The 57,547-nt window shown below is 58.2% G+C and carries 52 protein-coding genes (2 of these 52 only partly in view); 20 read left to right on the top strand and 32 right to left on the bottom strand.

All coding sequences use genetic code 11. The features are described 5' to 3' along the window. The 4 genes from pip to JOD69_RS03135 all read left to right on the top strand — a co-directional run. A protein-coding gene (pip, locus tag JOD69_RS03150; RefSeq protein ID WP_086135287.1) for a prolyl aminopeptidase crosses the window boundary here: on the top strand, positions 1–646 show its 3' portion. It extends 305 nt beyond the left edge of the window; 646 of the gene's 951 nt are visible here — the last part of the coding sequence; the start codon falls outside the window, past its left edge; the stop codon is at positions 644–646. Then, positions 643–1,227 (top strand): UbiX family flavin prenyltransferase, encoded by a 585-nt coding sequence (locus JOD69_RS03145; protein ID WP_086135288.1) that lies wholly within the window; start codon positions 643–645, stop codon positions 1,225–1,227. Before pip ends, JOD69_RS03145 begins: the two co-directional genes overlap by 4 nt. A 129-nt stretch (positions 1,228–1,356) precedes the next feature. After that, entirely contained in the window at positions 1,357–2,016 is a 660-nt protein-coding gene (locus JOD69_RS03140) for a hypothetical protein (protein WP_086135289.1), read from the top strand. Positions 2,017–2,195: 179 nt separating this feature from the next. Further along, on the top strand, positions 2,196–2,555 hold the full coding sequence (locus tag JOD69_RS03135) for a hypothetical protein (protein WP_086135290.1): 360 nt from the start codon (positions 2,196–2,198) through the stop codon (positions 2,553–2,555). Between the two features lie 70 nt (positions 2,556–2,625). Here JOD69_RS03135 and pqqE read toward each other — a convergent pair whose 3' ends face one another. From pqqE to JOD69_RS03100, 7 genes are all read right to left on the bottom strand, one after another. Next, a complete protein-coding gene (gene pqqE / locus JOD69_RS03130) occupies positions 2,626–3,756 on the bottom strand; it encodes a pyrroloquinoline quinone biosynthesis protein PqqE (RefSeq protein WP_086135291.1) in 1,131 nt (376 codons plus the stop codon). Further along, positions 3,725–4,006 carry a pyrroloquinoline quinone biosynthesis peptide chaperone PqqD gene (gene pqqD, locus JOD69_RS03125; protein ID WP_077731190.1) on the bottom strand — a complete coding sequence of 94 codons (282 nt, stop codon included), beginning with the start codon at positions 4,004–4,006 and terminating at the stop codon, positions 3,725–3,727. The genes pqqE and pqqD overlap by 32 nt, the downstream gene beginning before the upstream one ends. Positions 4,007–4,010: 4 nt before the next feature. Continuing rightward, complete coding sequence (pqqC, locus tag JOD69_RS03120) at positions 4,011–4,736, bottom strand: pyrroloquinoline-quinone synthase PqqC (protein WP_077731191.1); 726 nt, start codon at positions 4,734–4,736, stop codon at positions 4,011–4,013. Between the two features lie 8 nt (positions 4,737–4,744). Continuing rightward, positions 4,745–5,659 (bottom strand): pyrroloquinoline quinone biosynthesis protein PqqB, encoded by a 915-nt coding sequence (gene pqqB, locus JOD69_RS03115; RefSeq protein ID WP_077731192.1) that lies wholly within the window; start codon positions 5,657–5,659, stop codon positions 4,745–4,747. A gap of 100 nt (positions 5,660–5,759) precedes the next feature. Beyond that, positions 5,760–5,834 carry a pyrroloquinoline quinone precursor peptide PqqA gene (pqqA, locus tag JOD69_RS03110; RefSeq protein WP_077731218.1) on the bottom strand — a complete coding sequence of 25 codons (75 nt, stop codon included), beginning with the start codon at positions 5,832–5,834 and terminating at the stop codon, positions 5,760–5,762. Positions 5,835–5,982: 148 nt separating this feature from the next. Then, positions 5,983–6,732: a molybdopterin-synthase adenylyltransferase MoeB gene (locus tag JOD69_RS03105; RefSeq protein WP_077731193.1), complete on the bottom strand. Its 750-nt coding sequence runs from the start codon at positions 6,730–6,732 to the stop codon at positions 5,983–5,985. A gap of 136 nt (positions 6,733–6,868) precedes the next feature. Next, the gene (locus JOD69_RS03100; protein ID WP_086135292.1) at positions 6,869–7,474 is read right to left on the bottom strand and encodes a TetR/AcrR family transcriptional regulator; all 606 of its coding nucleotides are present in this window, start codon (positions 7,472–7,474) and stop codon (positions 6,869–6,871) included. A gap of 295 nt (positions 7,475–7,769) precedes the next feature. Between JOD69_RS03100 and JOD69_RS03095 the strand changes: the two genes are divergently transcribed. From JOD69_RS03095 to icd, 3 genes are all read left to right on the top strand, one after another. Further along, positions 7,770–8,099, top strand: a complete 330-nt coding sequence (locus JOD69_RS03095; protein WP_086135293.1) for a DUF2782 domain-containing protein — start codon at positions 7,770–7,772, stop codon at positions 8,097–8,099. Between the two features lie 164 nt (positions 8,100–8,263). After that, positions 8,264–9,841: a glutamate--cysteine ligase gene (gshA, locus tag JOD69_RS03090; RefSeq protein ID WP_086135294.1), complete on the top strand. Its 1,578-nt coding sequence runs from the start codon at positions 8,264–8,266 to the stop codon at positions 9,839–9,841. Between the two features lie 399 nt (positions 9,842–10,240). Further along, positions 10,241–11,485, top strand: coding sequence for an isocitrate dehydrogenase (NADP(+)) (gene icd, locus JOD69_RS03085; protein ID WP_086135295.1), 1,245 nt, complete (start codon positions 10,241–10,243; stop codon positions 11,483–11,485). 85 nt (positions 11,486–11,570) lie between these two features. On the opposite strand, the gene JOD69_RS03080 is transcribed toward icd, so the two are convergent. Both JOD69_RS03080 and JOD69_RS03075 read right to left on the bottom strand, forming a co-directional pair. Further along, positions 11,571–11,927: a hypothetical protein gene (locus JOD69_RS03080; protein WP_139841149.1), complete on the bottom strand. Its 357-nt coding sequence runs from the start codon at positions 11,925–11,927 to the stop codon at positions 11,571–11,573. A gap of 240 nt (positions 11,928–12,167) precedes the next feature. Beyond that, positions 12,168–15,881 carry an FAD-dependent oxidoreductase gene (locus tag JOD69_RS03075; protein WP_086135296.1) on the bottom strand — a complete coding sequence of 1,238 codons (3,714 nt, stop codon included), beginning with the start codon at positions 15,879–15,881 and terminating at the stop codon, positions 12,168–12,170. A 247-nt stretch (positions 15,882–16,128) separates the two neighbouring features. On the opposite strand from JOD69_RS03075, the gene JOD69_RS03070 reads away from it, so the two are divergent. Together JOD69_RS03070 and gloB are read left to right on the top strand one after the other, a co-directional pair. After that, positions 16,129–17,727, top strand: coding sequence for a DNA mismatch repair protein MutS (locus tag JOD69_RS03070; protein ID WP_077731200.1), 1,599 nt, complete (start codon positions 16,129–16,131; stop codon positions 17,725–17,727). Positions 17,728–17,736: 9 nt separating this feature from the next. Next, positions 17,737–18,501 (top strand): hydroxyacylglutathione hydrolase, encoded by a 765-nt coding sequence (gene gloB / locus JOD69_RS03065; RefSeq protein ID WP_086135297.1) that lies wholly within the window; start codon positions 17,737–17,739, stop codon positions 18,499–18,501. 116 nt (positions 18,502–18,617) lie between these two features. Here gloB and JOD69_RS03060 read toward each other — a convergent pair whose 3' ends face one another. Further along, positions 18,618–19,040, bottom strand: coding sequence for a hypothetical protein (locus JOD69_RS03060; protein ID WP_077731202.1), 423 nt, complete (start codon positions 19,038–19,040; stop codon positions 18,618–18,620). A 78-nt stretch (positions 19,041–19,118) separates the two neighbouring features. Then, positions 19,119–19,577: a DUF302 domain-containing protein gene (locus JOD69_RS03055; RefSeq protein WP_077731203.1), complete on the bottom strand. Its 459-nt coding sequence runs from the start codon at positions 19,575–19,577 to the stop codon at positions 19,119–19,121. A gap of 45 nt (positions 19,578–19,622) precedes the next feature. Between JOD69_RS03055 and mobA the strand changes: the two genes are divergently transcribed. Together mobA and JOD69_RS03040 are read left to right on the top strand one after the other, a co-directional pair. Beyond that, complete coding sequence (gene mobA, locus JOD69_RS25185; RefSeq protein ID WP_086135298.1) at positions 19,623–21,104, top strand: molybdenum cofactor guanylyltransferase MobA; 1,482 nt, start codon at positions 19,623–19,625, stop codon at positions 21,102–21,104. 86 nt (positions 21,105–21,190) lie between these two features. Then, positions 21,191–21,934, top strand: coding sequence for a flagellar brake protein (locus JOD69_RS03040; protein ID WP_086135299.1), 744 nt, complete (start codon positions 21,191–21,193; stop codon positions 21,932–21,934). Positions 21,935–21,947: 13 nt separating this feature from the next. Here the strand turns inward: JOD69_RS03040 and JOD69_RS03035 are convergent, their stop codons facing one another. The 5 genes from JOD69_RS03035 to JOD69_RS03015 form a co-directional block, all read right to left on the bottom strand. Beyond that, positions 21,948–23,567: a DNA polymerase Y family protein gene (locus JOD69_RS03035; protein ID WP_086135300.1), complete on the bottom strand. Its 1,620-nt coding sequence runs from the start codon at positions 23,565–23,567 to the stop codon at positions 21,948–21,950. Between the two features lie 554 nt (positions 23,568–24,121). After that, positions 24,122–24,769 (bottom strand): translesion DNA synthesis-associated protein ImuA, encoded by a 648-nt coding sequence (imuA, locus tag JOD69_RS03030; RefSeq protein ID WP_086135301.1) that lies wholly within the window; start codon positions 24,767–24,769, stop codon positions 24,122–24,124. Further along, positions 24,769–25,380: a transcriptional repressor LexA gene (lexA, locus tag JOD69_RS03025; protein WP_086135302.1), complete on the bottom strand. Its 612-nt coding sequence runs from the start codon at positions 25,378–25,380 to the stop codon at positions 24,769–24,771. The genes imuA and lexA overlap by 1 nt, the downstream gene beginning before the upstream one ends. Positions 25,381–25,467: 87 nt before the next feature. Continuing rightward, positions 25,468–26,844 (bottom strand): cytochrome B6, encoded by a 1,377-nt coding sequence (locus tag JOD69_RS03020; protein ID WP_086135303.1) that lies wholly within the window; start codon positions 26,842–26,844, stop codon positions 25,468–25,470. A 377-nt stretch (positions 26,845–27,221) separates the two neighbouring features. After that, complete coding sequence (locus tag JOD69_RS03015) at positions 27,222–28,004, bottom strand: enoyl-ACP reductase (RefSeq protein ID WP_077731210.1); 783 nt, start codon at positions 28,002–28,004, stop codon at positions 27,222–27,224. 245 nt (positions 28,005–28,249) lie between these two features. Between JOD69_RS03015 and JOD69_RS03010 the strand changes: the two genes are divergently transcribed. The 7 genes from JOD69_RS03010 to JOD69_RS02980 all read left to right on the top strand — a co-directional run bounded on the left by JOD69_RS03010 (position 28,250) and on the right by JOD69_RS02980 (position 35,363). Beyond that, positions 28,250–30,490, top strand: a complete 2,241-nt coding sequence (locus tag JOD69_RS03010) for an ABC transporter substrate-binding protein (protein WP_086135304.1) — start codon at positions 28,250–28,252, stop codon at positions 30,488–30,490. Beyond that, the gene (locus tag JOD69_RS03005) at positions 30,487–31,464 is read left to right on the top strand and encodes an ABC transporter permease (protein WP_086135305.1); all 978 of its coding nucleotides are present in this window, start codon (positions 30,487–30,489) and stop codon (positions 31,462–31,464) included. Before JOD69_RS03010 ends, JOD69_RS03005 begins: the two co-directional genes overlap by 4 nt. A 16-nt stretch (positions 31,465–31,480) precedes the next feature. Further along, a complete protein-coding gene (locus JOD69_RS03000; protein ID WP_205781136.1) occupies positions 31,481–31,714 on the top strand; it encodes a hypothetical protein in 234 nt (77 codons plus the stop codon). Between the two features lie 119 nt (positions 31,715–31,833). Beyond that, positions 31,834–33,222 carry an ABC transporter permease gene (locus JOD69_RS02995; protein WP_086135307.1) on the top strand — a complete coding sequence of 463 codons (1,389 nt, stop codon included), beginning with the start codon at positions 31,834–31,836 and terminating at the stop codon, positions 33,220–33,222. A 70-nt stretch (positions 33,223–33,292) separates the two neighbouring features. After that, positions 33,293–33,496, top strand: coding sequence for a type II toxin-antitoxin system HicB family antitoxin (locus JOD69_RS02990; RefSeq protein WP_077728933.1), 204 nt, complete (start codon positions 33,293–33,295; stop codon positions 33,494–33,496). Then, positions 33,493–33,699, top strand: a complete 207-nt coding sequence (locus JOD69_RS02985; RefSeq protein ID WP_077728934.1) for a type II toxin-antitoxin system HicA family toxin — start codon at positions 33,493–33,495, stop codon at positions 33,697–33,699. Before JOD69_RS02990 ends, JOD69_RS02985 begins: the two co-directional genes overlap by 4 nt. Further along, positions 33,696–35,363: a dipeptide ABC transporter ATP-binding protein gene (locus JOD69_RS02980; RefSeq protein ID WP_240507112.1), complete on the top strand. Its 1,668-nt coding sequence runs from the start codon at positions 33,696–33,698 to the stop codon at positions 35,361–35,363. Before JOD69_RS02985 ends, JOD69_RS02980 begins: the two co-directional genes overlap by 4 nt. A 115-nt stretch (positions 35,364–35,478) precedes the next feature. Here JOD69_RS02980 and JOD69_RS02975 read toward each other — a convergent pair whose 3' ends face one another. From JOD69_RS02975 to JOD69_RS02945, 7 genes are all read right to left on the bottom strand, one after another. Further along, positions 35,479–36,285 carry a heme-binding protein gene (locus JOD69_RS02975; protein WP_086135308.1) on the bottom strand — a complete coding sequence of 269 codons (807 nt, stop codon included), beginning with the start codon at positions 36,283–36,285 and terminating at the stop codon, positions 35,479–35,481. A 431-nt stretch (positions 36,286–36,716) separates the two neighbouring features. Beyond that, positions 36,717–37,685, bottom strand: a complete 969-nt coding sequence (locus JOD69_RS02970; protein ID WP_086135494.1) for an ABC transporter substrate-binding protein — start codon at positions 37,683–37,685, stop codon at positions 36,717–36,719. Between the two features lie 73 nt (positions 37,686–37,758). Beyond that, positions 37,759–38,829, bottom strand: a complete 1,071-nt coding sequence (locus JOD69_RS02965; protein WP_086135309.1) for a glycosyltransferase family 4 protein — start codon at positions 38,827–38,829, stop codon at positions 37,759–37,761. Continuing rightward, on the bottom strand, positions 38,830–39,735 hold the full coding sequence (locus tag JOD69_RS02960; RefSeq protein WP_205781137.1) for a class I SAM-dependent methyltransferase: 906 nt from the start codon (positions 39,733–39,735) through the stop codon (positions 38,830–38,832). Positions 39,736–39,797: 62 nt separating this feature from the next. Beyond that, positions 39,798–40,697, bottom strand: a complete 900-nt coding sequence (locus JOD69_RS02955) for a glycosyltransferase family 2 protein (protein WP_086135311.1) — start codon at positions 40,695–40,697, stop codon at positions 39,798–39,800. 11 nt (positions 40,698–40,708) lie between these two features. After that, positions 40,709–41,557: an FkbM family methyltransferase gene (locus JOD69_RS02950; RefSeq protein ID WP_086135312.1), complete on the bottom strand. Its 849-nt coding sequence runs from the start codon at positions 41,555–41,557 to the stop codon at positions 40,709–40,711. A gap of 22 nt (positions 41,558–41,579) precedes the next feature. Further along, positions 41,580–42,887 carry an oligosaccharide flippase family protein gene (locus JOD69_RS02945; protein ID WP_086135313.1) on the bottom strand — a complete coding sequence of 436 codons (1,308 nt, stop codon included), beginning with the start codon at positions 42,885–42,887 and terminating at the stop codon, positions 41,580–41,582. 254 nt (positions 42,888–43,141) lie between these two features. Between JOD69_RS02945 and JOD69_RS02940 the strand changes: the two genes are divergently transcribed. Then, positions 43,142–44,257: a glycosyltransferase family 4 protein gene (locus JOD69_RS02940; RefSeq protein ID WP_086135495.1), complete on the top strand. Its 1,116-nt coding sequence runs from the start codon at positions 43,142–43,144 to the stop codon at positions 44,255–44,257. Between the two features lie 51 nt (positions 44,258–44,308). Here the strand turns inward: JOD69_RS02940 and pmbA are convergent, their stop codons facing one another. From pmbA to JOD69_RS02890, 9 genes are all read right to left on the bottom strand, one after another. Next, positions 44,309–45,661, bottom strand: coding sequence for a metalloprotease PmbA (gene pmbA, locus JOD69_RS02935; RefSeq protein ID WP_077728942.1), 1,353 nt, complete (start codon positions 45,659–45,661; stop codon positions 44,309–44,311). A gap of 58 nt (positions 45,662–45,719) precedes the next feature. Then, the gene (tldD, locus tag JOD69_RS02930) at positions 45,720–47,165 is read right to left on the bottom strand and encodes a metalloprotease TldD (RefSeq protein WP_086135314.1); all 1,446 of its coding nucleotides are present in this window, start codon (positions 47,163–47,165) and stop codon (positions 45,720–45,722) included. 54 nt (positions 47,166–47,219) lie between these two features. Continuing rightward, entirely contained in the window at positions 47,220–48,041 is an 822-nt protein-coding gene (locus JOD69_RS02925) for a carbon-nitrogen hydrolase family protein (RefSeq protein ID WP_086135315.1), read from the bottom strand. Then, positions 48,034–51,909, bottom strand: a complete 3,876-nt coding sequence (locus JOD69_RS02920) for a YhdP family protein (RefSeq protein ID WP_086135316.1) — start codon at positions 51,907–51,909, stop codon at positions 48,034–48,036. The genes JOD69_RS02925 and JOD69_RS02920 overlap by 8 nt, the downstream gene beginning before the upstream one ends. Positions 51,910–51,918: 9 nt before the next feature. After that, the gene (gene rng / locus JOD69_RS02915) at positions 51,919–53,373 is read right to left on the bottom strand and encodes a ribonuclease G (RefSeq protein ID WP_077728946.1); all 1,455 of its coding nucleotides are present in this window, start codon (positions 53,371–53,373) and stop codon (positions 51,919–51,921) included. 7 nt (positions 53,374–53,380) lie between these two features. Further along, a complete protein-coding gene (locus JOD69_RS02910; protein ID WP_086135317.1) occupies positions 53,381–53,980 on the bottom strand; it encodes a nucleoside triphosphate pyrophosphatase in 600 nt (199 codons plus the stop codon). A 1-nt stretch (position 53,981) separates the two neighbouring features. Then, positions 53,982–54,449 (bottom strand): 23S rRNA (pseudouridine(1915)-N(3))-methyltransferase RlmH, encoded by a 468-nt coding sequence (gene rlmH / locus JOD69_RS02905; protein WP_086135318.1) that lies wholly within the window; start codon positions 54,447–54,449, stop codon positions 53,982–53,984. Positions 54,450–54,633: 184 nt separating this feature from the next. Next, complete coding sequence (gene nadA, locus JOD69_RS02900) at positions 54,634–55,731, bottom strand: quinolinate synthase NadA (protein ID WP_086135319.1); 1,098 nt, start codon at positions 55,729–55,731, stop codon at positions 54,634–54,636. A gap of 392 nt (positions 55,732–56,123) precedes the next feature. Beyond that, entirely contained in the window at positions 56,124–57,029 is a 906-nt protein-coding gene (locus JOD69_RS02890; RefSeq protein ID WP_139841150.1) for a hypothetical protein, read from the bottom strand. 416 nt (positions 57,030–57,445) lie between these two features. Here JOD69_RS02890 and JOD69_RS02885 point away from each other — a divergent pair, with 416 nt between their 5' ends. Beyond that, positions 57,446–57,547, top strand: partial view of a phosphatidylinositol-specific phospholipase C gene (locus tag JOD69_RS02885; protein WP_077728952.1) — the beginning only. It continues 993 nt past the right edge of the window; 102 of the gene's 1,095 nt are visible here — the first part of the coding sequence; the start codon lies at positions 57,446–57,448; its stop codon lies off the right edge, out of view.

The raw sequence follows: 57,547 nt of genomic DNA, 5'->3' as shown, positions 1-57,547 counted from the left end.
CTGGTCGGTTTTCGGGGGCTCCTGGGGCGCGACCCTGGCGCTCGTTTATGCGCAGCGCCATTCGTCCAGGATCGCCGGACTGGTGCTTAGGGCGGCGTTTCTGGCCCGCCAGCGCGATATCGAATGGTTCATCGGTTCGGGCGCGGACCGAGTTTATCCGGAGGCGTGGGAACGATTTATGGAAAATATCCCGGAGCCTGAGCGGCCTCATTCTTTGTCTTACTTGTATTCATGCCTGACCGGCGATGATGAATTGGCCCAGCGGCGTGCCGCCCGCGCATGGGCGCTGTGGAGCGGCCAGGTCATTGTCGGCAACGAGTTCGACTCATCGGATCTGAACGAGCATGTATCGTCCGAGGCGGTCAACCAAGCTCGGATCGAACTCCATTATGCAGTGAACAGATATTTCATCCCGGAGAATGCGATTTTGGAGCAATGTGACAGGATTCGTCATTTGCCGGTAATTTTGATCCATGGCCGTCGGGATTTGGTTTGCCCCGTCGAATCGTCGTTCAGTCTTTACAAGCGCCTGCCGAACTCCGAGCTGCGCGTTTTGCCGAATGCCGGCCATATCGCTGCCGGCGATGAAATGATCGATGCCTTGGTTACGGCCGCGGATGAAATGGCCGAGCGGTTCGGGTCATGAACGGAGATAAACGCCTGATCATTGCAATGACCGGCGCGACCGGTGCCGTATACGGCTTGCGCCTGCTTCAGGTGCTGCGCGACATCGGGGGATGGGAAACGCACCTGATCGTTTCCTCGGCGGGTGTGCTCAATATCCATCATGAATTGGGCATGAAGCGCGCCGAGGTGTGCGCGTTTGCCGATGTCGTTCACGATGTCAACGATGTCGGAGCCAGCATCGCGAGTGGTGCGTTCAAGACCCACGGCATGATTATCGCGCCGTGCTCGATGAAAACCTTGGCGGCAGTGGCGCACGGATTTTCCGACAACCTGATCTCGCGCGCGGCCGACGTAACACTTAAGGAGCGTCGTCGATTGGTCGTGGTGCCGCGCGAAACGCCGTTGAATTTGGCGCACATCCGCAACATGGCCGCCGTTACGGAAATGGGGGGCATCATCTTCCCCCCGTTGCCGGCGTTTTACGGCAGGGCGAAAACGTTGGCGGCGCTTATCGACGAGACAGTGGGACGGATTCTCGGGTTGTTCGAGATCGAAACCGATGCTCTGTATGAGCCGTGGGAAGGTCTGGGCAAATCATAGTGTGTGACCGCACGCCTACGGCTAGCATGTTCAGGGAAGGAAATAAAAATGAACGACTAAACGAGATTCCAATCGGTTCCTCCATTGCCGCGGGTTGATGGATGAGGGATTTGAAGGGGTATGCAACCAATGGCGGAAAAAATCGATCATAAAAATAGAACTGCTATCGTATTCGGCTCGATAAGGTTGATTTTTTATTTCCTCGCAATTTTCGTTACTTACGATTACCTGGCGAGGTCGAGCCGAGCCGATGCGGAAAACGTTTTCAGCGAAGGGTATTTTGTCGAGTGGCTGCAATATGGCCTGATCATGGTGATCATGTCTCTCTATTTTTTCGGTGCTTGGCGCTTGAAGCACCGTCGGCCTTTGTTTCTGATGCTCGGAATGTTCGCCGTGATCGCTTCGATACGTGAGTGGGACTATTGGTGGGATAGGCAATTGCCGGCAGGCATTTCGCTTTTCGTGTTGCTAATGATTGGCTGGCGTAACCGAAAAGTCTTACCGGAACAGATTTGTACTTTGATTCACTCGGCGCCTTTCGGTTTTCTTTGGTCAGGATTTCTGGCCGTGGCGGTGCTGGCTCAGTTGGTAGGTCACGCCGAGCTGCTGAAACTGGTCATGGGAAGCGATTTTAAGACCGGATATAAGCAAATCATCGAGGAAAGCCTGGAATTGTTCGGCTATTACCTCATATGGTTCGGTACTCTGGAAGCCCTTCTGGCGGCGCGACGGTCGGCGGAGGATTCGGCCAGGTTCGATCACCGGGATTTCGGATCGGCGGGGTGCTGAAAATCCCGGAAATGAATCGCCTCTACGAGGTATCCTGACGAATCGGCAAAAACGTCGAGACGGCCGTGAAAAGTGGTTTCAACGTATCCGCAAGGCGATTCTGCACGGATAGGTATTGCCGGTACTGGTCTGCTATCGGAGTCTTGATGGATTAACGATCTTGACCGGAAGGAGGTGTTATGAGGATAAGGATTGTCCAGGTCATTGTTCCCGCGCTGCTGGTCGTGCTAGGGGGATGCGCGACGCAGGAAGGGCCACGTCCGCCCAATTGGGCGTATGCCGTGCAGACGGCGGACACACGGGAAGCGCACGAGCGGCTCGCGAGTCACTATGATGAAATCGCGCAGACGATGCAGGCCGATGCGGATGAAGAGCGCGAGATGCTGATCCAGTATCAGGCTAATCCACACAAGTACGGCAAGCAGATTCTGGATTTGAAAGCGCGTGCCGAAGCCATGATCCGGGATCTGGAAATGGCAGCCCAAGAAAGCCGTCGTTTGGCCGAATATCATCGCCAGTTGGCGGCGGAAAGCCGATAATGCTTCCGGACGGTTTATGTGCTCGGATTCGAACGAGCGTGGCGGTCCGCCCGTTTGAGAGTAATCAGACTTAGCCGCTAAAAGACTTAGAGTTCTTGGTGTTGCGGAACACCATCGGTTTCGTTTCGCCGGTTTCAGCTGCCGAGCGCGCACTGGCGATCGCTTCGAATACGGCATGCCTATGGGGAGATTTGCTGCACACCGGATCGGCGGCGGTCATATCGCCGGTGAAAAGATAGGCCTGGCAGCGACAGCCGCCGAAGTCTCGGGTCTTTTCCGGGCAAGACCGGCAAGGCTCCTTCATCCAATCGTATCCGCGAAATTTGTTGAAGGCATCGGAGTGTAGCCAAATGTCGCGTACGCTCATATCGCGTACGTTGGGGCAGTCGAGTCCCGGCAGCGACCGGGCTTCGTGGCAGGGGAGGGCAAGACCGTCCGGAGCGATGGTCAGAAACGTCGTCCCCCAGCCGTTCATGCAGGCCTTCGGCCGATCTTCGTAGTAGTCCGGCACCACGTAGTAAATTTTCATCTTTCCCTTGAGCTTTTCCTTATAGTCCTGGGCAATGGCCTCGGCTTCCTGGAACTGCTCGCGGGTCGGCAGCAGCTGATCGCGATTGAGATGCGCCCAGCCGTAATACTGGGTATTGGCCAGTTCAAGATAATCGGCTTCCAGTTCGACGGCCATTTCGAGAATTTCGCGCATCAGGTGGATGTTCTGGCGGTGGATCACGACGCACAGAACCATGGGGTAGCCGTGCTTCTTGACCAGTCGGGCCACCTCTTTCTTTTGCTCGAACGATTCGGTGCCGGCCAGATAGTTGTTCAGCGTCTTTTCGGGTGCCTGAATACTGACCTGAATGTGATCCAGTCCGGCATTCTTCAGCTCGGCGATCCTGTCCTCGTCGAGCTTATAGCCGGAGGTAATCAGGTTGACGTAATAGCCCAGCTCTCGGGCGTGTCTGACCAGGATAGGCAAGTCCTGGCGCACCAGCGGTTCGCCACCCGACAAGCCGAGTTGCACCGCGCCCATTTCGCGGGCTTCGGAAAATACTCTCAGCCAGTCTTCGGTGTCGAGTTCGTCCTTATGTCTCGCGAAGTCGACGGGATTGGAACAATACGGGCACTGTAGCGGGCAGGTGTAGGTCAGTTCGGCTAATAGCCAGCGCGGACTACTGACGGGGAATTTGTCTGATCCAACCATTATCCAAGGCAGATTGCAGGAGTTCGGAAATGTCGTCCCTTAGACCGGTGGTTTCGAATTTCGTCTCAAGTTCGGAAACGATTCCGTCCAAATCGCGTGTGCCGTCGCACAGCTTGAGGATTTCGGCGGCGGGCAGGTTTAACTCGACCAGGCCCTCGGGATAAAGGATCACGTAACGCTGTTGGGCTTCTTCCCATTGCAGTCGATGCAGGGGCGAGAAGGCAAAGAGGCTTTGGGCGTCTAAGGCCATGGTTTCAAGGCTTGATATTGAAGTAGGGCGGCTTGTTTTCGATATAGGCCAAGTACATCGCGTCAAGCATGCTCCACAGAATGTCCAGCTTGAGCTGGAGGATTTCCAGGGCGCGCTCCTGTTGCTCGCGAGTCTTGAAATAGTCCAGTGTGATGGCGAGGCCGTGTTCCACATCGCGGCTGGCCTGACTCACCCGTTTCCGGAAATAGGCGAGTCCATCCTGGTCGATCCACGGATACAGGTCGGGCCAGCCGGACAAGCGCTGCTTGTGAATGGTCGGCGCGAACAGCTCGGTCAGCGACGAACAGGCCGCTTCCTGCCAGGATGCCTGGCGGGCGAAATTGACATAAGCGTCCACGGCAAAGCGGACGCCGGGCAATACGTGCTTTAGCGACCAGAGTTCGTCTCGGGGGATGCCTACAGCAATACCGAGTCGCGTCCAGGCTTCGATGCCGCCGGCATCGTCGCCCCAGCCGTCGTGATCGTGTATCCGCTGAATCCACTGGCGTCGGGTTTCGCGATCGGGGCAATTCGCCAGAATGGCGGAGTCTTTGACCGGGATCTTGATTTGGTAATAGAAGCGATTCGCAACCCACCCTTGAATTTGCTCTTTGCTGAGCTTGCCGTCAGCCATGAGCACATGGTAGGGATGGTTAATATGATAATACGCCTCTTTCTCGCGCAATTTGGCTTCGAATTCTTCTCGGGTCCAAGGTGTCGGTTCGCTCATGGTGTTTCTCACAGGTCGATTTCCATGCTGTCGCAGGCAACTTCGATGCCCGCTCCGGTAAGGGTTTTTCGCTCCGGCGAATCTTCGTCCAAGATCGGGTTGGTATTATTGATGTGAATCAAAATCTTCCGTGCTTTGGGTGCATTTTTCAGCACTTCGATCATGCCGTCCGAACCTGATTGGGGTAGATGTCCCATGTCGCGGGCAAGCTTATCGCAAATTCCGGCACGGCCCATCTCATCCTCCTGCCAGAACGTGCCGTCGACCAACATGCAGTCAGCCTGCTGCATGGCCGCGAACACGTGAGGTTCTATTTCTCCGAGTCCCGGCGCGTAATAAAGTTTCTTGCCCGAAGATATCTGCTCGATGATGACCCCGATGTTGTCGCCTTCGTGCGGATCGTGCCGATGAGGCGAATAGGGCGGTGCCTTGCTTTTCAGCGAATGGGTGTAGAACTTCAGGTCGTGAATCCCGGGAATCGCGAAGCCGCTACCGTCCAGAGGCGTGCTATGGTGGTTGACTCCGCAGTAGTGCTCCAGCATCTTAAATACAGGGAATCCCGTCGACAGGTCCTGTTTCACCATCTCGCTGCAATAAATGTCCAAAGGTCGAGTGGACTCGCGCAGCATCAACAGTCCCGTGGTGTGATCGATTTGGCTGTCGATCAGGACGATGGCCTTGATACCGCTGTCACGGATGCCGTGCCTTGGATGGACGGCCTGAAAGGCTTCCAGTTGAGTGCGGATGTCGGGCGACGCATTGAAAAGCACCCAATTCTCGTTGTCGCTGCTGACGGCAATCGACGACTGAGTGCGCGATTTGGCCTTGACTTGGCCTTGGCGAAGCCTGGAGCAGTTGTGACAGTTACAGTTCCACTGCGGGAAACCGCCGCCCGCGCCGGCGCCCAACACTCGGACTTTCATTTCGATCTTTGCTAAGCAAAAGAGCTTCCGATGAGCCCTTTAAATGAAAAACGGGGCTCTACATTGCTGCGGAGCCCCGTTCAGGGATTCAACCGGCGAATTAGCGGTTGTAGATGTACATCGTGACTTCGAAGCCAAAGCGCAGGTCTTTGTAGCTCGGTTTTTCCCATCTCATTTCGGATTACCTCCAAAAAAGTGATTTATTGCTTTAGTTTGGAATGGCTTGTAAAGCTCGCGGCAAAGTATACGTATCCGATTTTTGGAAAGCAACGGGAGTTATTCCTATTTCTCGAAGGGAAATCAGTAGAAGCCCGCTGGATTGCTCAAGCCGATCCAGCGCAAGTCGGGCATCTGGGATTTCTTTTCAAGATCATTTGATTCCACTCCATGCTCAGCGCATCGAGCAATAAAAGTCGTCCCACCAAGGGTTCGCCGACGCCCGTGAGGAGCTTGATGGCCTCCAGGGCCTGGAGGCTGCCGATGATTCCGGGCAGAGGGGCAAGCACGCCGGTTTGCACGCAGCTTTCCGCAAGTTCGCCGTGATCGGCGTACAAGCAGTTGTAACAGGGGTTGTTTCCGACGCCCGGAGTGAATACGGCCAGTTGTCCCTCGAAGCGGATCACCGCTCCGGAAACCAGCGGCGTTCGCGTTCTTACGCAAGCGGCGTTGACGGCGAAACGGGTGGTGAAGTTATCCGAGCAATCCAGCACCACGTCGGCCCGAGCGATTTCCTGCTCCAATTGTGCCCCCTCCAAGCGGGATGTGAGTTCGGTGACTCTCACATCGGGGTTTAGCCGTTCGAGGGCTTTACGCGCCGAAACCGCCTTAGGTTCTCCGATGTTCTCCGTGCCGTGCGCGATCTGGCGCTGAAGGTTGGATATTTCCACGACATCGTAGTCGTTCAGCGCCAGGCTGCCGACCCCGGCGGCGGCCAAATACATGGCGGCGGGCGAGCCGAGACCGCCGAGACCGATAATCAATGCCCTGGAATCCAGCAGCTTTTCCTGGCCCTCGACGTCGATCTGAGGCAGCAGTATCTGTCGGCTATAACGCAAAAGTTGATTGTCGTTCATCGTTCGGCGCTAGAGACTATTCGGAAAAGTAAACCAGTTTACCGGCAAAAAGCCTTCGCCGCATGGGGCGAGGACAAAACGAATTAGTCTTGCGATCGGGGGGTGCCTTGCCGATCAGCGTTCTAGAGTCCGTGAACTAATTTTGCCGCATCCAGCCGGATAAAAAGTTTCGGATCAGCGAAGTCGTCAGTTTCTCGGCATCGGGAAGACCGGCGATGTCCAGCTTATCGGTAAGCGCCAAGGTGCAGACGCCGTGCACGCCTCCCCAAAGCGCTCGAGCGGCCAGTGCGACTTCCGTCGGATTTCGGGCCGGACCGAGTCGGGCGAGACATTTTTCGACCCGATCGAACAAGGCGAGGACATGGTTGCGGTACCAGCCGGGCGAGGCGGTTGCCGTGGGCGATCCGCGTCCGAAAATCAGGTCCCAGCGTCCCCGGTGTGACGCGGCGAAGCGGAGATAAATGCGGCCCAGTTCCACCAGTACAGCTTCGGTATCGTTTTTCTCAGCCGTAGCTTGGTCGAGTTCGAGGGCTAATTCGGCCAAAGTCCGGGCGTTCACCCGGAAAATCAAGTCGTCCAGGTTCTCGAAAATCAAATAGAGGCTGCCTGCGGTATAGCCGATTTCGTTCGCGATCTTGCGCGTGCTGAGACCTGCCGCGCCTTCCCGCTCGACGATGGCTTCCGCTGCTTTTAAAGCCATTTCGCGAATTTCGTCGCGGCTATGATCGCTTCGTCTGGCCATGGCGAATATCCTTGCTCGATTCCGGGAATTTAGCCAAACCGCGTCGGTCCCTTAGATGAGGACAGCTGATTGACTCCATCCCAGCCTAACTCGGTGCGGATGGAACGGTATGCAGAGTTGACGATTATCATCGCGAACATGTGATGTGCCAGGTAGTTTCTTGAGCCATGGGATTAACCGAGCTCTCGATCGTTCGATTATCGGCAGGACGTCTGGCCATGTAATCGGATTTCTCGATCCGATATGTACTATCATTGGCAAATCTCAAAACCCAGTCCTTTCAGCAGGATTCATCATGCTACGGATTATTTCGCTTTGTCTTTTGGTTGTCGCAGCCTCCGCCCAAGCGCAGGGTGAACTCGCTCCGGTGCCCGAGCCGCCGGATATTCCGCCGCAGGTCGAGAGCGGTGAGCCCTTGGAGCCGGATGTCACGATTATCCGGCGGGGCAAGGACACTATCGAAGAATACCGGATCAATAATCGGCTTTACATGGTAAAGATCAAGCCAGCGATCGGTCCGGCCTATTATCTGCTCGACACCGACGGCGACGGTAATATGGACGTACGGCGCAGCGATTTGGAGGATGACTTGCGGATTCCGCAATGGGTGCTGTTCAGTTGGTGAGGCTCCTTTAAACCGAGATAGCGGTTTACTGTACAGGCCGATCGCGCTTCTCTGATAGAATGAAAATGGATTCGGGTGTTTTGTAGTCCGTCGAATCCGGATTTCCATTCCGCGATTTCACGAGTCATCCCGCCTTTAAGAACAACACCAAGGATTATTCGCGCTTGAGCCAAAGCATAGACTCCCGGCTTAACCAGCTTATTCATACCGGCCAACAACATCTGCTGAGGAACGGCCTCAAAGGGCTGGAGAAGGAAAGCCTTCGGCTTGCGGCCGACGGCGTCATCGCGCATACGCCGCATCCGATGGGAGTAGGATCGGCGCTGACTCATCCTTATGTCACCACGGATTATTCCGAGGCGCTGATCGAGCTGATTACGCCGCCCTGTGCCGACCCGGCGGAAGCGCTGCGGTTTCTTAAAGACCTGCATACCTTCATATACCGCAATCTGGGAGACGAGATCTTACTCGCGACTTCCATGCCCTGCGGCGTGACCGGTGACGAAAGCATCCCCATTGCCGAATACGGAACCTCCAATATCGGTCGGATGAAACACATTTACCGGCGCGGACTCGCCTATCGCTACGGGCGGATGATGCAGGCCATTGCCGGCGTTCATTTCAATTATTCGGTCAACGAAGCGTTATGGCCGGTCCTGTGCGAGTTGGAAGGCGGGGCGGACTCCTTGTCCAGCTTTATCGCAGGCAACTATTTCGGCATGGTGCGCAACGTTCATCGCTACGGGTGGTTAACAATCTATTTGTTCGGCGCCTCTCCGGCATTCGCCAAGTCGTTTTTCAACGGACGAGAGCATCTTGCGTCCAGATTTTCGGAGTTCGACGCCCGAACGCTTTTTCGCCCCTATGCGACTTCGCTGCGCATGAGCGATATCGGGTACAAGAACGACAGCCAGGCCGGGCTCGATATCTCTTTTAATAATCTCGACGACTACGTGGCGACTCTCGGCAAGGCCATAGCGACGCCTTATCCGCTTTACGAGAAGATCGGCGTGAAGGTGAATGGAGATTACCGTCAGCTGAACGGCAACATTCTCCAGATCGAAAACGAGTATTACAGCGTCATCCGTCCCAAACAAATCGCCGAGTCCGGTGAAAAGCCTACGCTTGCCCTAAAGCGGCGCGGAGTGCGTTATTTGGAGCTTAGATCGCTGGACTTGGAGTGCTTCAGTCCTGCCGGGGCAAACCTGGATCAGCTGCGCTTTCTGGAAATCTTTCTGCTTTTTTGCCTTTTGGAACAAAGTCCCCCACTCGATTCCGCGGAGAAGAGAGAAGTCAGCCAGAACGGCATGGCGGTCGCGTGTTGCGGCCGTACGCCCGGGTTCAAGCTTCGGCGCAAAGGCCGAGAGGTTTTGTTGAAGGACTGGGCGGCGGAAATACTTGAGGCCATGCGCGGCATCGCAGAAATTCTCGATGCGGAAGACGTGTCTAAACCCTACACGCGAAGCCTGGAGGAACAGGCCGCCAAGTTTTTCGATCCCGAACTGACGCCTTCCGCCCGCATGCTGGCCGAAATGAGGGCGAGTGGAGAATCGTTCGAGGAATATGCGCTGCGGATATCGAAGGAGCATGCGAGGGTGTTCCGTGATCGCTTCCTATCCGCCGAGCGAGCCGAATTCTTTCGCCGGCTGACCGACGAATCGCTCGAGGAACAGCAGCAAATGGAAGCTGGCGACAAACTCTCTTTCGACGAATTTTTACACCACTATTTTGCCCAAGCATAATAGGCCCGAGATCGGAGCCTATTCCGCCTGAGAAGCTGTCTTCAAACTGCTGCGCGCCGTCATGCCGGCGTTGTTCAAGGGTTCAAGATGCTGATGAAAAACATCTCTGTTTTTCACCCTACCGGGCGCGCTATCGTGCGTCCCATTTCTCTCCCGGAGAAATGGTCATGTACTCCTCGGTACACTCCGGTTTTGACTCGCCCGATCCTTGCGGTTCGCCCTGCGGGCCAGGCTAACGGCTGTTCCCTCCACGGGCCTGCTGGCGGCTTCGGGTCGCCCTTTCGCGCCTTTCCTTGACGTCGCTCGTGACGTTTGAAGACTGCTTCTAAGGGCTAGATCGTCGCGGATTTCTGCGTCGGTCAGTATCTCAGTTCTCTACGCTATTTCATGGAGGTCGCCATGGATTACCAGCACATTCGGCTTCCTGCCGGCGGCGAAAAAATCAGCGTTCGGGACGGCAAGCTTCGTGTTCCTGACGAGCCCGTCGTCGGCTACGTCGAAGGCGACGGCATCGGCCCGGATATTACGCGCGCATCCCTCCGCGTTTGGAACGCAGCGGTCGCCAAAGCATACGGCGGGGCGCGCAAAATCCATTGGTGCGAGCTCTTTCTCGGAGAAAAAGCCGCTGCACTCTACGGCAACGCTTTTCCCGACGAAGCGGTGCACGCGCTAAAGGACTTGGTCGTATCCATCAAAGGTCCTTTGACGACCCCTGTGGGTGGGGGAATGCGGTCCATCAACGTGTCCCTTCGACAAACCCTTGATCTTTACGCATGCGTTCGCCCGGTACGCCATTTTCCGGGAGTGCCGTCGCCCCTGCGTCATCCCGAAGCGGTGGATGTGGTCATCTTTCGGGAAAACACCGAGGATGTTTACGCAGGCGTCGAATATCCGGCGGGATCGCCCGAAGCCTTTAAACTCGAGCGTTTTCTGAAACAAGAGCTCAAGGCAGATTTCCATGAGGGCAGTGCTCTCGGGGTGAAACCGGTGAGCGAATTCGGAAGCAAGCGGCTGATCCGCAAAGCCATCCGCTATGCGCTCGATCACGGGCGGAAGAGCGTTGCCTTGATGCACAAAGGCAATATCATGAAATTCACCGAGGGCGCGTTCCGGAACTGGGGTTACGAACTCGCTCGTACGGAGTTCGCCGGTCAGACCATCACCGAAGAGGAATTGAACAGATTCCATGGCGGCAAACAGCCGGATGGCAAGATCGTCATCAAGGACCGCATCGCCGATATCATGTTCCAGCAGATGCTGCTTCGTCCCGAAGAGTTTGACGTCATCGCTACGCTCAACTTGAACGGCGATTATCTTTCGGATGCGGTCGCGGCGGAAGTAGGAGGTGTTGGTATTGCGCCGGGAGGCAACATCGGCGATTTCATCGCCGTATTCGAAGCAACCCATGGTTCCGCGCCCAAATACGCCGGCCAGGACAAAGCTAATCCCGGCTCACTGCTCTTCAGCGGGGTAATGTTGCTTGAATACCTGGGATGGCACGAAGCCGCGAAAACGGTAGAAAACGCTTATAGTGCCGTTGTCGGCCAGAAGATCGTCACTTACGACTTTGCACGGCAGATGGAAGGCGCACGCGAGGTGAAAACCAGCGAGTTCGCCGAAGCCTTAGTAGGGGCGATGGGTTGAGTGCCGGGCACAAAAAAAAGCAGGGCGGTTGCCGCCCTGCTTTTATACTTCCAGCCTGTCTCAAGACAGACAGGTTGCAGGCATCTTATTTGATGCCGGCGTTGACCTTTTCCATGGCGGCGGCGGCTTCGCTCAAGAGCGGTGCGGCTTCGGACGTGTTTCCGGCTGCGCAAAGGTCTTGGGCTTGCCGAACCTTCTTCATGGCGTCCTGCAAGGGCTTGCCAGCCGCGTCGCCGGTGATTTCCTTATAGTTCTGCTTGGTCTGCTTGATGGCAGACAGGCAGCCGTCCTTGTCGCCAGCGGTTGCAGCGGCCTGGGCTTCCTTGGTGGTCTGGACGGTCTTGACCATGAATTCCTTTACGCCAGCGGCGTTTTCGGCGGCAATGGCGCTACCCATCGTGCCGGTCAACAACAAAGCGCCCAGAACTAAGGTTTTGTTCATTTTCATTCTCTTGCGTTCTCCTCTGGCTATTCCTGGAATAACCAAACAAATGTCACGATTGCTTATTGAGTGCTGATGCATACGCCGCCATTGCCATACCGCGTTTCGCGGAAGCTTCCAGGTCGCGAGCTCCTGCGATGGCGTCGATCGAGGAAAGGCGTAAAGCCGTCCATGCAGTCAACGGGCGTCAATGGTAAAAGACTTTCCGGATATTGTCATGCTTTCGTCTTTGGAAATTTTTCAGCCTACCCGTCGATCGCCGTTTTTCGAAAGTAGATAGTCCAGCCACATCGTCGACAGTTTCTCCTGTACCGAGTTCTGGCGCAGGCGTGCGTACAAGTTGGGAAAATCGACCCGGTCCAGGTCTTGATCCTGGTTGTAGCAGGAGTACACGAAATACTCCTTGCCGCTGTCCGGTTCCACATGCTTGCACAGACACTGCGCGCAGACGCCCTTCATCATGCACTGCATCGGCGAGTTGATCGAGCCAATGGCGGAGTGATGAGCCTTGAGATACGGCTGGAGGACGCCGTAACGGGCTGCTTTGACCGCCGCCATCATGCGGTCGGAGCCGATGACGATCATGTGGTCGACGTCGTCCATGTGGATCGGAGTCGGACCCAGTTCGCCCTTCGCGTAAGCCAGCATCGCTTCGACGATGTTGCCGACGAAGGTTTTGTCCTGGGGGCGCAGCGGCGGTATGGGCTCTGCTCCTGGGAGATTATCGACCGACCAGACCACCACATCCGAGGCCGCTTCGATTTCCCGAATCTTGAACACGTCTTCGCGCTTCCGATAGCCGGCGAAATAGATGACATGGCTGCCCGCCGCGCGCAGCGCTTTGCCGATGGAGAACAGCACCGCATTGCCCAGGCCGCCGCCGGCGAGGAGGACCGTTTGCCCGGCGTGAATTTCAGTGGGGGCGCCGGTGACCCCCATCACCACGATGGGGTCGCCGGGCTTCCACATCGCGCAGAGCTTGGACGACGAACCCATTTCCAGAGCGATCAGGGATATGAGGCCTTGTTCCTTGTCGACCCAGGCGCCGGTCAATGCCAGGCCTTCGGCGACCAGCACCGTATCGTCCACGACGGGTGCGAGCGCTTCGAAGTTTTGAACGCGGTAGAACTGGCCCGGGCAGAAGTGCTTCGCGGCCAGCGGAGCCCTTACGATGACTTCGACGATGTTCGGGGTGACCCGATTGATTTCTACGATACGCGCCAGCAGCATGTCGTCGAGCCTGTGCTGGAACTCTCGCAGATTCGCAAGGCGCTGGGGCTGCTGGGCTCGATCGAGCGCGGCGAGCTCCTTTTCGTACAGTTTGACGATGTAAGGATATCCGTCCTTGGCGCTGGCCATGGCTTTCACCACGTTGCCGGCATAGACCGGGTGGTTGTCGCCGTAGAACGTGATGAACTTGCCGTGGCGGCGGTACGAGGTGAACGGCGCAGGCTTGCCGATCTTGGGAACGGCGGTGTCTTTGACCGGTTCCAGCTCCGGAATTTCGCTCAGCCAATTGGGTTCGTAGCGCTGATAGAACTTCTGGTCCATCTCGAAGGAATCCGGATGCTCGGATTCGTAGATGGTATTGGGCGAGGTTCCCGCGGCGACGAACAGGCTGCGCAACGGGACTTCGAGGTTGCCGGCCTTTTGCCAGCGGCCATCCTGTTCCTCCAGTTTTTCGAAGCGCACGGCGCGGAGATGTCCGTATTTGTCCTCCAGGGCCTCGAGCGGGTTCATGCCCTCGGCCAGCAGAATGCCTTCGTCCATGGCTTCCTTGATTTCCTCGTGATTCTGCCGGTAAGCGGGTGAATCCTTCATGCCCTTGCGGTAGAACAGCGTGACGCCTCCCCAGGCATTCAGCAAGGGGAGGAAATCGGGCTTTTCCCCGGCGGCTTGTGCCCTTTGGCGTTCTGCCTGCACGGCCTTGGCATGACCCAAAAACTCGTCGAGGATCAGCAATTCTTCCTCGTCGTAGCGGGCGCGTACGGTTTCCTCGCCGAAGGCGGCGCACAGCTTTTCGTAGCGTTGCATGATCTTTTCGACCTGCACCGGATAGTAGGCCAAAAGCTCGGTGGCGGTGTCGATGGCGGTCAAGCCGCCGCCGATCACGCCGGCCGGGAGGCGCACTTGCAGATTGGCCAGCGACGACTCCTTGGCGGCCCCGGTCAATTGCAGCGCCATCAAGAAGTCCGACGCCTTGCGGATGCCGCGAATCAAATTGTTCTTGATGTCGATGAGCGTGGGTTTGCCGGCGCCCGAAGCGATGGCAATGTGGTCGAAACCGAGATCCCAGGCTTCGTTGATCGTGAGAGTGCCGCCGAAGCGCACGCCGCCGTAGCAGCGGAAGCTGTGACGCCGCAACAGGGTCAGATAAATGACTTTCAGGAAGTTCTTGTCCCAGCGCACCGTGATGCCGTATTCGGCCACGCCGCCGAAGCCCAGCATGATGCGTTTGTCCAAATCCTCGTACAACTCTCGGAAATCATGGATGGGGCGGGGCGGATGGGTCTCGTCTCCGACGATGTCTTTGGGCAGCGGTTCGATCTTGAGGCCGTCGATACCGACCACGCCGAAGCCTTCGTTGGTCAAATAATGAGCCAGCGTGTAGCCGGCGGGTCCCATGCCGGCCACCAGCACGTTCTTGCCGTTGTAGGGAAGGGCGTACGGCCGCTTGACGTTGAGCGGATTCCAGCGGGTCAGGAGGCTGTAAATCTCGAAGCCCCACGGCATGAACAAAACGTCGGTGAGGACGTTGGTCTCGATCTGCGGAATATTGACCGGCTCGGTTTTCTGATAGATGCAGCCCTTCATGCAGTCGTTGCAGATGCGGTGGCCGGTGCCGGGGCAGAGCGGGTTGTCGATGGTGATCAACGCCAGCGCGCCGATGTTGTCGCCTTGACGCTTGACGACGTGCATCTCGGAAATCTTTTCCTCCAGCGGGCAGCCGGTAATGGTCACGCCGAGCGGATTGGTCTTGTACGTGCCGTCCTTCTTGTTGCGCATGCCCTTGGAGCACGAGTCGGTATCCCGGTCGTGGCAATAAATGCAGTGGTCGACTTCGTACAACACGCGCCGTTCGGGAAAACGTGGATCGGTAAGGCCGAATCCTTCGCGCCTCCTGTGGTGTTCCTCGGGGGCCGCCCATACGCTGTAGCCGTCCGCCGAGCGCGTCTCGTGATGAACCAGATGATTGAAATCGGTCTTGGCCGGGAACTTGAAGCTGGCCCACCCTTGGACTTGGGCTTTGAGCTCGGGAATTTGCGTAGCTGCATAGGTCCAGCGTTGGACCAGATCCAGCAGCGCCTTCACCAGGTCTTCGTCGCTCTTGCCCAGCAGACCGGCAAAGCGCGCCTCGGTATCCGGATCGGTGGCAAGAGTACGGCGCAATTCGGCGATTTCCCTTCCGCTCACCGACGCATCTTGATGCCAGCGGTGCAAGCGTGCGCCTAAGACGGCAACCGCTTTTTCCCGGTCCGATTCGATCAACACGGGTTCGGCGATTCGGAGCAAGGACTCGAAGTCCGCCTGGATACCGGCGATATTCCAGCTTTCCAGCGCCTGATTCTTGAACAGTCCCGCGACCTTCCCGACGATCTCGTTGCGGTACAGGAAGATGCTGTCGAACTCGTCGCGGATCGCCTGTATTTGCGTGTCCCGTTCGGACGATACGCCGAACAGCCGCGCCACGAAAGTACCGACATAGGGCGCCATTTTGACCAGGACATCCGAAATCTTTTCGGGCGGCATGCCTTCGCCTTGGCATGCGCGATAACGCTCGAATTCGGCGAATAGGGCCGGATCGTGGTTGCGGACCGTTGCGTCGAAGACGTCTGACAAGTCCTTGAGCCGTTCCGGTTCGTACAAATCAGCATAGTTAAAGCCGGATATGCCTAGGGTCAAAACGGATGCGGCGCTTAGGCCCGTATCGGAGCGAACGGAGTGATCGGTCATGATTGTCGAGATCGCGTGGGTTGATGAAACTTCTTTTTCGTCAGCGTTGCCAGAAGACGGACGGATTTTCGTGAAAAATGTGTGAAATTTTATGCTGAATCGATGGTCGAGTCGATCATGGGCACTGTTCGAGACATTACAGGGTCATTAAGAAACATAGGTATCGCCCCCGTTTCCTTCCAGGTTGAAGCGGGCGCCGCTAAGGTGTAGGTTAGGCGCCGAACTATCATTGCCAGGTCCTCGCTCCATGAATTCCCTATACCAGACTCTTCTGCAATCCGATTCCAAGGAACCGCCGGTCGTTCGTTCCGCCGCGCCGGGCGCAACCGGAGAGGGTGTCATCGATGTTTCGACGTTTCAGGCCATCGAAGTCGATAAGCTGTTCGACAGCATCAATCACGCCGCCACGATCACCGGTCAGGCAACCCTTTATCGCTCGCTGGTCCAGCCGCTGGCGTCGGCGGACCTTATCCGGGCCAAGCAGGACGCGGTTCGGGAAATCGAATCCGACAAGGCGCTTCGAGACTCGTTGGAAACCCTGATCAAACAGGCGAAGTCGCTGGAAGATGACTTTTACGGTTTATTATTCGGCACGTTCATGGGGCTCATGAGTTCGCCCGCGCACAAGCTGGAAATCGAGGGCTACGGTTATGAGACCTATAAAAAAGGCACTCGGTTCATGCTCAATCTGGTGGAGGCGGCAAACCGGTTTCCGAAGCCGAACAGCGAGTACCTGGGCCTATTGATCGACGACTTGCGGCGCTTTGCCCATTCGCGCGCCTATGCCCTGATGAAGGGGCCGGTGTACCGGACCGAGAAAGATGTCCGCTCCAAGGCGGAGAAACCCTGGTATACCCCGGCGATCCGCTTTCGGCCGTCACTGTTCAAGCCGGTGGGGCTCGCGGTCGCGGCCATCCTCCTGGTGCTGACTTTGGAATTCGTGCCGTTGCTGCTCGATCTGGCGGTTTCGATCGCGCCGGTATTTTGGCTGTTCCTGCTTCCCATCAGCTTCGTTTACATCCCCATCGTCGGCGGTTTCGATCGCGATGGCTGCATCTATCCGCTCCGCGACATCTTCAAACGGTCCGAGGACGTGCAAAACACGCTGGATTCGCTGGGCAAGCTGGACGAGCTCTTGAGCTTCGTCCGCCTCAAGGAATCCTTCCACCACTCCGTGGTCTTGCCCAAGATCGTCGAGGCCGAGCGCCATTCGCTGGTGCTCAAAGGCGTGCGGAATCCGGTGCTGAGCAAGGACAATCCCGACTACGTGCCCAACGACATCAGCCTGAAAAACACGCGGCTGACCTTCATCACCGGACCGAACAGCGGCGGCAAGACGGCGTTCTGTAAAACCCTGGCGCAGAGCCAGTTGCTCGCGCAAATCGGATGCTATGTGCCGGCTCAGGAAGCGGAACTGACCGTCGCGGACCGCATCTTTTACCAGGTCCCCGAAATCAGCCACCTCGCCGACGGTGAAGGGCGCTTCGGCACCGAACTCAAGCGGACCAAGGACATTTTCCTCGCAACGACGCCGAAAAGCCTGGTGATCATGGACGAACTCTCGGAAGGCACGACCCACGAGGAAAAGATCGAGATTTCCATGAATATCCTGGACGGGTTCTATCAGAAAGGCAGCAACACCATTTTGATCACCCACAACCACGAACTGGTCGATGCTTATCAGCAGAAAGAAATCGGATTGGCGAGGCAGGTCGAGTTCAAGAACGAGCAGCCGACTTACCGGGTGGTCGAAGGCATTTCGAGGGTCAGCCACGCGGATCGGGTGGCTCGCAAGATCGGTTTTTCGAAAGAGGATATCGCCCGGTATTTATCCGGTGGCAGATAAGGACGCATCATGCTGGAAATCCTTCAAATCCCCGTACTCAAGGACAACTACGTTTACCTGATCCACGACAGCCAAACCGGCGAGACGGCGGCGGTCGATCCCGCCGAGGCCGATCCGGTTTTGGAGGCGCTCGCCGCTTACGGATGGACGCTGACTCATGTCCTGAACACCCATCATCACGGCGATCACGTGGGCGGCAACCTTGAGCTCAAGCGGCGGACGGGCTGTCGGATAGTGGGTTCGGAGCGGGACCTCAAGCGCATTCCAGGTATCGATATAGCCGTGGGCGAGACGACGGTTTTGAAAGTTGGAAGCTCCGAGGCTCGCGTGCTCGATGTTCCGGGACACACGCGTGCGCACATCGCGTTCTGGTTCGCCGGGGCCGATGCGCTATTTTGCGGTGATACGCTGTTCGCCCTGGGATGCGGACGGTTGTTCGAAGGCACGCCGGAAGAAATGTGGCGCTCGCTCTCGAAGCTGCGCGCCTTGCCTCCCGAGACCAGGGTTTACTGCGCCCACGAATACACCCAGGCGAACGGCCGATTCGCCTTGACGGTAGAGCCCGGTAATGTGGCGCTTCAGCAACGGATGGCGCAAGTCGATGATCTGCGGCGGCAGAACAAGCCTACGGTTCCTTCGACGTTGAAAGAGGAATTGGCGACCAATCCGTTCCTCCGCCCCGAAAGCGAGGAAATCCGGAGCAACTTGGGAATGATGAACGCCGACCCCTTGGAGGTGTTTGCGGAAACGCGCCGGCGGAAGGATATGTTTTAAGAGTCCTTGTCGGCAAAGGATTGCCGACCTACGACTTGGTAGGGTGGGTTAGCCCTGAGCGTAGCGTTAGCGAAGCCGAAGGGCGTAACCCACCGAAACGGAGTTTGTTGTCCCCCTTATTTCTTCACGTCCTTATCCGCACCCGCCGGAAAGCAAGCTTCCTGAGCGTATTTCTTCGCTTCCTTGTACTTCTCGCGCAGTTTCGCGGATTCCGGCGGATCGCGGAATTCCGCGCCGCGCTCGCCGGCCATGCTGAATCCGTAGGTGAAAGTCTGCGCCTGGACGAATTCATCGTGGCTCATCCGGCTCGCGATCTTGTCGACGCTGCACGTGCAGTGATAGAGATTGTTGTAATTCTGGCCGCCATGCTCCTGCATGCATTGCAGGACATATTCGACCCTGGCCAGCGTGGGAAAATCGTTGGTTTCCTTTGCTTCTGTTTCGGGGGAGGGCGGAGCGGACGTGCAGCCGGCTGCCAGGATCAGAACGGCGGCCGTTGCGGGCCACCGGATATTCAAGGGAAAAGCGGGTATTTTCATGCTCAATCGTTCTCGTAAGCCTGTCTCAAAATCGCTACATGATAGTGCAGCGAAAGCGGAAGGCGCAATTTGTGAAATTCAGTTTTCGACCGCAAAGTCCACGATTTGTTTGAGCTTTTCGTTCATTTGCCGAGCGAATTCGTTCATTTTCGGGTTAGGCGAACGGGTCGGCAGCAAATGCGTGGTCACGATAACTTTGCCGTTCTCGGAACGGACGGCCACATTGCAGGGCATGTAGATGACGGATTCCGGCGAAATTTCCAGCATCTCGCGGGCCAGCGTGAGATTGCAGAACTGAATGGTGTCGTAATCGGGGAAGCTGATGTTCTCGCGCTCCCGGATCACGCTGCCGATCTTGTTGTGGCCGGTGATGCGGAAATTCCGCTCGGTGATCGCGAGCTCCAACTCGGACAGAACGTCCTGATAAGGTTTGGTAGTCTCGGCTTGATAGTAGAGCGGTTCGGGATTCTTTGGAGCGGAGCACCCTGGCAGGATAATCAGCAGCAGTGCGACAATCGAACCAAGAAATAAGCGCATACACTAAATAGAAACATATCGAAACTCGATTTTTAGCTTATCACCATGATTTTAGAGAGGGCAAAAATAACCGGCGTGATTCTGGCCGGCGGACGCGCACGACGGATGGGCGGCGAAGACAAAGGGCTGATTCGCTTCAAAGGCAGACCACTGGCGAGCTACGCTCTGGAAGCCCTGGATTCGGTCGCCGCGCACATTCTGATCAACGCCAACCGGAATCGGGACGCATACGCGCGTTTCGGTTATCCCGTGATATCCGATCAGACCGACACTTTCGACGGGCCTCTGGCCGGGCTGCTCAGCGCCATGCGTGCCGCGGAAACGCCCTATGTCCTAACCGTGCCATGCGATTCGCCGCTGGTGACGGGGCGTCTTCTGGAAAGACTGTGCCGGGTGATGCAGGAGACCGGAGCCGAGCTTTGCGCCGCCCACGACGGCGAGCGTTTGCACCCGGTTTTCCTGCTGGCTGAACGCCGCCTGGCGGACAGCCTGGAACGTTATCTGGCCGGCGGTCAGCGGAAGATCGACCTCTGGCTCGAGCAGCACAGGCTGGCCTTGGTCGATTTCAGCGATCATCCCGAGCTGTTCGCCAACGTCAACACGCCGGGGGAGTTGGCGGCGCTGGAGGGCATGGAAACGGCGGATGCAACGGCAGCGGCTCCGATCGATCTTCAGGCCAATCCTTACGATATCCGAATGACGAATGCGGGACGCGCCTCCTGCTATGCCGCCACCGCGCTCGACGAGTACGGTGAACGCCGCGAATTGGAACTGGTGGGCGAACGCGCTCTGACCGTCTATGTGGACAAGTACGAAATCGTCACCTTGATGACGATCGGAACCCATCCGGAACTTTTGACGCTCGGTTATCTCCGCAACCAGGGATTCATCGAGAACATCGCCGACATCCGGTCGGTGCAGGTCGATTGGGAGACCGAGGCGGTCGCGGTGACTACCCGGCTCACCGAACACGCCTTTCTCGAAAGGCTGGGCAGCCGTACCGTCACCACGGGGTGCGGTCAGGGCACGGTGTTCGGCCGGTTGATGGACCAGCTCCGCGAAATTCGCGTACCCAAGGTGACCGTCCGCCAATCGGAGATCTACGGCGTTTTCAATGCACTCAGGGATTACAACGAGGTATACAAGCGGGCCGGGGCGGTGCATGGCTGCGCGCTGTGCAAAGACGGCAAGATCGAAATCTTCGTCGAAGATGTCGGACGCCATAATGCCGTGGATGCGATCGCCGGCTACATGTGGCTCACCGGCATGGAAGGCGGGGACAAGATTTTCTATACCACCGGACGCCTCACCTCGGAAATGGTGATCAAGGTCACGCAAATGGGGATCCCGGTGCTGCTGTCGCGTTCGGGGGCCACCCACATGGGATTCGAGCTGGCGCGGCAGGCGGGCGTGACCATGCTCGCCCGCGCGAAGGGACGGCACTTCCTGGTTCTCAATGGCGGCGAAAATATCGTTTTCGACGTGCCTTTGCCGAAGCGGCCTTCGCCCGAAACGACGGATGATTAACAACCGCAGGCAATTCCGATCACGTTTTTCGGTGCGTTGCCCTGCTAAGCTTTAATGTCAAGTGATCCTTAGTTCTATTGCGACCTATGCCAGCCGATACCAGTGAAAGTCAAGGCGGATACGTTCTGAAAAGCCGGGGCGAAATCATCGAAAAGCTCAAGCTCATGCAGACGAAGAAGTGTCTTTTAAGCACTCTGCCGGACGGTAGTGGCCTGAGTTTCGTGACCACGGTCGTGCAGGTGATGGCGGAAAAAGGATTGGTGGTCATGGATTTGAGCGAGAACGCCAGCGTCAATCGGCAGTTGCTGGCGGCGCAGCAAGTCGCATTTCGCGGACAAGTCGACGGCATCCAGTGCCGCTTCGCCCTGACCAAACTTACCGAGGCGACCTTGAACGGGCAAACCGTGCTTGCGGCCCCGATTCCGGATTCCTTGTACTGGCGGCAGCAGCGGACGTTCTACCGGGTGGCGATTCCGGTAGCCATGCCGGCCAAATGCGTGGTCAGGCTCGACGACATGCCCGCAGAGTTCGGTATTGCCGACATCAGTCTTTCTGGGTTAGCCCTGATCGACAAAGCCAATCGGCTCGGCGACTTGTTCTCCGTCGGGCATATTCTCGAAGAATGCAGGCTGATCCTGCCCGGCCATGGCGAAATGATGCTGGGTCTCGAAGTGCGCAATAAAGTCGCGATGACCTGGGCTAACCCTCCGGTCGGTCAGCGGGTGGGGTGTATTTTCCGCGGCGCCAGCCGAAATTTCGAAATCAGCCTTCAGAAATTCATTTACGAAATCGAACTGCAGAAAAAGCGGCAGGAAAGCGTATCGCGCTGAGGGCGACCAAGTCCTAAGCAAAGAAACCATGGAGGTACCACCCGCCGTTCCCATCGAGTTCCCGGTATATCCAGGCGCGGACGCCTTCCGGGCTCACCGCCACGCGGTAATCCCGCCGGATCGAAGCGCCGTCCCACCAGCCGCTCTCGATGCGCTCCCGCTCCGGCAGCAATCGGTAACGGGTCGGATCGCACGGTCGAGGCTTGGGCAGCAGCCACAACGGCCGGCGTTCCTTGCCGATGGCGAAGCCGATGGGCGATTCGTTCCGCGTCCAATCGCAAACGGCGTCTCCGGGAGCACCGAAGCCGCCCTTCCAATCGCAAACGGCGTCTCCAGGAGCACCGAAGCCGCCCTTCCAATCGCAAACGGCGTCTTCGGGGGCGCCGGAGACCCCCTTCCAGGCGAGCTCAGGGCGGTGATCGGCCGGAGTGTCCAGAAAGCGCAAGGCATCGCGTCCCAGGCGCTGCTGCAATTGTTCCAGCAAGGTCTCCCAGTCCAAAACGCCCGGAGTTTTGGCAGCGAATAGATCCGCCTCGTGCGCCCGATAGGGTTGTAGCGCGCCGCAACGCAGGCGAAGGGCGGTAACGGCGTCAGGCAGGGGCGTTCGCTCCAGACGCTCGCTCAGCAGCATCGAAATTCTCTCCGGATCGCGGCTGGCGTAGCGAAGCTTCAGTTCCAGGCGCGTGGCTGGCCGGCGGAAGTGGAAAAGCTCCAGTTCCAGCCGGTCCGTGGCGGCGTCGTGCTGGCGCAAAAAGGCAGCCAAATTTTCCAGCAGAACCGCGCACACGGGGCGCAGGTGAGCCAGGTTCTCGGTTTCCGCGGCGAGTTCCCGATAAGCTTGAAAGACAGGCGGCGTTCGGAAGAGCCCGGGCATTTCCTTTTCCCGCCCTGCGGCTCGGTCGAGTTGGCGTAGCACGGCAAGACCGTAACGCCGAGCTAGGCCGTCCCGCGGCAAACGCCAGAGATCGCGCAGGGTGTGGAGACCGGCCTTGGCGAGCCGGTTCGCCGTATTCCGTTCCAGGGGCAAGCGGGCGATGGCCAGATCGCCGAGCCCGGAGCGGAGTGCCGCCGGGTTCTCCACCGTCCGCTCCAGCCCGGAGGAGGCGATGAGCCAGGCCGGAAAAGGTGCCGGTGCCGCCGCGAGAATGTTGCAATGGCCCAGGTTTTCGAGCTTGGCACGCAGCCGCTGCGTCAAGGCATTCAAGCCGCCGAACAGGGTCAGGCTGCCGCGGATTTCAAGGACCAGGGCGGCCGGATAATCGAGGCTCACCCAAGGCGTGAAGCCGAGCCCGGCTTCCGCCAGCTTTTCCAGCGCTTCGCGTTCCATCCGTTCGTCGCGGCGATGCAGTTGCAGACCGGCGCATAAGGCCAGGGCCGCGTTCGTAGGTAAGCCGGGATGGATGCCGAAAGCCCCGGCGGCAGGGGTGGCGGCAGAAATAAGGGAACGCCCGCCGCTGTCCACCCATACGGCGGCGGGATAGTCGTCTTCGAGCTTGAAGACCTCCAGCGGCAAACGCGGCAGATAACAGCACAGCCAAAGTGCCGCCGGCGCCGGCTGCGAAGTAGCGGAGACTTGCGTGGCCGACAATGTGAGCTGGGCTGCCGGAACTGTCGGAAAAGCCTGCAAAGCCATGGGGTGTTCCAATGTTTAGGGCATTTTTATATCGGGTGTAGGGGCGAATGAATTCGCCCCTACACCATAAATTCGAACTGAAAATGCTCTTGCCCAATTTGCTCCTTCTTTCCGGGCAGAGGTATCTACATAAGTCGATCAAAGAAGGAATCGTTGCGCGATAGCTTCGTTTGAGTTGTAGGCCGGAATAAGCAAAGCGTTTCATACGGCACACCGTGTGCCGTCCCCTGTGGGCGCTGCGCATGCCAATCCGCTCCCGGCCGCTTGGTCCGGCAAAACTCAGTGGGACATAACATTGTGCCGGGAACGGCTACCGCCCCTTCGACTTCGCTCAGGACAGGCTTATCCTGGCCTACATCCGGCTGCGTCGGGAAAGGATTCCCGACCTACGTGGCTGCTTCTGCATGCTGCCTATTAACCCGGCCTATAAATATAGGCCGGGTTAATCCGGGGCAGGGATGCCCCGGCGCGGCGACAAGCCGCGTGAGCCCAGGCCGGGCGTGTACCGGCCTGGGCGGCGGCCCGAAATACCAGGAGGGTATTTACGGGGCTGATTAATAATTGGGAAACATATCGTCCGCCCCGCCAATCAGTACGGCATTCACGACCGGCATGCCGCGCGTCTTGAGAATGTGAACCCAAAGCCCTTGCTCTCCCGCTTCGAGGCGAAGACGCAGGGCGGCCGGGGTGCCGGCGGGCAGATCGGACAAAAGCAGTACACCGAGGCAATGGCCTTCCGTCGCCGCCAGTTGCAAGCGGCGCAATACCGGAAAAGGAGACGGTTTGCGGGGCCAGGCCAGGACCATGCCGCAGGCGGTGCTGCGCAACAGTTTTTCCGCGCTCCACCAGATGTCCTTGTCGTTCGAGAGCTTGTCCAGCAGGAGCAGACGGCCCAAATCGATGCCGGCATCCGCCAGGGCCGGTGCATATGGCAGATAAGGCGGCGCGATCCAGGCCAGGCGTTTTCCCGATCCTTGCACGTGCCGCATGGCGGGAAGCAAGAGATGCAGTTCGCCGATGCCCCAGGCGGGAACGGAAACTTCCATCAATGCCGCAAAAGGCCAGCCTCCTTCCGGTAATGCGTGGTCCAATTCCTGAAAGCCGGTGGGAATCGCAGCATTCTCGGCAGGTTGAGGCCGGCGGCCGCGCCACAGAAGCGGCGTCGTGCGGAGCAGTTCATCAAGTCCATTTGGGCTGTTCATCACACCCACTCGCTGCGGATGACGCCGACTACCACGCCTTCGATGCACAACTCCTGGCGCTCTAGGTCGACCGCCAGGGTTTCGAAGTCGGGATTGGCCGGTTCCAGATAGGCCACGGAGCCTTCGAGCCGCAGCCGTTTTACCGTGACTTCGTCGCCGATGCGGGCGATCACGATTTGGCCGCTGCGGGTCTGGTCGGTGCGCTGCACCGCCAGAAGATCGCCTTCCAGAATGCCCGCATCGCGCATGCTGAGACCGCGCACGCGGAGCAGGTAATCCGCTTTGCCCTGGAACAATTCCGGGTCGAGGCGGCAATATTTCTCGATATGGGCTTCTGTCAGCACCGGCCGGCCGGCGGCGACTCTGCCGATGACGGGCAGGGCGTCGGCCGGAGCCTGGTATTCCAGCAGCCGGATACCCCGCGCCAGAGAGGGCATGAGCTCGATCAGACCTTTTCGGGCCAATGCCTGAAGATGGCCGCGCACGGCATTCGTGGATTTGAGACCCAGCGCATCGGCAATTTCCGCGATGGTCGGCGGTACGCCGCTCTGGCGCAGGGTTTGGCGGATATGGTCGAGTATTTCCTGTTGGCGCGGAGTCGTGTTCTTCATGGCTTATAAAAGCAGTGCTTTTATAAGCAGTATAGTTGGGCTTTCGAGAAATGCGCAAGCATCGATATGGAGGATGCGACGAATGCTTTACAGCGTTAGCAGAAACGCGAGCAGATCCTCTTTCTCGGACTTGGTGAGTTTCAGTCCGAGCACCAGGTTGAAGAATTCCACCGTGTCTTCCAGCGTCAGCAAGCGGCCGTCGTGCAGATAGGGCGGCGAGTCCTTGATGCCGCGCAGAGGCGGAGTCTTGACGGAGCCGTCCGTCGAAGTGGCTTGGCTGGTGGTGATTCCGGGTCGGTAAAACCGTTCCACCTTCAGGTCATGGGTCTGGTTGTCGGTATAGTGGGGCGGTGTGTGGCAAGTCGCGCACTGGGCTTTGCCGAAAAAAAGTTCCTGCCCTCGGAGCGCGGCCTCGTCGTTGTTTTTTTGCGGGTCCAGTTTGCCCGACGTATCGAGCCTGGGCGCCGGCGGAAAATCGATGAGTTTTTGAAACTCGGCCATGAGGCGCACTTCGTCGGCTCGTTCGACCATGTGGGCTTCTTTTCTTTTGGCGGCTTCAGCGTCTCCGTCGAAATAAGCCGTCTCCAGTTCGAATTCCGAGCGGTCCTCGATGCTTTTCAGTCGGCCCTGGGTGTCGAACAACTGCTGGACGTCGACGCCCCTGAGGCTCCGCGTGTCGATGCGACGGCCGGGTTCCCGCGGCCGGGTGCTCGATGCCGTCTGTATGGCCGCGCCGGTGTGGCCGTTGACATGGCAGTCGAAACAGGCGACTCCGGAAGAAGGATCTTCGGTACGGCGGTCATCGGTGGCGTTGAACTGCTGCTGGGGAAAAGGTGTGAGCAAGAGCCGCAGCCCTTCCAGCTGTTCCGCATTGATGATGCCGTCGAAAAGTTCGCGGTAGTTGGATAGCGTTATCAAGCGGCTTCGAGAGACATCGCCCAGGTCCGGCCGTGTCTTGAGAAAGAGCGGAGACGGGAGTTCCGGTTGGAAGCGATCCGGAATGTCGAAGCCCACGTCGAAACGGGTGAGATCCCGGCCTTCTTGCTCCTCGACGGCTTCTATGAAATTTTTGCTGAACACGATGCCGCCCTCGGCGGGATTGGGGTGGGGCAGAGGCATGAACCCCTTCGGAAACAAGTCTTGCTTTCGAATGTCCTCAGGGGACATTTCCACTAATTCTTCCCAGGTTATGACCTCCCGCAGTTTGACCCGCACGCCTTCCTGAATGGGTTTGCCATGGGTCATCGTCACTGTTTTGGAGGGGTTGTCGCTGAGATCGTAACGTTCGTCGAGAGCCTTCAAATGGCGCTCCATGGCATCCAGCTTTGCGGTCTTCATGCGCGCCATGAACTGCTGAAATTCCTCGGCGCTCCTCGCCGGAGCGGGACACATCGCGAGGCCGGTGAAGGTCAGGCCCAGGATTGCGAATCCACGCAGAACCGTTTCGAGTGCTTTTTCTGGCATCGTCCGTTCCTCCCTATCGGCACTTTGCTGAATGCAGCCTCGAAAGCCGCGATGGTTGAAGTCCGTAGACGAAATGTTTAATTAAATGGCAGTCATCTCGATAGCGATAGCCGTACGAATACGGACCCATTCAAAGTCGCTTTCGATGAGGAATTAATTTTTGTAGGGTGGGTTAGGCCGCGAGGCCGTAACCCGCCGAGCGACCTCGAATCGGTGGGTTACGCTCCGCTAACCCACCCTACATAATGGTCACTCGAATGCCCAATGGAATGAGTTCGATTCCAGGGCAAGCAGGGCGGTCGGAAACCCGCAAGAAGCCGCGGTGAAGGGGCGAGGGGCAAGCCGGGACGATCGTCCCGGCCCGCCGATGACGAAGATCAGATCCCGGAGAGGCCGACGATGTTGTAGCCGGCGTCCACGTACAGAATTTCCCCGGTGATGCCGGATGCGAGATCGGAGCATAGAAACGCGGCGGCGTTGCCCACTTCCTCGATGGTGACGTTCTTGCGCAAGGGAGCCGCTTGTTCGCCTTTGGCCAGCATCTCGCGGAAATTGGCGATGCCGGAGGCGGCGAGGGTACGGATGGCTCCGGCGGAGACGGCATTGACGCGGATCCCTTCGGGGCCGAGGGAAGCCGCCAGATAACGGACATTGGCTTCGAGGCTGGCTTTGGCGACGCCCATCACGTTGTAATTCGGAATGGCCCGTTCGGCACCGAGATAGCTCAGCGTCAGCAACGAACCCTTGCGTCCCGCCATCAGCTTGCGGCCGGCTTTCGCGAGCGCGGCGAAGCTGTAGGAACTGATGTCGTGGGCGATACGGAAATTTTCGCGGGTTACCGCGTCGAGATAAGAGCCTTCCAGGGCTTCGCGAGGGGCGAAGGCGACGGAATGGACGATGCAATCGAGCCCGTCCCAGCGTTTGCCCAATTCGTCGAAAAGCGCGTCGATCTGCTCATCGCTCGCCACTTCGCAGGGCAGGACGATTTTCGCGCCCAGTTCCGCCGCCAGTTTTTCGACGCGCTCCTTGAGCTTGTCGTTCTGATAAGTCAGCGCGATTTCCGCTCCCTCCCGCCGCATCGCCTCCGCGATGCCGTAGGCGATGGACCGATTGCTGGCGACACCGACGATAAGAGCACGCTTGTCTTGCATGAAACCCATGGTGAATCTCCGATTTCGTCTGGAAATGGCGCGAAAGTATCCGCTAGAGGCCGAATGCTGTCTAGCCTGCATTTCTCCCCCCCTTCAATCGCAAACGGTCGCTTAAGTAGGTCGGCAATCCTTTGCCGACACAGCGGATCTGTCGGCAAAGGATTGCCGACCTACGGACTGAGCGGTGTCAGTTCACCTGCAATGCGGCTAACGATGCGACTATCGCACCGTTCGCTCGCGTATAATGGCCGCCTATGGCGATCAGGCAAGAATCGGTACATCGTTTTTCCGGTCCGGCAAGTTCCGGCCGCGAGCTTTTTTTTGCACGTCGAAGCTTTATACATTTATTCCGGCCGGCCGCGGTTCTGCTGCTGACTTTCCTGCTTGCCGCCTGCGGCAGTCCTCTGAACAATCCTTATCCGGCCGGGGACAAGGGCAGGAACATTCTTTATACCTCGTTCACCGAGCGGCCCAAGCACCTGGACCCGGCGCGGGCCTACAGCTCGAATGAATACGAGATCATCGCCCAGATTTACGAGCCGCTGCTGCAGTATGCCTATCTGAAAAGGCCCTATCAGCTCGAGCCGCTGACGGCGGAGGCTCTGCCAATAGTGACTTACCTCGATAAGGATTTGCGTCCGCTCCCGGACAACGCGCCTGAGGAACGGATAGCGTACAGCGAATACGATATTCGCCTTCGTCCGAACATCCTGTTTCAGCCTCATCCGGCATTCGCCAAGAACGGCGATGGACACTATCGCTACCATGCCATGACCGAAGACGAATTATCGGAAATCAGGACCATCGCCGATTTTGCCGAAACCGGCGCCCGAGAGCTGACGGCCGAGGATTACGCTTATCAGATCAAGCGGCTGGTGCATCCCCAGCTGCATTCTCCGATCGCCGAGATGATGAAGAGTTATATCGTCGGTCTCAAGGAGACGGGCGAGCGGATGGCGAAGGATTTCGAAGCCCGGTCCGATAAATCCGAATTTTTCGATATTCGCGGCTATACCGTGGAGGGCGTCGACATCGCCGATGCGCACCGCTTGAAGATCCGGCTGCACGGCAAGTATCCGCAGTTCCGCTTCTGGCTGGCGATGCCGTTTTTTGCCCCCATGCCTTGGGAAGCGGATGCGTTTTATGCCCAGCGCGGCCTGATCGAAAAGAACATCACCCTCGACTGGTATCCGGTCGGCACCGGCGCCTATATGCTGGCGGAGAACAATCCGAACCGGCGCATGGTGTTGCTGAAAAACCCCAATTATCACGATGAGTTCTACCCGGCAGAGGGCGAGCCGGAGGATGCGGCGAAGGGTTACTTGAAGGATGCCGGGCAAAAGCTGCCGTTTATCGAGAAAGTCGTCTTCACTTTGGAAAAGGAAACGATTCCCTATTGGAACAAGTTCCTGCAGGGCTATTACGACGCCTCGGGGATCGCTTCGGACAATTTCGATCAGGCCGTCCAGTTCACCGGGCAGAACGATGCCGAACTGACGCCGGAGATGAAGGCCAAGGATATCCACTTGGAGACGGCGATCACGACGACCATATTCTATATGGGCTTCAACATGCTCGATGCCACGGTGGGCGGGCTGGACGAGGCCAAATCCAAGCTTCGCCAAGCCATCAACATCGCGGTCGATTACGAGGAATTCATCGATATTTTCATCAACGGACGCGGCGTTCCGGCCCAGGGGATTTTGCCTCCGGACATTTTCGGTCACGTCGAGGGCAAGGACGGGATCAACCCTTACGTGTACGACTGGGCGGACGGCGCGCCGCGCCGCAAGAACATTGACGCCGCGAAAAAGCTCCTGGCCGAGGCCGGCTACCCCAACGGTGTCGACGCCAAGACCGGCAGGCCCTTGGTGCTTTATCTCGATACCGTGGCGCGGGGCCCCGACGACAAATCGATTCTGAACTGGTACCGCAAGCAATTCGCCAAGCTCGGCATTCAGCTGGTGCTGCGCACCACCGATTACAACCAGTTCCAGCAGAAGATGCTGAACGGCAACGCACAGATTTTCATGTGGGGCTGGAATGCCGATTATCCCGACCCGGAAAACTTCTTTTTCCTGGTGTACGGCGAGAACGCCAAGGTGGGCAAGGGCGGAGAGAACGCGGCCAATTATAAGAACCCGGAATTCGATCGCTTGTTCGAGCGTATGCGCAACATGGACGACGGGGAGGAGCGTTTCCGTATCATCCAGGCCATGCAGGAAATCCTTAGGCACGATTCGCCCTGGTTATTCGGTTATCATCCCAAGGCTTTTTCGCTGCATCATGACTGGTTCCGCAACCTCAAACCCAATCTGATGGCCAACAACGGGCTCAAGTACCGGCGCATCGAAGCCGAGCAGCGGGAGCTCAAGCGGGCGGAGTGGAACCGGCCGATCTATTGGCCGCTGGCCGCGGGTTCGGGGCTGCTGGTCGCGGCGATCGTCCCGGCCTATTCGACCTATCGCCGCCGCATGAGGTCCACCGCGTTATGATCCGCTATATCATCCGCCGCGTGCTCTACGCTCTTCCGCTGCTTTTGGGCGTGAACATCCTGACCTTTCTGCTGTTCTTCGTGGTGAATACGCCGGACGACATGGCGCGTATGCATCTCGGGGAGAAGCATGTCACCCAGGAGGCGGTCGAAGGGTGGAAACACGAGCGCGGCTACGATTTGCCCCTGTTCTGGAACGATAAAGCGGAAGGCGCCGAGAAGGCGACCCGGACGATTTTTTATCAGAAGTCGGTGGGTCTGTTTATGTTTCGGTTCGGACGTTCCGACAGCGGACGCGAAATCGGCGCCGATATCCGTCAGCGCATGTGGCCGTCCCTCGCCATCGCGGTGCCTTCGCTCATCGTCGGGCTTTTGGTGCACATCAGCCTGGCGCTACTCCTGGTGTTTTTCCGGCTGACTTATCTGGAGTTCTGGGGCATTGCCTTGTGCGTCGCGCTGATGTCCGTTTCGTTCCTGTTCTATATCATCGGCGGGCAATATTTGCTGGGAAAACTGCTGCAGCTCACGCCGATCTCGGGTTACGACTCCGGAATCAACGCCATCCGTTTCCTGATCCTGCCCCTGGCCATCAGCGTGGTCGCCGGCATCGGTTCCGGCGTGCGCTGGTACCGGACCTTGTTTCTGGAAGAAGTGGAGAAGGATTATGTCCGCACCGCGCGCGCCAAGGGGCTGTCCGAGCCGCAGGTGCTGTTCGGACATGTGCTCAAAAATGCCATGATTCCCATTCTGACCGGGGTGGTCGTGGTGCTGCCCCTGCTGTTCACCGGCAGTCTGATCACCGAATCGTTCTTCGCCATTCCGGGGCTGGGCAGCTATACCATCGATGCCATCAGCCAGCAGGATTTCGCCATCGTGCGCGCCATGGTGTTTCTAGGCTCTGCGCTTTACGTCCTCGGTCTTCTGCTGACCGATCTTTCCTATACGCTGGTCGATCCAAGGGTGAGGCTGGGTTGAACAGGACTCGCAAGCGTTGAAAGAGGCGCTGCGCATTGCAACAGTATCAAATGTGGAAACGAGCATGAACAGAGAATACACGGCTATCACCAAGCAAATTGGTGAATGGTGGGTTGGGTGGATCGAAGAAATTCCGGGCGTGAATTGTCAAGAGAAAACTCATGAAGAGTTATTGAAAAGTCTCAGGATAACTCTGATCGAGGCGCTGCAATTCAATCACGAGGAGGCGAGTTCTCGTAGGGTGGGTTAGCGCAGCGTAACCCACCGAGAGACCTCGGATTGGTGGGTTACGCTGCGCTAACCCACCCTACAATTAATCTTCTCAAGATTTGCAAGGACTTAGGTGTGCCGCTCGCAAAGTAATCCGACATGTTGAAGCTGCTCTGGACCGACATTCTGTTCTTCATCCTGCTGGCGGGGTTCGCCGTGCTCGTCGTACGGGCCAGGGGCCGCGAGCATTTGCGCCGGCCCTGGCGCAAGGTCGCGCAGAGTCGCAGCGCCATGGTGTCGCTGGTGATTCTGCTGGCTTACCTTTTCATTGCCGTATTGGATTCGATCCACTTTCATCCGCGGATTGAAGGCGAAAATGGGCAATACCAAGGCGAGGTGATCAGCGTGCTGGACAGCTGGATGACGCCGATCCGGACGCGCGTGGAGAAAACCTATTCGGCGCCTTTTTCGTCCTACGCCTATGCCAAGGAAATGATCCGTCAGCCGGACGGTACGCAACGATGGGACTATCCCCGTTTGCAGTACGGCGGCGCGCATCTGGCCGATCCGGAATACGAGAAAATAGCGGATATCCTGACGATCGGCATGAAGGGATTTGGAAAGGGAGTATTGGTCTGGCTATTGCTGGCTTTGCTGGTCATCGCCAGGCGCAGCCGCCAGGACCGTATCGGTCCGGCCGAGAGTTTCAAGCGCATCGCCCTCGGCCGAACGGAAATTCCGTGGCGGGCCGCATTACTGACGCTGTTTCTCATTTTGGGGTGCGGCGGAATGCTGGGGGAGCTGGGGCTGCGCTATCACGTGCTCGGCACAGACAAGGTTGGCGAGGACGTGTTCTACCAAAGCCTCAAGAGCGTTCGGACCGGGCTTTTGATCGGCACCCTGACCACCTTCGCCACGCTGCCGCTAGCCTTGGGATTCGGCATCCTCGCCGGTTATTTCCGCGGCTGGGTCGACGACGTGATCCAGTATCTTTACACCACCCTCAATTCCATCCCCGGCGTGCTGCTCATCGCTGCCGCCATGCTCATCATGCAGGTGTACATGGCCCGGCACGAGGACGACTTCGCCAGCCTGGCGCTGCGGGCCGATTTCAGGCTGCTGTTTCTTTGCCTGATTCTCGGCATGACCAGCTGGACCGGCCTGTGCCGCCTGCTCCGCGCGGAAACCCTGAAGTTGCGCGAAATGGAATACGTTCAGGCGGCTCGGGCGCTGGGCGTCAGGCAAGGCATAATCCTGGTGCGGCATATCCTGCCCAACGTATTCCATCTGGTGCTGATTTCGGTAGCCCTGGATTTCAGTTCGCTCGTGCTGGCCGAGGCCGTGCTGTCGTACGTGAATATCGGCGTCGATCCCACCATGGAGAGCTGGGGCAACATGATCAACAGCGCCCGGCTCGAAATGGCGCGGGACCCGGTGGTGTGGTGGTCTTTGGCGGCCGCGTTTCTGTTCATGTTCACCCTGGTGCTCGCCGCCAATCTCTTTGCGGATGCCGTGCGGGATGCTTTCGATCCGAGGCGGGCGGAGTAATGGACTAGCCATTGTCATCATGTTCGATAAGACCATGGTATTTTTTCCAGATTCCCGGAGGTAGCTTTTCATGAAATTAAAAGTGATCGTCCATCAGGCCGAGGAGGGCGGTTATTGGGCTGAAATTCCTGCGATTCCAGGCTGTGCTTCTCAAGGCGAAACCTTAGAGGAGTTGTTGGCGAATCTTCATGAGGCCGTAGAAGCTTGCTTGTCCATTGAGGTCGAGGAGAAAGGTCTCGCACAGACGGACAGGATTTTGGAGATCGCCGTTTGAAAACCATTTCCGGCAAAGCTTTAGGGAAATTGCCGGAGCGGCATGGATGGGAGCTAAAGAGAATCAACGGCAGCCATCATGTCTACGGAAAGCAAGGTTATTCGGCGCGTATTTCGGTTCCTGTTCACGGCAATGAGCCGCTCAAAATCGGGCTTCTAAAACATTTTCTTAAGGTGGCCGAAATTTCGGAGCATGAATTGTGAGTGTTGTCTCTGAGGTGCTGGAAACCGGTGTAGAGCGGCAACCGGCCAGCTCGCTTTTGTCGGTCTCCGATCTCCACGTGAGTTTCCGTCAGGGCGCGGAGCTGATACCTGCCGTTAGCGGGGTTTCGTTTCATATCGACAAGGGCGAGACTTTCGCCCTCGTGGGCGAGTCGGGTTCGGGAAAATCGGTCACGGCGCTGTCGGTATTAAGGCTCTTGCCCCACAATGGACGAATCATGAGGGGGCAAGTGAGTCTTGGGGGCACCGATTTGTTCGGGTTGCCGGAATATGCCATGAGCGCCATCCGTGGGCTGCGCATCGGCATTATTTTCCAGGATCCCATGAGTTCGCTGAACCCGGTCATGACGGTAGGACGGCAAATCGGCGAAGTCCTGCGCTTGCAACGGGGTTTGCAGGGCAGGGCGGCGAGAAATCGTGCCTCGGAGCTCCTGGATCATGTGGGACTGCCGAATCCGGAGCGGCATCTGAATGAATATCCCCACCAGCTTTCCGGCGGCATGCGGCAGCGGGTCATGATTGCCATCGCTCTGGCCGGGGAGCCGGACCTCTTGATCGCCGACGAGCCGACTACCGCTTTGGACGTGACGATTCAGGCGCAAATTCTGGAGCTTCTCGAGCGACTGAAGCGCGAAAGCGGAATGGCGCTGTGGCTGATCACCCATGATTTCGGCATCGTCGCGGAACTGGCCGACCGCGTGGCCGTCATGCGCGCCGGCAAGATCGTGGAACAGAGTGATCGAGAAGGGTTTTTCGAAAAACCGGAGCATCCTTACAGCCGCGAGCTGTTCACGGTCATGCCCCGCTTGGACGCCTGCCTAGCCCGGCCCGAAACACATCATTCGGACCCGCTGCTAGTCGTGGAGGACTTCAAGGTCCATTACCCGATCAAGCGCGGCATCCTTCAGCGGACCGTGGATTATGTCAGGGCTGTGGATGGTGTTTCGCTTTCGGTGGCGCAGGGCGAGACCCTGGCCCTGGTGGGCGAGTCCGGATGCGGCAAGACTACCCTGGGCAAGGGGATTCTCAATCTGATCGAGAATTCCGGTGGGCGGGTCCGCTTCGATGGCGCCGATATCACCGGGCTTCGCGGCGAGGAACGCCGGAAACGTTACGCCGAGATGCAGATCGTGTTTCAGGACCCGTATTCCTCCATGAATCCGCGCATGGTCGTGGGCGACATCGTCGAAGAGGGACTACGTGCCTTGCATCCGTCCATGACCGAGAAGGAGCGGCGCGAACGAGTCGAGGATTTGCTCCACGGCGTCGGTTTGCCGAAAGAGGCCCGATTGCGTTATCCGCACGAATTTTCCGGCGGACAGAGGCAGCGCATCTGCATCGCGCGGGCCTTGGCCGTCGATCCCAAGCTGATCGTGTGCGACGAGCCGACCAGCGCCCTCGACGTTTCGGTCCAAGCCCAAATTTTGAAGCTTTTGAGGGATCTGCGCGATCGGCGTGGTCTCAGTTATTTGTTCATCACCCACGATTTGGCCGTGGTGGCCGAGTTGGCCGATCGGGTGGCGGTCATGCACCGGGGCAAGATCGTCGAAATGGGGTCGACTCAGCAAGTTCTTTTTAAGCCGGCTCACTCTTACACCAAGCGTCTGTTGGAGGCAGTGCCGAAGTTAAGAAAGGGACAAAAATAGTTTCTCTCACTTCCAAGTGACAGTGAGCGGAACGAAACGCCTTATGGCCGCTCGGCTGAAATGAAAAAGCCGGGCGCAAGGCCCGGCTAAATGCAGATCGATAACAGGCGTTCGTCTAGTTCTGTACCGCCGGCAAAGTGCGAGGATCGCCACTGGCGTCATTAAGACAGCCGGGCTGTTCAAAGCCGGCCGTGACGCCATCCCCGTTGCCGTTATACTGGTCGAGAATAATATTGTCCGGACGAGCGGGATCGCCCGATACACCGCCGACACCCTGCATCTGGTCCAATCCCAGGTTCTTACGAACGCGCCAGGCGATGTTGTGGTCGGCACAGGAGGTATCGCCGCTAACACCCACGGCACCGATGATCTTTCCATTCTTGTAGAGGCCCAATCCGCCCCCGAATACGTTTACGCCACCGGGACGTTTGCCCACCATCGGGTCATTGGCCTGACCATAGTGCTTCGGGTTACCGCCGTAAGCCACGCCGGGATTTACCGGATTGCTGAACTGAAGGCCGTACAAACTGCCGCCGAGCATCGTTTCCGCGTTGGCGCCGGAGGTTCCTTGCGCGGCCGAGTAAAGGTTACCGGTGGAGAGTGCTAGGCCATTGAGGCTAAATGCATTGGCCGTATTGGCTTTTTGGGCGGAAATTACGCGGCTGCCGGGCCATTGGGCGCCACGGTCGGTTCCGGAGAAAGCAACTGCACAGACTACGCCATCACGATTGACGATGGTGCCCCACATGTCGAAGTCCAGTCCGCTGCTTTCGCTGGCAACGGCGTTGACGAGAGCATTTTTTAGCTCGGCATGGGAGGGCAAACCGTTGCACGCCTCCTTGCCAGCGGAAGAATCCGCCATAACATTGCTGCAAGCCAAGGCAGCCGCCCCCAAGGCTATTATTATTTCTTTTGATTTCATAGCAGAATTTCCATCCGTTTGTTGGTGTTGAAAGATAAATAAAATTATTGAGCGTGCCGTCCGCAGTCGGCGGATTACAGGCAAATTAAGAAAAAAGCCTAAAAAGCATTAATTAATAGGGTTTGAAGTCAGATTTCGACAATAACAGAGGCATAAAGCGGGCCATGTCTTTTGTCCCAGTGTTTCAAAAGACGATATAAGCTTTCCACGAAGCGATTTTCCATTAAATCTAGATTGCTAAGACAAATGGCACGACTATAAACCGGCTATACCGTTTTGCGACTGTAAAAAAAACTGACATTTTCTGTTATCAAGAAGCCGGAATGAGTGATTAATCCGGATAAACCTATGTCCGTATCCTTTTTCATATGTTTTTACATCTTTATCAGGAAGTTAAAGTGTCAGCTTTTTTTACAAATAAGCCGAATCGGTTAGCGCCAGAACACTCCTTCAGGTAACGTTCCAGACTTTCCGGTCAATCGTCCCTCGCCCGATTGATGCAGCAGCGCAAAAATTTCGGCTGCGGCTTTTTTCTCGGTTTCCCCCCAGCTTTTGATTCTTCCGTCGCAGTAATGCTGTCGCAGGGCGTTTTGAATCCGTTCGTCGGTTTCCTGCGTTAAGGGGACGACCTTGCGCCAAACGGCGTCCGACTCGCAGATCGATTTTTTGGCCGCGTCCGCCGCCTTCAAAAATCCTGAAAGCGCATTCTCGTGAGCATTGGCCCAGTCCTCCCCAAAAACATAACCGAGACTCGGTACATCGGCGTCTACCCCCAAGCCTCGAAGTATGCCGCGTCCATCGATAAGACGACGATAATTCTGAGCCTCCAGTTTGGCGGCGAAATTCCAGTAATTCAGGACGGCGTCCAGCTTGCCTTGTTGCAACTGTTGGTTGAGCAGCGGCGGCGCGCCGAAGACCTTGTCGGCGGACTTGTCGAGGTCCAGGCCGTGCTGTTTTTGAGCCAGAGCGCGCAGCAGCAGCCAGTTTTTGTCCAATCCGCCGCCCGCGATGCCTAGCCGCTTTCCCTTGAGATCGGCGATCCCTTGGATGGAAGAGCCGGCCGGTACGATCAACGCCCCATGGCTGGTAGAGTAGGGCAGAAAAGTGACATCCATGCCTTGCCCGCGCTGATTGGCCACCCAGATCCAATCGGACACGATTACATCGACGCTTCCTCCTTGCAGGGCGATTTTCCCCGCCTCGGCGCTGGCAAGGGGAGTCGTTTCTATGGTGATCCCCTGCGCCTTATCGAGTTTTTCCTCTTGAATAACGGCAAGCTCCCAGTTGAGCGTGCCGAAAGCCAGCATGCCGATTTTGATCTTTTGATCGACGGTTTCGGCACAAACGTGACCGGCAGCGATCAGGGCGAGGAAAATCGAGATGACGATTTGATTGTGCATGATGTTTAAACCGGTGCTAAAGAAAGGACTGTAACATTTCCAGGGCGGTAGCTTCAGGACAAAGCCGAACACATCATTGTCCGCATGCCTCGCTTAAAATTCTTGCCATTTTGGGCCCGTTGACTGCGGTACAGTATTCGCGTTCGACCGTGGCTCGTCCGGCTTGTCCCAGGCGGATGCGCAGGTCGGGGTTATGCAGTAGTTCCAGCAAGGCGGCTTTCCATTCCGATTCGGTGGAGGCGAGAAAGCCGTTGACGCCATGCTCGACGATCCTGAGGTTAGCTCCGACCGGCGAGGCGACCACGGATTTGTGGCAGCCCATGTACTGAATGAGTTTATAGCCGCATTTCCCCCTTTCCCAAGGGGTATCGGACAGGGGCATGATGCCGATGTCAAAGCGCCGGATTTCGTCCACTTCGGTTTGTTCCGACCAGTCGCGATACTCGATGTCGACATCGGGGAGCTGCAAATGCGCGGCTTCCGCCCCCACCACTTTTATCCGTACGGGATGATTCCGTGCGATTGCCGAAAGCACGGCATTCAAGTTTCGCAAATACTGCGCCGTAGTGGGCGAACCTATCCAGCCGATGGTGAAGATGTCGTTTGGTTCGGTCGGATTCTGGGGATAGCGGTTCAAGTCGATCGAGGTTGGGATAAGCGCCACACGTGCGGCGCCGGCTTTAGTCGCCCGCTCGGCGAGGTATTCGCTTCCCGCGATCACCGCTTTGGAATGCCGCATGACGCGGTCTATCTTATCGCCCAGGATTTTGCGGATGACAGGATTGGCGTGACGATCGTAGCGGTGGAAGATGGCGTCGTCGTAGTCGACGACATAGGGAATTCCCGCGCGCGCCATGGCGGTCTCGATCCAAGCCGGAAGCCAGGGCAATGCCTCCGCTTCGATCCAGATCAGGTCGTATGCGCGTAATCCCATCAGGGATGCGATCCGCCTGGTATAGCCGTCGAATGAGTAGAGTAGGGATTTTCCGTGTCCGGCATAGAATCGTTCGAGATACTCGTCCTTGAAGAAAGGCGCGACCGTGATCCGAAATCCCTGGCTCTCGAGATAGGGTAGATACTGATACGAGCGGAGCCGGCTGCTGGCCCCGAGTTGGCCGTAGCGGCTAAGGAGCAGAACCTTCATTTATCGATCGACGCGTCTGGCCCAAACCGTCATCCGTGCGGTTTGGCCGAGCCGGCTCAGGATCAGGGCCAGCGGATAAAGCGGCAGGTTGAAAATTCCCGGATGCCGCTTGAGGAAGCGGGAAACGGTCGAATTGGGCCATTTGTCTTCGATGATATAAGCCGTGCTCGCCACTAAATCGGTCATCACTTTCTGGTAAAGAATCTTCTCGATGCGCCAACCCGTAGCGTTCAGCAGGGCTTCCAAAGTCTCCGGGGTGAAGTGGTACAAATGGGCGGGCAAGTGCAAGGGAAACCATCGCTGTTTGAACCAGCCGAGTTGGAAGCAGGCCGCGTTGGGAACCGAGATGGCCAGCCAGCCGTCCTTCCGGGTCCAGCGATGCAGCTTGTTGAGCGCGAGCACGGGGTCGTGCAGGTGTTCCAGCACCATCCAGCCTACCACCAGATCGAACTGTTCGGCGGGTTCGGGCGCCGATTCCAGGCTCCCGCAATGAACCGAGAAGCCTGCATCTTGAGCATTCTTCGCCGCCGTGGGCGAAAATTCTATGCCTTCCAGTCGCCAGCCTTTATCGGCCATTCGCCCTAGAAAGCTGCCCGAGGCGCAACCGATTTCCAGCATTCGTCCCGGTTCGAGTGCGGGCAAGGACAGGCTGTGTATCCTCAAGGCATTTCTGACGAATTCCTTGATGGCATTCGCCGCTGTTCTGAAACGCGAATGGGTAATGCGGGTGCCGGCGTAAGGCCCGTAAGTCTCGGGATAGTAATAGCCGATGGTGTCCGCGGTCGGTCTCGGATCGGTGCGCAATAGTCCGCACGCCGAACATCGAACCACGGAATACGTGCCGGGCAGGTCGTGCAGTCTGTCCCTTCCTTGCAGAACCAATTCATCGCGGCTTTCGCAGCCCATGGGACAGGGCTTGCTTTCAAGAGCAATAGAATCTGGCGTATCAGTTGAAACCATATTGATGTTTAGCGAGAGCTGGCTAGACGGGCTTTATCGATCCACGCCAATCCCAGACCGATCGGAAGGCTGATCCCGAACAGCAGCGGAAAGCCGACTTCCGCCAAGCTGGCATATAAGGATTCTCCGGCATGGACCGAGTATCGGATGAAGTTGGCCATATTCTTGAGCTTGGGTTTGATCCCGGTGGGCAAGCGTACCGCTTCGCCGTAATAAAGCCGAGCGCCTCTCGGGCTTCGATAGCGTATTGCCCTCGCTTTGGCGGTCAATCCGTCGGGCAGATACTGAATGATCCGCATCACCTCGTTGACGCACCGGAATCTCGGATTGAGCCGGTTGAACACGACACCTTCCGCCAGGAATTTTTCGCCGGGAATTTCCGGAAAAGGATATGACCGCAGCCGTTCGGTCCGGACGAAATAACACTTGTCGCCTTTCATGTTCATTTCGAACCAGTATTCCCGATGGCTCATATCCATGGAGTCACGGGGAAACCGCTTCGGGACGATGCTCCCGTCGCGATAAGCGCACAATCCCATGACGCCATCCAAGGACTCTTTTTCTTCGGGAGGAATGGCATTCCAGATTTCATGGAATCGTTTCAGAGTGTGGGGCAGAAGGAGATCGTCGGAATCCTGGATCAGAAAAAACTCGCCGGATGCCAGCATCAGCCCTTGGTTGATCGCCACATGCTTGCCTCGATTCTCCTGATGTACGTAGACGATAGGAAAACCGGCGCTCGCTTGCCATTCCTCGACCCGCGCACGGGTATCGTCGGTGGAACCGTCGTCCACGATGATCCACTCGAAATCGGTAAACGTCTGCGCCTTGAGGCTCTCAAAAACCTCGGCCAGCAACCGAGCCCGGTTGTAGGTCGGGGTGAAGACCGTGAATGAGTATGATGGCATCGTCGAACCGATCAGGCAGACCGCTCGAAAAGGGTATTTTCCCGCTCCCGAAGAATGCGGTACCCGTTGTCCGAAATGAGGGATCGTAATAGTTGTTTCCGCTCGGCCGTTTGCGGACCGCCTTCGATTTCGACCAGGATGTAGGCCGGTTTAAGCTGGGGAATATCGGCAATGTCATCGAAAAACCGATTCAGGACCGGATATTCGAATCCTTCGATATCCAGCTTCAGGACATCGATCTTTTTCACCTCAGCCATCTGCAAAGCGTCATACAAAGAATGGCACTGGACCTCCTCCGTCTCTCCCTCGGCCTTGAGGAAACTGTTGGCGCCCCGGTTGCCTTCCCGATTGAGCCCTAGCCGCAGCATCTCCTTCTTGTCCGAGATGCCGATTTGATAGGCGGCGATCACGCTGTTCCGACCGTTGATTTCGATATTTTTTCGCAGGAGTCGGAAATTTTCCGTCGCCGCCTCGAAGGCGATCACCTTGCCGGATGCGCCGACGATCTCCGCGGCGAACAGCGCGTAGGCGCCGATATTGCTGCCCACGTCCACGAATACGCCGCCTTTCGGCAAACGCTTCATCAGGAATTTTCGCTCCCACCGGTCGTACATGTGCGGGATGAAGAACAGATTGCCGCCCACGCAATCGGACGGATCGACGATCATCTCGATGTCGCGTCCCCGATAAGTCCAGATGGTGGAGCGAAACAAGGCCCCGGAGATGAACGAGCAGACCAAGGGTTTGACGATGCGGTTGCTAATTCCGCTAAACCGCCAAACGGGCGGAATAAGCCGCGTCACGGCTTTGGCGGCTTTGACGAAAGGCGGTATCGGGCTGATCGCTAGATCCATGTTCATCGTTGATTTTTGTTGTTGGCGTTTAGCCGATGAGGCTCAATTTTAACCTGGTTTTGACGATTACCAGCGCTGAAAGGTTTATGCCGGCGACCGCGATCGCGCTGGCAATAGCCGCGCCCATGGCGCCGTGTTCGCCGATGAGATACAGCTCTAAAGGCAGTTGCACGGCCAAGCCGCCGCCCATGAGCCATGTGGCTTCCTTCTGATGTCCGGTCATGGTCAGCAGGATGGTCCCGAGACCGGTCAGGGCGTACAGCGATTTTCCGGCCAGGAGCATGATCAGAAGAGGGTAAGCATCCACGAACGATGCTCCGAAAATACCGAGTATGTATTTTCCTATGCCTGCAATGAGTGAGGCGGCCGTCAAAACGAACAAGGCATTGCCTATTGTGGTGATTTTCAGTAGCCGCCGGAGGTCCGGAATCAAGCGATTGTTCCAATGTGCGGCGATTAAAGGCGCGGTTACGCTGCTGGCCACGACCAAGCCGAAAGCTGCGAAATCTGCGACTCTGGCCGCTACCGCATACGAACCGGCTTCCCGCGTGCCCACCATCGATCCGATCAGGAGGATGTCCAATTGGCTGATCAGCAGCTGGATGCCGACGACGACGAACATGGGAACGGCCATGGTCAGCCATTCTTTTTTTCGATAGGACGGCAGGCTGCCGGAAACGCCCTCCGGCAGGGATTGCCGAAGCCATGCGCTGCCCAGCAGGAAGTTGGTCATGGCTACGGCCAGGCTGATCAGCATTGCCGTCACGGGATCGACGAAGTCGTGAAACCCGAAATAAATCGCCGACAGCAGAATGATCAGGAGCAGGGGGCGAACGAGGTTTTCCGGGAGTTCGGCGAAACTGATCTTGAGCAGGCCGCGGAGAACGCCCACGCGCAATTCGGACAAGGACATGAAAGGCACATGGAGGAAAGCCAGGATGAAAACATAACGATGCAGATCGTCCATTGTGTCTTTCAGCAGCCAGCCGATCATCGCTGCGGCTGACCCGATGACAAGGTAAGCTCCGAGCGTGCTGCGCGTCGCGAAAGCCATGAAACCTAGAATGGCGCCCCAGTCTTTCTGCGAGTTGTAAATCGCGACGTACCGGATCGAGGTCTGTACCATGCCCAGTTGGGCCAGCCAGGATAAGATCGGGGTGAAGGCGAGGGCGTACACGAATAGCCCGTAATTGTCGGAACCCATGAACCGCGCGGTAATCGCCTGAGCCGTGAACGACAGGCCGATGCCGACCGCTCGGAGGCTGAAAGTGCCTATTGCGTTGCGAACGAGATAAAAAAAGGTCCGGTCTTTCCCGAACCTCGGTTTTGCGATCATTGATTCCGATAAGGTTTGAATGGGTTTGCGCGAGCGCGCGACCGATCGTTTTTCGGTTGCGGCACGAAGCGGCGGATGCTGACCCTGAACCGATCAAGTTCGCGCCATCGGGTATTATACTGTCCCATTTTCTTGAGTCTTTCTTCGCGAGTTTCGGGACGACGGGCTGCGGGTCGAGTGCGAACAGGCAACCAAGACACGGGCCATACGAAAAGACGACGTTCCGCCTTTCCAGGTCATTGAGCCAAGCCGTTTTGAACAAGAAACTTTTATTTTTCGTTACCGAAGACTGGTTCGTTTGCTCGCATTGGCTGCCCCACGTGACTGCCGCCCGTGACGCAGGCTACCAGGTCTACGTGGTGACGCGGGTACGGCAGCACAGGGCTATCATCGAAGCGCGAGGCGTCCATGTCGTTCCGCTCGAATTGTCGCGGCGCGGCCGCAATCCGATGGCGGAACTCCGGGTGATTGCCGATCTGATCAAGATTTACCGAAAGATTCGGCCCGATCTGGTGAAGCATGTCGCCATGAAGCCGGTGGTGTACGGCACCATTGCTGCGTGGTTCAGCCAGCCATGTGCCGTGGTGAATTACATGGCCGGTCTCGGCTGGCTGTTTACTTCGGACAGCGTCAAGGCGCGGCTGCTTCGTCCGGTGGTCCGCGCCGTGTTGAGGCAGATTTTCGCACGGGGGCACGTTATCGTGGAAAACCCGGACGATTACGAGCAGATGATGAGCTTGGGGTTGCCGGCCGCCCGCGTGAGCTTGATCCGGGGCGCCGGTGTGGATCTCCGGGAATTCAGTCCGGCGGTAGAGCGCGATGAGGTCCCTTTGGTCGTCCTGCCGGCGCGTATGCTCTGGACCAAGGGGATAGGAGAGTTCGTCACGGCCGCCGAGCGGCTGCGCGCCGAAGGCGTTGCGGCGCGATTCGCCCTGGTAGGCGATCCTGACCCCGACAATCCGGAATCGGTCTCGATCGACCAACTCGAAAGTTGGCGGCAGAAAGGGGCGGTCGAATGGTGGGGGCGGCGGGACGACATGCCTCAAGTGCTCGCCGCATGCCATATCGTCTGCCTGCCCTCGTATCGGGAAGGCCTCCCCAAGGCGCTGCTCGAAGCGGCAGCCGCGGGAAAACCCATCGTCACCACCGATACCCCCGGCTGTCGGGAGGTGGTCCGTCACGGCGACAACGGTCTGCTGGTACCGGCGGCGGATGCGCTCGCTCTGGCCGAAGCGCTCAAAACGTTAATCGAGGATGGGCCGCAGCGGGAGCGGATGGGGCGTCGCGGCCGGGAAATCGCGGAGACCGAATTTTCCTCGGAAAAGATAACCTCCGAAGCTTTAGCCCTGTATAATGCCGTCCTTTCGTGAGTGGTAGGTCGGCAATCCCTTGCCGACGAAGGTGTCTCCGTCAGGGGAACTTCAATTCCCCGCTACCGTCATCTTTTCGAGCAAAATAGATCCGGTTCGGGTATTGCCCCGCAGGTCTACATCGTTTCCGACGGCCTGTAGATTCATGAACATATCTTTCAGGTTGCCCGCGATGGTGATTTCCTCCACGGGGAACTGGATCTCGCCGTTCTCCACCCAAAATCCGGATGCGCCGCGGGAATAATCGCCGGTGACCGGATTGACGCCCTGGCCCATCAGCTCGGTGACGAGAAGTCCCGTGTTCATGCGTTTCAGCAAGCCCTCTAAATCGAGTTCGCCGGGGTCGATGACGAGATTGTGCACGCCGCCGGCATTGCCGGTGGTTTTCATGCCGAGCTTGCGGGCTGAGTATGTGCTCAACACATAGGATTCGAGTATGCCGTCCTTGACGATGTGGTGAGGTCGGGTCCGAACGCCCTCGGCGTCGTAGGGTGCGCTGCCCAAGGCCTTCTTGAGGTGCGGTTCCTCGCGAATTCGTATGAAGGCCGGGAAGATCTGCTTTCCCAGATGGTCGAGCAGGAACGACGACTTCCGATAGAGATTGCCGCCGCGGATGGCGCCGATGAGATGGCCCAGCAGGCTGGACGCGATATCCGCCGCGAAGATGACCGGGCATTGCCGGGTGCTCAGCGAACGGGCGCCGAGCCGCTTTACCGTGCGCTCGGCGGCCTTTCGGCCCACCAGCTCGGCCGCTTCCATGTCTCGGGCGTCTCGCGCCACGGTCCACCAATCGTCCCGCTGCATGCTGTCGCCCCGCTGGCCGATGACCGAACAGCTCAGGCTGTGGCGGCTGGACGCATAGCCATGCAGGAATCCCAGCGAGTTGCCCAGGACTCGTAACCCTTGGAAGGTGTTGAGGCTCGCGCCCTCGGAATTGACGATTTCGGGATGAAACTGGCGTGCGGCATTTTCGCAGCCTATCGCCAGGTTTATGGCGGTTTCCGCGTCCAGGTCCCAGGGATGATAAACGTCGAGATCGGGGAACTCGGTGGCCAGCATGTCCCGGTCGGGCAATCCGGCATATTCGTCTTCGGCCGCGTATTGAGCGATCCGGCACGCGGCTTCTACGGTTTCCCGCATCGCCGTCGCGCTGAGGTCGGTGGTGCTGGCCGAACCCTTGCGCTGGCCCACGTAGACGGTGACGCCGAGTCCGCGGCTGCGATGATGTTCAATGGTTTCGACCTCGCCCATCCGCGCGGTGACGGAAAGGCCGTGCTCCAGACTGACGCCGGCCTCCGCCGAGGTGGCGCCTTGCCGCCGGGCTTCGGCCAGGCAATCCGCCACCAGGGATTTCAATTGTTCGAGTTGTTTTGCTTCACGTGCGAAAGTCGTGGGTTCCTGCACGGATGGCTCCTTCTAATCGTTAAATCGTTCGGATATAGGAACGGGTGGGGCGCTGGTCTTAAACCCGAGTACCGCCCACGGTCAGCCCGTCCACCCGCAAGGTCGGCTGGCCGACGCCCACGGGTACGCTCTGGCCGTCCTTTCCGCAGGTGCCGACGCCGGTATCGAGCTGCAAATCGTTGCCGACCATGCTGACGCGGGTCAGCACGTCCGGGCCGTTGCCGATCAGGGTCGCGCCTTTGACCGGCCGGGTGATTTTCCCGTCTTCGATCAAATAGGCTTCGCTGGCGGAGAACACGAATTTGCCCGAGGTGATGTCGACCTGGCCGCCGCCGAAGTTCTTGGCGAACAGCCCTTTTTTCACCGAACCGATGATTTCCTGCGGGTCGTGAGGTCCCGCCAGCATGTATGTATTGGTCATGCGGGGCATGGGCAGGTGGGCATAGGATTCGCGGCGGCCGTTGCCGGTCGGCGATACGCCCATGAGCCGGGCGTTGAGCTTGTCCTGCATGTAGCCCTTGAGAATGCCGTTTTCGATCAAAACCGTGCATTCCGTCGGCGTGCCTTCGTCGTCGATATTGAGCGAACCGCGCCGGCCGGGCAGGGTGCCGTCGTCGACTACCGTACAGAGCGGCGAAGCCACGCGTTCGCCGATTCGCCCGGCGAAGGCCGAAGTGCCTTTGCGGTTGAAATCGCCTTCGAGTCCATGGCCTATCGCTTCGTGCAACAAAACGCCCGGCCAGCCGGGTCCCAAGACCACGGTCATGGTTCCCGCGGGAGCTTCGACCGCTTCCAGATTCACCAGGGCCTGGCGCACGGCTTCCCGTGCGTATTCGATGGCCCGGTCTTCTTCCAAAAAGAAGCGGTAATCCGCGCGGCCGCCGCCGCCGCAGCTGCCTTGTTCGCGGCGCCCGTTTTCCTGGACGATCACGCTGACGTTGAGCCGCACAAGCGGACGCACGTCGCCATGGAGCGCTCCGTCCTGGCCGATCACCAGAACGACTTCGTGGCTGCCGGCAAGGTTCACCATGACCTGTTCGACGCGCGGATCGAGTCTCCGGCATTCCTCGTCCAGACGTTTGAGGAGGGCGATTTTCTCTTCTTCGGGCAACGATTGCAGCGGATCGATCGGCAGATAAAGCTGTGGCGGGCGGTATAGTCCGGAGACTTCCCGTTTGCCCTGTGCTCCCTCTCGAGCGATGGCTCGCGCGTTCTTGGCGGCTTCGAGCAGGGTCGGCAGCGTAATTTCGTCGCTGTAGGCGAATCCGGTCTTTTCGCCGGAAACGGCGCGTACCCCGGCGCCTTGTTCTATGCTGTGGCTGCCTTCCTTCACGATGCCGTCTTCCAGCATCCAGGACTCGAACCGGGTGGATTGCAGATAGACGTCGGCGGCATCCACCGACGCGCTCAAGAGCTGTCCCATGACGCGGTCGATGTCGCCGCCTATGAGTCCAGCCGGCTCCAGCAGGGTTTGCCGGGCGATTACAAGAGGATCATGACTCATGATGAGGTGTGAGAATTAAGCTGATGATAAAAACTAGCCTACACGCCATAGCCCTCAGCGGCAATGCAGTTTGCGGTGGGTCAGGGCCGGAAACGCGGCCCGCACTTTCTGCAGCCGGTCGCGGTCGAATTCCGCAGTCACCACACCGGCGCCCTGTGGAAGGCTGCCGAGCACCTGGCCCCAAGGGTCCACGATCATGCTGTGGCCGAAGGTTTCGCGGCCGTTGACGTGAAACCCGCCCTGATTGGCGGCGACGGTGTAGCACAGGTTTTCGACCGAACGGGCGCGCACCAGGATTTCCCAGTGAGCGGCGCCGGTTTGCGCAGTAAAGGCCGAGGGAACGACGAGAATGTCCATGCCGCTGTCCGCCATCTGCCGGAACAGTTCGGGGAAGCGGAGATCGTAGCAAATCGACAAACCGAGTCGCCCGAACGGCGTGTCCAGGACCAGAGCCTCGCTGCCGGCGTCTATGGTCTTGGACTCGTGATACTGTTCGTCGGTGCCGGGCACGTTGACGTCGAACAGATGAATCTTGTCGTAGCGTCCTGCCCGCTCGCCTTTGTCGTTATAAACCAGGCAGGCAGCGCGGACTTTGCCGTTGTCGGCGCGGATCGGCATGGTGCCGCCGACCAGCCAGACCTTCAGCCGCTCCGCCGTCTGGGCGAGAAAATCCTGGATCGGTCCGGAACCGTCGGCTTCGGCTACGGCCAGTTTGTCGGCTTCGGATGTACCCATGATGGCGAAATTTTCCGGGAGCACGACCAGGGAAGCGCCCCGGGACGCGGCTTTCTCGACTAGTCGCCCCGCCTCGATGAGGTTGGCGCTGACATTGGGACTGGACGCCATCTGGATGGCGGCGAGAACCGTTTTACTCATTCGTCTTTTTCTCCGTTTCGGTGCCAAAACCTGATAAATCTTTCATGCCGCTCCAGGCCCGGTCGAGAATGTCGAGCGGCAGGTTGCGGCTAATCTTGGTGATTTGCGGTTCGTCCCAACTACCCTTGACGGCGTAGTGGGTCGCGGTGATGCTGTCCACTTCCTCGCCGACCAGTTGTTGTGCCAGAAGCACGGCAGCCCCGACTGCGGGTCCGCCGGCCAGAGCGCCCGCAATGGGCAGAGCGACGCTGGTGTGGGGTATGACGGTGACGACTTGATCCAAATCTCTCGCCACCAATCCGGCGCGGCCGTTGATGACGATCTTGGCGGGAACCGCATCGATTAGAAAACCCTTCGTTACGGCTTGACTGTTGCCGAGCTGAAAGGTTCCCAGGACGCTGTCATAGGCTAGGCCCTTGCCGAACAAATCGCTGAAATCGAAGGACAGCCTGCGCCACAACGTGTCCAAGTTTAACATACCGAGCACCCGGCCCAGCCCCGGCTCGACCTTGAGAATCGCGCCTTTGCCCAGCTTCATCCGGATGTCGCCGTTGACGCTGGCACGGGAAAATTGCTGGGGCGCGCCCGGCCAGGACAAAGTGAAGTCGACGTCGGAAGGGGTTTCCCTGACCTCGCCGGAATAACCGATGACGGTCAACAAATCACCCATGTCCTCGATGCGGAGTTTCCCCTCGATACGCGTGGATACGGTTTGGTCCGCCGACCGTGTCCAACTGCCGTGGATGTCGAAGCGGTGATTTTTGGTCCCGCCCTCGAGTGTTCTTATGATCATGCCATGAGCGTGGCGTTCGGTTTGAAGTGTGAATGGGCCTAAATCGGCGTCCTGCCAGAGTAGCCGCTTGGCATTAAGCGCCAGATTCGGTACGGCGGACGGATCGATGGGTTCGATGTTCGCCGGTCCGGCTTTATTGGCCTTCAGTTTCGGTAACTTGAGGTGTTCCAGATCGAAAGCGATCGAATCGGCCGTGGCTTTGAAGCCCCCCTTGCCGTAAGCGCTGGCGATATGGCCCCGCCAATGTCGGTCTTCGCTCTCCATGTCGATGATCAGGGGACCCAAGGTTTCTTTGTTCCAATATAGCGTCCCGACGTTCAGTTCCAGTTTACGCAAGAGACCGGTACTGCCCGGCTCGTCCGAGGAGTTGGGCAGCAAGCGTCGCCATTCGGCGGCTTCGAGTTCATCCAGTCGGGCGAAAATTGCGAGGCCGGGTTTCGATGAGGAGGAGGGGAGCGGTGTTCCGATGGCGATATCGCCCCTTTCCAGCTCGATGCCGGTATCAGATTCCGAGAGCCTGAGCCGTGCGGTGACATCGTGTCCATAGCTCAGCCGAAGCGGGATCTTGCTGCCGGCGAGAATCGCCGTTTCGATGAATAGATCTTTTCTCGCTTTTTCGCGCTTTCCGAGTGGCGCCGGCAGATTCAACTCCAGGCCCGTCATTCCGGACGACAGCGACAGAACCAGCGGATCGCTTTCGGTATCGAGCGATTCCGGAATCCGGAGATTGAGCCGATAATCCGTGGCTCCCCGCGCCCATCGCCAAAGACTGCCGGGGATTTGTTCCTGCAGGTCCGACACGCCGATGCGGCCTTTGATCTCGACCGAAGTCTCGGCCTTCTGTCCCGAGATGCGGATGACGGCGGGACGATCGAACGCCGAGGCTCGAATGGCATCGGCGCTCAAACCGGTTCGCGTAAAATGCAAGGGGCCGTTGATGTGCCCCAGTTCCAGCCCGGCATCCTCGACGCGGAGGGTCGCATTTTTGAATTCCGCTTTGCCTTCGACTTCGGTATCGCCCAGTTTTTGATCGAGCGGAATGGTCAGGTTCAGCGAAATATCCGTTTCGCCGGCGGTGCTCACGAACTTGCCGAGCCGTTCAGGGATATCCCGAAGGGGAGTGTGGGCGAGAAAATCCAGGGCATCCGGCACCGTCGCGCGAGCGGTTCCGCTCAGTTTGAGCCAAGGCGAAGACTTTAGGTCCTTGGTTTCGGCGTGCGCTTCCACAATCTGGCCCTGGCCGATTCGTCCTTTGGTCGAGCCGATTTCCATGCCGGGACCGTGGAATTGCACGCGGACGTCGGTTTGGGTCAGCGGCGGCCAGTCCGGATGAAAGCGAAGTTCGATGTTTTGCGCTTCGATCGAGGATTCGAATACGCCTTCGTTCCGATAAAACGGGAAATCGGCGATCGCGCCGTGAAACAGGAGATGGGCATTTCGGACTTGTCCGCCGATCAGCGCCTGCTCCAACCAACGCGAAGTTTGGGGGATTACGGCGAAAGGCAGGTAATTCTTGACGGCGGCCACAGTCGTTTCGCCGAGTTGCACGCGAAGATCGAGGAAGGGAGAGGCATTTGGGCTTTTCGGCAGGACGACTCCGAACCGGCCGCGTGCGGCGAGATCGGCGTTTTCGAGCGAAAGCGAACGGGATGAAATCGACCAATCCGTGTCGGTTTGCCGCCAGGACAGATCGGCCGTGGCCTTATTCAGATGAACCGGGCTCTTCAGTCCCAGCGCGGCCGGTTGGATATCCCCGTTTTCGACTGATACCGAGATCCGGCCGGTTTTGTCGGTACCGCAGAGTTTTCCGGCGAAACCGGAAACGCCCGGAAGCGATTGCCAGGCATTCGAGCCAAAATCGTCGAATGTTCCGCACAGGGCTACGCGTTCGCCCAGCGATCTTCCGGGTGCGAAAAAGAAACTGGTATTCCGTACGGTGCCGCGCGGGGCCAAGTCCCTCAACATTCCGTCGGCTTTTTCGCCGAGCACCGGGAGAGCGTGCAAGACGGTGTTGATATCGCCCAATTCGAGGTACGACGCCGCGGCGCGTATGACGGCAGGCGTTCCGTCGGCGCGACGGGTGAGGGCGAAGGAAAGGCGGGTCTTGGGCCAGGTGTCGGTCAACGCCGGCCTGAAGCGATCGAGATCCAGTCGCCAGCCGTCGTTTTCCAGTTGCCACCTGAACCGGCTTTCCAGGGAGGCCAAAGCCAGCTGATTTTCGGTGTTTGAATCCCCATGGAAAACGAATAACGGCTTTGCGAGCTTGACGTCTCCCGTCACGGAATTCAGCGCGCCGTTCCAGTTTCCCCAAAGTCTGAAATCCGCTATTCCGGATTTCATGGCGAAACGCGGCGTCGATAAGGCGTCGGCTATCCGGGCCGTATCGATGCGCTTTCCTTCGAGGTAAAGCTTTCCGGACCACTCCTCGGCCCGGAAGAGATCGCCTTCCGCATTCAGGACAAGCCGGAATGCTTGGCCCAGACTTTGAGGCAAGATGATATCGGCACCGAGCTTATGTTTTCCGTTTTTGTTGGCAAGCCGGATATTCGCCCGTCCTAAGTGCAGAGACGGTTTGTTCCCTTGCAAATCCAGCCATTCCAGATCGCAGTCCAACAGTTCGAAGCGGCCGTCGCCCATGAGCCAGGCCGGCGGCTGGTCGCGCACGTGCAGACCTACGATGCCGATCGTGCCGTCTTGCCTGCGCCGGATCGAGAGTTTCGCTCCGATAATCTTCAGCCGGTCGAAGCTGGGTTGGCCGGTCAACAAGGTGCGAAGCGGATCGACGTCGACGCGGATTGCGGCGAATCGGATCGCCGGCTGGCCTTGCGAGTCCAGGATATGGAAGCCGTTCAGGGAAAACTCGGGATGGAAGCCATGCAGGCGGGCCGACAGTTCGTCGATTCGGACGGTTTCGCCGATCAGGAAACCGATTTCGGTTTCCAGGCGGCGGCGATACTCCGCCGCTCCGGGAAACAGCCAGAAGCGCAGGACAGTAACCGTCAGCGCCAATATGACAATGAAGCAAAGACCGAAATACAGCGCCGTTCGGTGGGTAAAACGAAGAATTCTTTTCAAAAGACGGCGCTACAGCAGGACGACATCGTATTGCTCCTGGGTATACTGCGTTTCGGCGCGGAATTTGATGCGAACCCCTAGGAATGTCTCCAGTTCCGACAAGGTGTCGGCTTCCTCGTCCAGCAGTCGCTCGACGACTTCGTTGGATGCCAGCACGAGGAGTTCCTGGACATTATATTGACGCACTTCGCGAATGACTTCGCGGAAAATCTCCATGCAGACCGTTTCCGGCGTTTTCAACACCCCGCGTCCGCTGCACGCCGGACAGGGCTCGCACAGGATGTGCTCGAGGCTCTCGCGGGTGCGCTTACGCGTCATTTCCACCAGCCCGAGCGAAGACACCTCGCTGATGGTGTTCTTGGCGTGGTCCTTTTCCAGGCTTTTTTCCAGCGCTTGCAGGACCTGCTGCTTGTGGTCCTCGTCCCGCATGTCGATGAAATCGATGATGATGATGCCGCCGAGATTGCGCAGCCGTAGCTGGCGCGCAATGGCTTGGGCCGCCTCCAGATTGGTCTTGAAGATGGTTTCTTCCAGGCTGCGTCCGCCGACGAAGGCGCCGGTGTTGACATCGATGGTCGTCATCGCCTCGGTCTGGTCGAACACCAGATGGCCGCCTGACTTGAGCATGACCCGGCGCTCCAGAGCCTTCTGTATTTCGTCCTCGACGCCGTAAAGATCGAACAAAGGCCGTTCGCCGGAATAATGCTCGACGAGGGGAGCCAGTTCCGGAACGAATTCCTTGGCGAACTTGACCAGGCGACCGTAGGTTTCGCGAGAATCGACCCGAATTTTCTCGACTCGGGCGCGGTGCAGATCGCGCAAGACCCGCATGCTGAGCGGCAGGTCCTCATGAAGCAAGGTTTTCGGCTTGACGGTCTTGATCCGCTGAGCGATGGAGTTCCACAGCTTGAGCAGGAACAGCATGTCGGTGCGGAGCGCGGTTTCTTCGATGCCCTCGGCGGCGGTGCGCGAGATGAATCCTCCGGTGGCGTGCTCCTTCTGAAAGGTTTCGATGACGGTGCGCAGCCGAATCCGTTCCTGAGCGCACTCGATGCGCTGCGATACGCCGCAGGTTCGGCTGTAAGGCATATAGACCTCGTACACCGACGGAATGGCGATTTCGGTGGTGAGCCGCGCGCCCTTGGCACCTATGGGGTCTTTGACGACTTGTACGACCAGTTCCTGCCCTTCGTGAAAAATCAGCTCGATCTGGTCGGTCGGTGTTTTCTCCCGATCGGTGGCTCCTAGATCCGATATGTGCAGGAATGCCGCCCGTTCCAGCCCGATGTCCACGAAAGCGGCCTGCATGCCGGGCAGCACTCGGCAGATCTTGCCCTTGTAGATGTTGCCGACCAGCCCGCGGCGGCGGGTTCGCTCGATCAAGACCTCTTGCAAGACGCCGTTTTCGACGATGGCTACGCGAGTCTCCCGCGGTGTGACGTTGATGAGTATTTCGTCGCTCATGCGCCGGCTAGGTGGCAGAAACGTTGAGGACCGAGATCCCGACACATTTCAACAGTTCCGCCGTCTCGAAAAGCGGCAAACCCATGACGCCCGAGTAGCTGCCGGACAGATGCCGAATGAAGACCGCACCCTTGCCCTGAATGGCGTAGGCGCCGGCTTTGTCGCGGGGTTCGCCGGTGGCCCAGTAAGCTTCGATTTCTTCCTGGCTCATTCGGCGAAAGCTCACGCTGCTGACACTCAGCGCTTCCCAATGCCGGTCGCCTTTCCGCAGCGAAACGGCGCTCAGGACCCGATGCTCCCTACCGGCCAGCTGCGAGAGCATGCGCGAAGCGTGCTCGAAATCTTGCGGCTTGCCCAAGATGTTCCCGTCCAATACGACCTCGGTATCCGCCGCCAATACCGGCAGCCTGCCGCCGCTGCTCTTCCATGTTTCGAGCGATTTTTCCGCCGCCACGCGCTGGACATAGGCTTCGGGGGACTCGTTCGGCTGCGGGTGTTCGTGAACTGCGGCCGGCATCACGTCATAGGCGATGCCGAGTTGATCGAGCAGTTCGCGGCGGCGGGGCGATGCCGACGCCAAAATAATCTGCGGACTTCGGGTGTCCATGCTATCGGTGATAAGGGTGATGCTGCAGAATGCTCCACGCCCGGTAGATCTGCTCGGCTACGATGATACGCACCACCGGGTGAGGAAAAGTCAACTTCGATAAGCTCCATCGTTGATTCGCGCGTTCCAGGCAAGCCGGAGAGAGTCCGTCCGGTCCTCCCACCAGAAGCGCCACGTCGCGTCCGCTTTCCAGCCAGCGCGCCAAAGCTGCGGCCAAGTCCGGCGTGCTCCACTCCTTTCCCGCCACATCGAGCGCGACTACATGCACATCGCGCGGCAATGCCGCCAGCATCCGCTCTCCTTCATCCTCGGTCAGTCGGACGATGTCGGCATTCTTCCCGCGTTTCGCCGGGGCGATTTCCTTCAGCGCCAGTTCGCACTCCCGGGGCAGGCGTTTGGCATACTCCGAATAAGCTTCCGTCACCCAATCCGGCATACGGTTACCGACGGCCACCAAATGAATCCGCATGTGACAGCGCGGGACAAAAAAACGAATTATAAGGCAATCGGCCTAATTTACCGACTGCGACAAATGGGGTGGCTGAAAGAAAAAGCACGTAGGATGTGCTGACCGAAGGGAAGCGCATCGGTTGCGAACGATTCGCTTCCTTGCGTCAGCGCATCCTACCGGCTCGCCATCGACGCGTTGCGAATCAAGCCAGTTGCAGCATCTTGTTCAGAGCCAGCTTGGCCCAGCGTGCGTCACCCTCGGGTACTTTGATGCGGTTGACGACGTGTCCTTCCACCAGGTTTTCCAACACCCAGAGCAAGTGTTGCGGATCGGTTCGGAACATCGTCGAGCACATGCACACGGTCGGGGACATGAAATGAACTTCCTTGCCCCGCGGCTTGAGTTCCTCGGCCAGCCGATTGACCAGGTTGAGCTCGGTGCCCACCAGCCAGCGGGTGTTCGGCTCCGCCTCGCGTACGGTTTTCAGAATGTATTCGGTCGAGCCGATGTACTGGGCTTTCTGGCAGACTTCGAAAGAACACTCGGGATGGGCGATCACCCGTGTGTCCGGGTAACGCTCCAAAAAGCGGTCGATATGCTCGGGACGGAACATCTGATGCACCGAGCAGAAGCCCTTCCAGAGAATGATCCTCGCCCGGCGGATTTCCTCTTCGGTCAGGCCGCCCATGGGTTTGGCGAAATCCCAGGTCACCATCTCGTCGAGCGGAATGCCCATGCGATAGCCGGTGTTGCGTCCGAGGTGCTGGTCGGGAAAGAACAGCACTTTCTGCCGCTGGGCGAAGCTCCAGTCGAGAATCTTTTGGGCATTGCTGGAGGTGCAGACGATGCCGTTATGCCGCCCGCAGAAGGCTTTCAGATCGGCTGCGGAATTGATGTAGGTCACCGGCGTCACGATTTCGTCGGGATCGAACAGTTGACCGAGTTCGTTCCAGCACCGCTCGACGGCGGCCAAGTTCGCCATGTCGGCCATCGAGCAGCCGGCCGCGAGGTCGGGGAGAATCGAGATTTGTTCGGGACGCGACAGGATATCCGCCACCTCCGCCATGAAATGCACGCCGCAGAACACGATGTACTGGGCACTGGACTTGGAGGCTTCGCGGGACAGCTTGAGGGAATCGCCGGTCAGGTCGGCGTGGCGGAACACCTCATCGCGCTGGTAATGATGGCCCAGAATCACGCAACGATCGCCGAGTTTTCGCTTCGCGGCGATGATTCGTTGCTCGCACTCGGCGTCATCCAATAGGGCAAATTGCTGTATGGCAAGAGCGGATACGGACATAATTCGGCGGTAACACGAGTGAAATAAGGCAGTGTGGAGGCCGATAATAACACAGCAAAATAGTGCGTAATAGGTAGCGCGAACGGGATCGACGGTGTGGTCTTGTTGCGAATCAATCTGAGAAATGCGGACTGACGTTTGGGATATTCCGACTCAGTTCCGCGGACGCAGTTGATTCAGGGGGGGCGCCGAATTGGCGGCGAAACGCGGTGGCGAAGTTGGCGGCACTGGTGAAACCGGCCCGGTGCGCAGCCTTGTTCACGCTAAAGCTTTCGCGTTCCAGCGCGGTGCGTGCACCGTCCAGCTGAACCGCCCCGGTTTTCCCGGAGACAGTTAACGTTGAGTCAGGCCGCGATGACCGACCAGTTTCAGCTTCCGCCGCAGCAGGCCGGTCAGGGAATGGCGCCGCCATCTAATTCCGTCATCGTTGTTTCTGTGGAAGCCTCGCCAGTCTCGGCACCCGAGTTCATGGCGACGTTCCAGTCCCGCACCACGCGTTGCGCAAACGACCGCACTCCTTGATCGGCATCTCCGGCGAGTCGCTCGAATGCATCGATCACCGCACGATCGCGGAATCCCTGACTAGCGCCATGCTGCCATAAGTGGTGCGCTGCACGCTGACGGAACTCGGAGGTGCGGCCGGACGCTTGGGCGGTGGCGATCAGCGCTTCCGTAGCCCTGGGATCGTCAACGCCCTCCAGTACATCCAGCGCCTCCTCGTGCAATCGGCTATACGGCGATCGTAAGGCATCCAGGGCCCGTTCCACCGAAGCGGACAGTCGGCGCCTTTGAGCCTCTTCGAAAAGTTTCTGTTGGGCTTCGGGATCTCTTGCTTCGTCCGGATCGATCCCCGCGTACGATCCGGGCAGTGGGCGGAACTCGTCCAGGCTCTTAGGCTCGCCGGGAGCGGGTTTCGGCTCCGCGGCGATCAGCCGGAGCGTGTCCGCGCTGCCCGGATTTCCCAGGACTCGCGTCACCCAACGTCCTTGGTTGTCGGGATAAGCTACGAAGGAATAACCGTCGAGCAGTCGTCGCAGCGCCTCGGGCACGTCGAGGTCGGCGAACGTCACCGATACCTTTCGGCGGTCGGCTTCCGCCTCGCCGATGAGGAAGCGGATTCCGGCGGCGGCCCCGACTTCTTCCAGGCAACGCTGCAAGGTTTGATTTTCGCAGCGCAGGCTCAGGCGCTGATCGGTATAGCGCGCTTCGGGCTCAACCGTGGAAGTGGCCGGAAGCGCTTCGCCGCAAACTCCCGCCAACAGTACGACGGCTCCTAAAATGGTTTTCCGGTGGATCATGATCACAAGACCTCGTTCGGTGTGGGTTCGCCCGTTACTTTCGCCATGCCCCGCCGGGCACGACGGCGCTTTTACCTTGAAAGCAACCGGGATGCCATCGCCTCGAAGACTGGACACACGCGCGCCGAATTCCCGCACTCGGGAAGCTCGCCAGGCAGGGTGACGCGCTTCGGATTGGGTTCCCCCTCGGTCGCCCCCCTCAAATCAGCGCCATTTTTACGCCATATCGTTTTGTGTACGAAATATCGTAATTCCTCGACGGATTACGATCGGCTCGCTGCCCCATGCTCTTAGGCATAACCCAGTCAATTCAGTCGCTTACATGAGGAGGCGAGTGTTGGCCCGCGGTTTGCGCCAGTACGCATCGTCACCGTACCCGAAAAGAAATCTCTTTACATACATTCAGGAGACGAGCCGTGAACACTCTTAAAACACTGACCGCCTGGTTCCTTACCGCAGCCACCGCCCTGGGAAGCACGGTTTCCCTGGCCATCGACAACTCCGCCTATTCGCACGAC

This window comes from Methylocaldum sp. RMAD-M (genome assembly GCF_017832375.1).
Classification (GTDB): Bacteria; Pseudomonadota; Gammaproteobacteria; order Methylococcales; family Methylococcaceae; genus Methylocaldum.
Note: the sequence above shows the minus strand (reverse complement) of the source record. Positions and strands in the feature narration are given on the sequence as shown.

Bases quoted from the DNA above. Each gene is read 5' to 3' on its own strand.
- JOD69_RS03145 (WP_086135288.1), top strand. From the start codon at position 643: ATGAACGGAGATAAACGCCTGATCATTGCAATGACCGGCGCGACCGGT.
- JOD69_RS03140 (WP_086135289.1), top strand. From the start codon at position 1,357: ATGGCGGAAAAAATCGATCATAAAAATAGAACTGCTATCGTATTCGGC.
- JOD69_RS03135 (WP_086135290.1), top strand. From the start codon at position 2,196: ATGAGGATAAGGATTGTCCAGGTCATTGTTCCCGCGCTGCTGGTCGTG.
- pqqE (WP_086135291.1), bottom strand. From the start codon at position 3,756: ATGGTTGGATCAGACAAATTCCCCGTCAGTAGTCCGCGCTGGCTATTA.
- pqqD (WP_077731190.1), bottom strand. From the start codon at position 4,006: ATGGCCTTAGACGCCCAAAGCCTCTTTGCCTTCTCGCCCCTGCATCGA.
- pqqC (WP_077731191.1), bottom strand. From the start codon at position 4,736: ATGAGCGAACCGACACCTTGGACCCGAGAAGAATTCGAAGCCAAATTG.
- pqqB (WP_077731192.1), bottom strand. From the start codon at position 5,659: ATGAAAGTCCGAGTGTTGGGCGCCGGCGCGGGCGGCGGTTTCCCGCAG.
- JOD69_RS03105 (WP_077731193.1), bottom strand. From the start codon at position 6,732: ATGAACGACAATCAACTTTTGCGTTATAGCCGACAGATACTGCTGCCT.
- JOD69_RS03100 (WP_086135292.1), bottom strand. From the start codon at position 7,474: ATGGCCAGACGAAGCGATCATAGCCGCGACGAAATTCGCGAAATGGCT.
- JOD69_RS03095 (WP_086135293.1), top strand. From the start codon at position 7,770: ATGCTACGGATTATTTCGCTTTGTCTTTTGGTTGTCGCAGCCTCCGCC.
- icd (WP_086135295.1), top strand. From the start codon at position 10,241: ATGGATTACCAGCACATTCGGCTTCCTGCCGGCGGCGAAAAAATCAGC.
- JOD69_RS03080 (WP_139841149.1), bottom strand. From the start codon at position 11,927: ATGAACAAAACCTTAGTTCTGGGCGCTTTGTTGTTGACCGGCACGATG.
- JOD69_RS03075 (WP_086135296.1), bottom strand. From the start codon at position 15,881: ATGACCGATCACTCCGTTCGCTCCGATACGGGCCTAAGCGCCGCATCC.
- JOD69_RS03070 (WP_077731200.1), top strand. From the start codon at position 16,129: ATGAATTCCCTATACCAGACTCTTCTGCAATCCGATTCCAAGGAACCG.
- gloB (WP_086135297.1), top strand. From the start codon at position 17,737: ATGCTGGAAATCCTTCAAATCCCCGTACTCAAGGACAACTACGTTTAC.
- JOD69_RS03060 (WP_077731202.1), bottom strand. From the start codon at position 19,040: ATGAAAATACCCGCTTTTCCCTTGAATATCCGGTGGCCCGCAACGGCC.
- JOD69_RS03055 (WP_077731203.1), bottom strand. From the start codon at position 19,577: ATGCGCTTATTTCTTGGTTCGATTGTCGCACTGCTGCTGATTATCCTG.
- mobA (WP_086135298.1), top strand. From the start codon at position 19,623: ATGATTTTAGAGAGGGCAAAAATAACCGGCGTGATTCTGGCCGGCGGA.
- JOD69_RS03040 (WP_086135299.1), top strand. From the start codon at position 21,191: ATGCCAGCCGATACCAGTGAAAGTCAAGGCGGATACGTTCTGAAAAGC.
- JOD69_RS03035 (WP_086135300.1), bottom strand. From the start codon at position 23,567: ATGGCTTTGCAGGCTTTTCCGACAGTTCCGGCAGCCCAGCTCACATTG.
- imuA (WP_086135301.1), bottom strand. From the start codon at position 24,769: ATGAACAGCCCAAATGGACTTGATGAACTGCTCCGCACGACGCCGCTT.
- lexA (WP_086135302.1), bottom strand. From the start codon at position 25,380: ATGAAGAACACGACTCCGCGCCAACAGGAAATACTCGACCATATCCGC.
- JOD69_RS03020 (WP_086135303.1), bottom strand. From the start codon at position 26,844: ATGCCAGAAAAAGCACTCGAAACGGTTCTGCGTGGATTCGCAATCCTG.
- JOD69_RS03015 (WP_077731210.1), bottom strand. From the start codon at position 28,004: ATGGGTTTCATGCAAGACAAGCGTGCTCTTATCGTCGGTGTCGCCAGC.
- JOD69_RS03010 (WP_086135304.1), top strand. From the start codon at position 28,250: ATGGCGATCAGGCAAGAATCGGTACATCGTTTTTCCGGTCCGGCAAGT.
- JOD69_RS03005 (WP_086135305.1), top strand. From the start codon at position 30,487: ATGATCCGCTATATCATCCGCCGCGTGCTCTACGCTCTTCCGCTGCTT.
- JOD69_RS02995 (WP_086135307.1), top strand. From the start codon at position 31,834: ATGTTGAAGCTGCTCTGGACCGACATTCTGTTCTTCATCCTGCTGGCG.
- JOD69_RS02990 (WP_077728933.1), top strand. From the start codon at position 33,293: ATGAAATTAAAAGTGATCGTCCATCAGGCCGAGGAGGGCGGTTATTGG.
- JOD69_RS02975 (WP_086135308.1), bottom strand. From the start codon at position 36,285: ATGAAATCAAAAGAAATAATAATAGCCTTGGGGGCGGCTGCCTTGGCT.
- JOD69_RS02970 (WP_086135494.1), bottom strand. From the start codon at position 37,685: ATGCACAATCAAATCGTCATCTCGATTTTCCTCGCCCTGATCGCTGCC.
- JOD69_RS02965 (WP_086135309.1), bottom strand. From the start codon at position 38,829: ATGAAGGTTCTGCTCCTTAGCCGCTACGGCCAACTCGGGGCCAGCAGC.
- JOD69_RS02960 (WP_205781137.1), bottom strand. From the start codon at position 39,735: ATGGGCTGCGAAAGCCGCGATGAATTGGTTCTGCAAGGAAGGGACAGA.
- JOD69_RS02955 (WP_086135311.1), bottom strand. From the start codon at position 40,697: ATGCCATCATACTCATTCACGGTCTTCACCCCGACCTACAACCGGGCT.
- JOD69_RS02950 (WP_086135312.1), bottom strand. From the start codon at position 41,557: ATGAACATGGATCTAGCGATCAGCCCGATACCGCCTTTCGTCAAAGCC.
- JOD69_RS02945 (WP_086135313.1), bottom strand. From the start codon at position 42,887: ATGATCGCAAAACCGAGGTTCGGGAAAGACCGGACCTTTTTTTATCTC.
- tldD (WP_086135314.1), bottom strand. From the start codon at position 47,165: ATGAGTCATGATCCTCTTGTAATCGCCCGGCAAACCCTGCTGGAGCCG.
- JOD69_RS02925 (WP_086135315.1), bottom strand. From the start codon at position 48,041: ATGAGTAAAACGGTTCTCGCCGCCATCCAGATGGCGTCCAGTCCCAAT.
- rng (WP_077728946.1), bottom strand. From the start codon at position 53,373: ATGAGCGACGAAATACTCATCAACGTCACACCGCGGGAGACTCGCGTA.
- JOD69_RS02910 (WP_086135317.1), bottom strand. From the start codon at position 53,980: ATGGACACCCGAAGTCCGCAGATTATTTTGGCGTCGGCATCGCCCCGC.
- rlmH (WP_086135318.1), bottom strand. From the start codon at position 54,449: ATGCGGATTCATTTGGTGGCCGTCGGTAACCGTATGCCGGATTGGGTG.
- nadA (WP_086135319.1), bottom strand. From the start codon at position 55,731: ATGTCCGTATCCGCTCTTGCCATACAGCAATTTGCCCTATTGGATGAC.
- JOD69_RS02890 (WP_139841150.1), bottom strand. From the start codon at position 57,029: ATGATCCACCGGAAAACCATTTTAGGAGCCGTCGTACTGTTGGCGGGA.